The organism is Streptomyces sp. NPDC053673, from assembly GCF_055585225.1.
In genome coordinates this window covers 1-42,489 of record NZ_JBVJKN010000051.1, presented here as the reverse complement: position 1 = coordinate 42,489, position 42,489 = coordinate 1, and the positions used below count along the sequence as shown (strand labels likewise).

The following is a 42,489-nucleotide window of genomic DNA, read 5'->3' as shown; positions in this document are numbered from 1 at the left end:
AAGTGTTCCTGCGGACCGACGAGGACATCGCCGACGAGATCCGGCGCACCGTGATCGAGGACCTGCCGCCCGCCGCGCAGATGGAAGTCTCCGTTTCGGACGGTGTGGTGACGCTGGGCGGGGATCTCCGTGACCGGGCTCTGGTGCCCCTGCTGGCCAGGGCGGTCCGTGCGGTCGAGGGCGTGGTGGACATCCGCCTGGACCTGAACTCCCCCGCAACACGCACGTCGTGATCCGGTCCGCCTCGAAGGCCGAGTGTTTCCTTCGGCCGGCCGGGACAACAGGCCGGTGAGGCGAGCGACAGGGACCGTTCGGCCCTGTTGCGCCGCTGCCTCAAGCGGAGACGATCAGGGTGACCATGAGACGTGCAGGGGGCTGACAATGTCCGAGGCACCCGTCTTCTCGGCGGAAGCGCCCATCAGGGTGTTCCTCCTCGACGACCACGAAGTCGTCCGCCGCGGCCTGCACGACCTGCTCGACGCCGAATCCGACATCGAGGTGGTCGGTGAGGCGGGGACAGCCGAGCAGGCCCTGGCCCGGGGACCCGCGCTGCGCCCCCATGTCGCGGTCCTCGACATCCGGCTCCCGGACGGCGACGGCATCACCGTCTGCCGCGACCTGCGCTGCCACGTGCCGGACCTCGCCTGCCTCATGCTGACGTCCTTCGACGACGAGGACGCACTGCTCGACTCGATCATGGCTGGAGCCGCCGGATACGTACTCAAGCAGATCAGGGGCACCGACCTGGTCTCCGCCGTACGCACCGTGGCAACCGGTCAGTCGATGCTCGACCCCGCCACGACCGCGCGGCTGATGCGTTCGCTGCGCACTCCCGAGGACGGCCACCCGGCCGAGGACGCACGGCTGGCCGCGCTCACGGACAGGGAGCGCGCCGTCCTCGATCTGATCGGCGAAGGGCTGACCAACCGACAGATCGGCAAGAAGCTCTACCTGTCCGAGAAGACCGTCAAGAACCACATCTCGCGGCTGCTGTCCAAGCTCGGTGTGGAACGCCGTGTCCAGGCCGCCGTCATCGCCACTCAGGCTCGTGAGCACGAGGAACCGCTTCGCTGACGGCTGCGGCCACTCCGACTCCGGCTGTCGCCCATGTCCGATCAAGTGCCTGAGGTGCGCGTCCGGGCCGGAAGAACAGGGTGGCCGCAGCAAGATGAAACGACAGCCCGCGATCGACGAGGCCGGGAAGCTCATCGGCATCGTCAGCCGCGCCTGGACGTCGAGCCGCCGCAGGCAGACCGTACGCCCGAACCCCGCTGGTCGGAGCTGCTGATCCCCGCCGGCTGGACCGGCCCGGAAGGCAAGCGACGGAAAGGGCCCATCCGCTTCTCGCGGATCCTGATTGCGCGGTGCACGGTCGCCGACCGCTTCTCCGCGTCCCTTTCAGGGACCCTTTCCGTCAATTCCATGGAAGCACCCGGCGCGCGGTCTGACCAGGGCTCAACGGTCCCCAGTCGGCCCCGCCCGGCATGGCCTGCGGGTCGCCTCGGCAGCCGCCCCCGGAGCTGGGAGACATTTGCGCCGGTGAAGAGCACCCCACACCGATCAGGCGGCCTACGTTCCCGGTCTTCCGCCGTCGGTACCGAGACGCTGAGCGACGGGCACGCGTTTCCGGCCGTCGGGGTAGTCGGCTCGGCACGGTCTCAGATCGGTCCCGTCTTTGATCCGTCCGGTGTCAGAGCCCCTCATCGGCGGGCAGGGGCACGGTGACCACGGGGCAGCCGGCCCTGTGCAGCAGACCATGGGGGACCGAGCCCAGCCGCATGCCGGTGAAGCCCTCCCGGCCCCGGCGGCCTACGACCACGGCGAGTGCATGCTCGGCGGCTTCGGCCAAGACCTCAACAGGGTGACCTCGCAGCACGGCATGGCTCAGCGGAACGTCCCGGTAAGCGCTGGCCCGCGCCGCCGTCGCCTCATGCAGCTGCCTGTGGGACGACTCGAGCGCGGCCTGCTCGTCGAAAAAGCCCAATAGCGGTCGCTGCCACACCCACACCGCACGCACGGAGGCACCACGCAAGGCAGCGGCCTCCAGGGCGTGGTCCAGGGCGACATCGGCCGACCGGCTGCCGTCCACCCCGACCACCAAGTACGGCGGCTCCTCCACGTCGTGCTCGGCTTCCGGCACGACGACCACCGGACAGGCGGCGTTGGCACTCACCGGGACTGCCGTGGAGGCAGCACTGAGCACCTCCGCCAGCCGACCCAGCCGACGCGAGCCGAGGACCACCAACCGCGCGTGCGCGGAGTGCCGTGCCAGGGCCTGGGCCGGATTGGCGTCCGTGAGGAAAGTCGTCACCTCAAGGCCCGGTTGCCGCTCATGGGCACGGACCGTCGCCTTGTCGAGCGCCTCGTCCCCCAGCTGGCGCAAGGCCTTGTGGTGTGCCGTCTCCTCGACGCCGCGTACGCGGTGGGTCACCGGCAGGACGGCGTGGACCAGCTGGAGGGGCACGCCGCGGCGGGCGGCTTCGTCGGTTGCCCAGGCCAGGGCCGCATCGGCCGGTTCCACGGCGTCGACGCCGAACATGATCGGGAGTACTTCACTGGCAGACGTCATGACTCCTCCATCGGTCTGCGTGCGTGTCGCTGCAGCAGTCGGCTGCAGCGGCAGCTCATAACTGCACGGTACGCAGATGGACGCCGAGGCAGCAGGACCAAGCGGTCCCCATTCAGGTAGCCGCCCGTCCGGAAGCACACGGGTGATGCCGGCCGCCCGGCAAGCAGCCGACGTCGCGGTCGCGGCGGGCTTCGGGGATCGCTGAGCGCGACCAGGCCCAGCGGGCGCAGCCCCGACTCCGCGTTTGCCGCGTGCCGCGGCGAGTCTCTGCGTACTCGTCCTACGACGCCTCCCGAACCGGGACCGTCGACCGGGCTGCGCCACCGCCCGACAGCGCCGACACCCATCACGAGAAGCCGGCTGCGATGACAACGATCCGGCGTCGTACCGGCCCCTCGGAGTGGACGAGCTCTGGTCGTCGTGAGTGCGGCCTGCCGTGGTCCCGTCGCAGAACCGACCGGCGGCCCGGGGAGGACCAGGGCCGTTCGGCCCGTGCGCGGGACCGTCGGCCTCTGCTGTCGCCGCGCCCGGGTGGTGACGCTGGAAACGTGGCCAGGTCCTCCGGGCCGGGCCGTTCGGGCCGTCCGGTATGCCCGTCAGGCCCTGTGCGGTCAGCGGGCTGGGGGCCACGCTGGCGGGGACGGTTGAGGGCAGCCCATGTCCGAACCGACCCATGCTCGAAGAGGGACCCGTCATGGACCACAGCCCCTACACCGTGGACGACGTGATGACCAGGACTGTCGTGGCCGTCGCTCCGGATGCACAGTTCAAGGAGATCGTCGCGACCATGGAGCAGTGGAAGGTCACGGCCATGCCTGTGCTGGAAGGCGAAGGCCGCGTCGTCGGCGTGGTCTCCGAGGCGGATCTGCTGGTCAAGGAGGAGCTGCACGACAGGGATCCGGGCATGATCGAGCAGATGCGGCGCCTGGACGACACCGCCAGAGCCGGCGCGGTCAGCGCCAGGGATCTCATGACGACACCCGCGGTGACCATCCGTGCCGGGGCCGGCCTCCCCCAGGCAGCCCGTGTCATGGCCCGGCACCAGGTCAAGCGTCTGCCTGTGGTCGACGCCGACGGCATCCTGCAGGGCATCGTCAGCCGCGCCGACCTGCTGAAGGTCTTCCTGCGCCCGGACGATGCCATCGCGGCCGACGTACGCAGTGAAGTCGTGGACAGGCTCTTCGCGGTGTCCCGCAGGGACGTCGAGGTCGATGTGAACGACGGAGTGGTCACCCTCACCGGCAAGGTCCGCGACAGCGCACTGATCCCCGTGGCGGCCCGTCTCGCGCACGCGGTCGACGGGGTGGTCGGAGTGAACTGCTCCCTCACAGGTCCTTCCGCGAGCGGTGCGCCCGCCGCGTGACAGCGCCACCACGCGCCGACCGTGCCGTGCACCCCGGAACCGACCCGGCTGCGACTCACGCTGTCCCGGACGCAGCGCCTTCAACAGCGACATTCGGGCGGACGATGACGACCGGACAGGTGGCATGGAGCGCGCACTGCTGGCTCACCGAGCCGAGCAGCGTCCGGGCGAACCCGCCTCGACCCCGGCTGCCCACGACCAGCAGCTCCGCTCCTTCGGACGCTTCCAGCAGCGCTTCGGCCGGGCTTCCCCGTACCAGGTGCTCCCGCACCCGCCCGCCTTCCTCCTCGCCGAGCACCTCGCGGATCTCGGAGACAAGGCCGTCCCGCGCGATTCCCGCGTCGAAGTCGGCATCCACCGCGGGAGCGGACCATCCGTGTGCCCCTGGCAGCTCGAACGCGGCCACCGCGTCCACCGTCGCCCCGATCAGACCGGCATACCGAACGGCCCACCGCAGGGCGGCCTGCGACGAGGGCGAACCGTCGACGCCCACAACGACACGCGGAGTCGAATCCTGCCTGTCCATGTCGCTCACCTCTCTCCCCCTTCGCTCCCCACGCTGCGCGTTTCCGAAGCGGTCCGCCACACAGAGGCCGGCGCGCGCCGGCAAGGCAGCGTGACGGTCATCGCGGTCCGGCCCGGACCACGTGGACGGAAGGGCGTGCCGTGCGGCACCACCGTGTACCGCGCAGCTCCTCGGCCGAGTACACGGCACGTGACGGGGGCCGAGGGGACACCGGGTGGGCCCGAAGGGCCCTGGTACGGAGCGGACGGCAGCGTCAATGTGGCTGTACGAGCGACTCCCCACGCGCTCGGCTGCGTCCGCTGGAAGGTGGCGAGGATGATGTACTGGAACGGCGGTGGCTGGGCCTGGATGGCCTTCATGCCCCTGCTGTGGATCGTGCTGATCGGCCTCGTGGTCTGGGTGGTCGTACGCCTCACGCACCATCCTTCCGGCAACGGGGACGGCCGCGAGCGCACAGCGACTTGGCGAGAGACGCCCGAGGAGATTCTCGACCGCCGCTTCGCCTCCGGCGAGATCGACTCGGACACCTACGACCAGGCACGCCGGCAGCTGGCCGCCCACCAGCCGCGGCCCCGATGACCGGCCGCCGGCCCTGTCCAGACCGCCAGGCTGCGCCCGTGCCGGGCCGGGCACATGGGCCGAGAGGCCCCACTGACGTGCTCAGAGCGGCCCTGCGGAGCGACGGCCGGCGCGAGGTGTGTCAGAGTGCCAAGTCGGCACTCTCTGAGCCGGCTTTGGAGAGCGCTCGACACGTTCACGTCGTCGAGTCCGGAGCGGACGGCGCGTCGTGAGGGCCGCGTGGGTTCACCACCCCGTCGGCCGGTGATCCGTGTCGGCGTGATCGCCATCCACAGGTCACGCCGCCCTCCCGCCCACGGCAGGGAGCGTGCCTCCGCCTCGAACCGGCGCCGATCCCGCGCACACCGGGCGTCTGCCAACAGTCCGTGTCGGGGGGGGACTGGATTGCGGAGCGGCTGGTTCGGGCATGACAGCAGTCTTTCCGAGCGCCCATGGCCAACGGCGTTGGTGGAACCGATGAGTACCGGCGCTCGCTGCGGGCGAGCGAACCTGTGCAGGGCCACACGGGAGACGTTCACGGCTTGGTCAGGATGGTGCAGATGTCGCCGTCCGTGCACGTGTCCGGGTCGGTCACAGCCGCCCGGCGGGCCAGCTCGCGCAGCGCGGCGCGGGCCTCGCGCAGCTCGGTCATCCGGCGCTCGATGTCGGCCAGGTGCTGCTCGATGAGCGTGCCGACCCGGGCGCACGGGGCCTGGCCGCTGTCGCGCAGGGCGAGGACCGAGCGGATCTCGGCGAGAGTGAGCCCGGCGGCCTGGGCGTCACGGACGAAGGAGAGCCGGGCGGCCGCCTGTTCCGGGTAGTCCCGGTAGCCGCCGGAGGTGCGCGGGGGTGCGGGCAGCAGACCCGCCTGTTCGTAGAAGCGGATCGTCTTCGTCGACAGCCCCGCCGTCGTGGCGAGCTCTCCGATGCGCATACCGCCAGGGTACGGCTTGACCTTCCAGTGCGCTGGAAGGTCTACGGTCGCCCCATGAACGTCACGAGGATCACCGTGCTGACCGTGCCGGACTGCCCGAACGCCCCCCTCGCACTGGAGCGGATCACCGCCGCGCTCGACGGGCGCGTGGCAGACGTGGAGTTGGTCGAGGTACGGGAGGAAGCGGAGGCCGTCCGATGGAGGATGACCGGGTCGCCGACCGTTCTCGTCGGCGGTGTCGACCCGTTCGCGGTGCCCGGGGCACCGGTCGGCGTGTCCTGCCGTCTGTACCGGGATGAGCAGGGCCGGCCGGACGGGGCACCCAGCGTCGAGGCGCTGTGGAAGGCGCTCGCCGGCGCGACGGAGTGCTGCGAGGACGGTCTCCTCGATCCGGTCGGCCGGGCCGGACGTGGCCGCCGGGCTCCTGCGGAACGGGGACTGCGGGCCGTCCACCAGGCGGTGCTACGGCATGGGCGATTGTTCCGCACTGGACCGGCAGTCCGTCCTGGACGACCACGCCAGGGCCCGCCGGGCCTTCCACGCGCTGCTGGATGACGCCACGCCGGACGCTCGACCCGTCGGCGGTGGCGCCCCAGCCTACAAACCGATCGGTTCTCGAGAGACAGGGGTCAACCTCTTGACCTCTGTGGCCCCGGCCACTACTTTCCGGTAGACGTCGACCCATGACTACCGAAAGGAGGCGACCAGCGGATGTACACCTACTCCGATCTCGGTCGCCTCGCCCACCGCATGGTCTGGGTTCCGGGTCGAATCGCGCACGGCTGCTGAGCACGCCGTTCTGATGTGCCCGTCCGGGGCACATTCCGGGTTTCCCGTCACCACCTCCCGGCACGTCGCTGTTGCGTGCCGTATTGCGCCCGCTCCTCGTACGTGGCGCGTCTGAACACAGAAAGCTGCCTGAAATTGGCGAACATGATGAATCGACCCATCGCGCACCGAAACGAAGGCCTGTCATGGTAGCGGCGCGGATCACGGTCAACGGGAAAGAAACATCGATCTCACCGGCTGCGCCCCACACCACGGTGCTGGACTTTCTGCGCGAGCGTGGCCTCACCGGCACCAAGGAGGGCTGCGCCGAGGGTGAATGCGGCGCCTGTTCGGTCCTGGTGGCCCGTCCCGGGGTGAACAAGCCCACCGACTGGGTGGCGGTCAACGCCTGTCTGGTCCCGGTCGCGGCGCTCGACGGTCAGGAGGTCATCACCTCCGAAGGTCTCGCCACCGCCGGCGAACCCGGTACGGCGCCCACCCTGCACCCGGTGCAGGAGGAGATGGCGGTCCGCGGCGGCTCCCAATGCGGTTACTGCACACCGGGCTTCATCTGCAGCATGGCCGCCGAGTACTACCGGCCCGACCGCTGCGCACACACGGATGCGGAGTCTGACGCGGATTCGGCCGACACCGCCGACGCCGAGCACGGCCCGAACGGTTTCGATCTGCACGCGCTGAGCGGGAACCTGTGCCGCTGCACCGGTTACCGCCCGATTCGCGATGCCGCGTTCGCCGTCGGTGCGCCCACCGACGAGGACCCGCTGGCGCAGCGTCGCGAGCAGTCCCCGCCCGCACCGGTCGCCACCGAATACGCCCAGGACGACAGCGTGTTCCTGCGGAAGAGCACCCTGGCCGAAACGCTGCAGTTGCTGCGCGAACGGCCCGATGCGGTGGTGGTCGCCGGCTCCACCGACTGGGGCGTGGAGGTGAACATCCGTGCCCGTCGGGCGGATTGCGTGGTCGCCGTCGACCGGCTGCCCGAACTCCGGGAGCTGCGCGTCGAATCCGACCACATCGAGATCGGGGCGGCGGTGACGCTCACCGAGATCGAACGCCGCCTCGACGGCGCCGTCCCGCTGCTGGCGGAGCTGTTCCCGCAGTTCGCCTCCCGGCTCATCCGCAACGGTGCGACCCTCGGCGGCAACCTGGGTACCGGCTCCCCCATCGGTGACAGCCCGCCGGCGCTGCTCGCGCTGGAGGCATCGGTGGTGCTCGCCGACGCCGACGGTGAGCGCGAGGTCCCGCTGGCGGACTACTTCACCGGCTACCGGCAGAGCGTGCTCCGTCCCGGCGAGCTGATCCGCGCGGTGCGCATCCCGCTGCCGCTGTCGCCGGTCACGGCCTTCCACAAGATCGCCAAGCGGCGCTTCGACGACATCTCCAGCGTGGCGGTCGCTTTCGCGCTCGACATCGAGGACGGGATCGTCCGCAAGGCACGCATCGGCCTGGGCGGCGTGGCCGCCACCCCGATCCGCGCGCTCGCCACCGAGGCGGCCCTGGAGGGCAAGCGGTGGTCGGCGGAGACCGTCGAGGCCGCGGCCCGGGTGCTGCGGGGCGAGGGCACGCCCATGGACGATCACCGCGCCAGCTCCCTCTACCGTTCCGCGATGCTCGGCCAGAGCCTGCTGAAGCTGCACGCACAGACCACCGAGGCGGTGTCGTCATGAGTCATCTGTCCGAGCGTCCCGAGAAGCCCGCCGTCGGCGTCTCGATGCCGCATGAGAGTGCCTTCCAGCACGTCACCGGCACCGCGCTCTACACCGACGACCTGGTCCAGCGCACCAAGGACGTGCTGCACGCCTACCCGGTCCAGGTGATGAAGGCCCACGGCAGGATCACCGCGCTGCGTACCGAGCCCGCGCTCGCCGTGCCCGGTGTGGTCCGCGTGCTGACCGGTGCCGACGTGCCCGGCGTCAACGACGCCGGGATGAAGCATGACGAGCCGCTGTTCCCCGACGAGGTCATGTTCCACGGTCACGCGGTCGCCTGGGTGCTCGCCGAGACCCTGGAGGCGGCCCGGCTCGGTGCGGCGGCCGTCGAGGTGGAACTCGACGAACAGCCCTCCCTGATCACGCTGCAGGACGCGATCGCGGCCGAGAGCTTCCACGGCGCCCGGCCCGTGATGGTGACCGGCGACATCGACGCCGGCTTCGCCGATTCCGCTCACGTGTTCACCGGCGAGTTCCAGTTCTCCGATCAGGAACACTTCTACCTGGAGACGCACGCGGCGCTGGCCTACATCGACGAGGCCGAGCAGGTGTTCATCCAGAGCAGCACCCAGCATCCCTCGGAGACCCAGGAAATCGTCGCGCACGTCCTCGGTCTGCACAGCCACGAGGTGACCGTGCAGTGCCTGCGGATGGGCGGCGGCTTCGGCGGCAAGGAGATGCAGCCGCACGGCTTCGCGGCCGTCGCCGCGCTCGGCGCAAAGCTGACCGGCCGGCCGGTTCGATTGCGGCTCAACCGGACTCAGGACCTGACCATGTCCGGCAAGCGGCACGGCTTCCACGCCGAGTGGAAGATCGGCTTCGACGCCGACGGCCGCATCCAGGCCCTGGACGCCACCCTGACCGCGGACGGCGGCTGGAGCCTGGACCTGTCCGAGCCGGTGGTGGCCCGTGCGCTGTGCCACATCGACAACACCTACTGGATTCCCAACGCTCGCGTCGCCGGGCGCATCGCCAAGACCAACAAGGTCTCCAACACGGCCTTCCGCGGCTTCGGCGGACCGCAGGGCATGCTGGTGATCGAGGACATCCTGGGCCGGTGCGCGCCGCTGCTCGGCCTGGATCCGATGGAGCTGCGGGAGCGCAACTTCTACCAGCCGGGTCATGGTCAGTCGACGCCGTACGGCCAGCCGGTCACTCAGCCGGAACGGATCTCCGCCATCTGGCAGCAGGTTCAGGACAACGGCGGCATCGCCGACTGCAGGCGCGAGATCGCCGCATTCAACGCCGCGCACCCGAACACCAAGCGGGCACTTGCGATCACCGGCATCAAGTTCGGCATCTCGTTCAACCTCACCGCCTTCAACCAGGCCGGCGCACTGGTGCTGATCTACAAGGACGGCTCCGTCCTGATCAACCACGGCGGCACGGAGATGGGCCAGGGCCTGCACACCAAGATGCTGCAGGTGGCCGCGACCACGCTGGGCGTCCCTCTGCACAAGGTGCGGCTGGCCCCGACGCGGACCGACAAGGTGCCCAACACCTCTGCCACCGCCGCCAGTTCCGGGGCGGACCTCAACGGTGCGGCAGTGAAGAACGCCTGCGAGCAGTTGCGCGCGCGGCTGCTGCAGGTGGCCGCCGGTCAGCTGGGTTCGAACCCCTCGGACGTGCGCATCGTCGAGGGCGTCGCGCGCACCCTGGGCAGCGACAAGGAGCTGGCCTGGAACGACCTGGTGCGCACCGCGTACTTCCAGCGGGTTCAGCTGTCGGCGGCCGGTTTCTACCGGACCGAGGGTCTGCACTGGGACGCGAAGACGTTCAGGGGCTCGCCGTTCAAGTACTTCTCCTATGGCGTCGCCGCGGCCGAGGTGGAGGTGGACGGCTTCACCGGCGCGTACCGCATCCGGCGGGTGGACATCGTGCACGATGTCGGCGACAGCCTGTCCCCGATGATCGACATCGGCCAGGTCGAGGGCGGTTTCGTGCAGGGCGCGGGCTGGCTGACGCTCGAGGACCTGCGCTGGGACGTCAGTGACGGGCCGAACCGCGGCCGACTGCTGACCCAGGCCGCGAGCACCTACAAGCTGCCGAGCTTCTCGGAGATGCCCGAGGAGTTCAACGTCACGCTTATGGAGAACGCCACCGAAGAAGGCGCGGTATACGGGTCCAAGGCGGTGGGTGAGCCTCCGCTGATGCTGGCGTTCTGCGTGCGCGAAGCGCTGCGGCAGGCCGCCGCCGCGTTCGGGCCGAGCGGGGTCAGCGTCGCGTTGGCTTCGCCCGCGACGCCGGAGGCGGTGTTCTGGGCGATCCAGGCGGCTCGCCAGGCCGATGCCTCCCCGAACGGTTACGCCGGCAACGGCGTGGCTGTCGACGGCCACGCCGGAAACGGGCTCGCGGCCAGCGGGCACGCCGCCAACGGCAAGATCCGGACCGATACAGAAGCGCTGAGCGGTGCCTGACATGACGTGGGTCGCCGCGGTCGCACGGCTGCGAGCACGCCGGGAGTCCGGCGTGCTGGTGACCGTCGCGACCGTGCGCGGCCATGCCCCCCGCGACGCCGGTGCGAAACTCGTTGTGGGGCAGACCGAGACGTGGGGCTCGATCGGTGGCGGCAATGTCGAGGCCGTCGCGATCGATCGGGCCCGGGAGATGATCGCCGCGTTCAAGCCGGAGCCGGAGCTGATCGACTTCGCCCTGAACGACAAGGTGACCAACCGGCATGGCGTGCAGTGCTGCGGCGGCACGGTCTCTGTGCTGCTCGAACCACTGCCGGTGGTAAGGGCGGTGGCGGTCTTCGGCGTCGGGCACGTCGGGCTGGAACTGGCGCGCATCCTGGCACGTCAGGACCTCGACCTCCATCTGATCGACAGCCGCTCCGACATCCTCACCGAGGAGCGGCTCGACGTGCTGGCGGACTCGGTGGCGCAGGTGCACGTGCACCACACGCCACTGCTGCCCGAGGAGGTGCTGGCGGACTTGCCGCGCGGCACCCACATCCTGATCATGACCCATGATCACGCCGAGGACGCCGCTCTGTGCGACGCCGCCTTGCGCACAACCCATCTCGGCTCCATCGGGCTGATCGGGTCGGCGGCCAAGTGGGGGCGGTTCCGCAAACGCCTCGCCACCGAGGGCGGTCACGACGAGGCCATCATCGATCGGATCAAGACCCCGATCGGGCTGGCCGACATCACCGGCAAGGAACCCGCGACCATTGCCGTGAGCGTCGCCGCCGATTTGCTGCGCACCTTCGAAACCGAGGGGAACTGACCCTCCAACCGGATCGACAGGGGTGCCCCGCGCTCACGCGAACGCACACATGCGGGGCACCCTTTCGGCACGACCATCGCCGTCGCTTGAACAGGCATCGACCTCACCAGGGCAGGAACCGGCTTGCGCTCTTCGACGCCCCGAACGCGAAGGCGTCGGGCCCATGCTCGTCGTGGCCGGGACGGCGAGCAGCGCGTCCGCGCCCTGCATGAGCACCGCGGCACGCCCCCCTTCGCCATGCGTGGCCCCTGCGCCGCCTTGTGATTCCGGCTCAGGGCTGCTGGAACTCGACCTCCGGGTTGGCCGACGAGGGTCCGTCGAGCAGGGGCTGCCGAATGCCGCGCAGGTGCAGATCGAAGAAGGCTCCGACGTAGTCTCGGGTGATCTCCCCGGAACGCCGTCCCGGCAGAGGTGCCGAGGGATCGGACAGCCCCAGCTGTTCACCGAGCACCGGCAGGTCGATGAAGGAGAAGTGCCCGGAGCCGGCCACGGTCAGCCATCGTTTCCAGCCGTCCAGGCGCGCCCAGTCGCCGTCCCAGGCCGGGCTGCCGGAACCTGGGCTGTGACCGGCTTTCGTCCCGAGCATCAGGAACGGCCGGCCGTCGAGACCAGAGGCAGGCACCGGGGCGAAGAAGGATCCGTCCAGGTTCGCCCCGGCCCGTACCCTCTGATCGGTGACCATGGTCTGCGCGGCGCTGTTGCCGCCGATGGAGTGGCCGGCCGCTCCTACCCGACGCGGGTCGATCATCCGGGCGTGCCGCCATGACGGGTGATGGCCTGTCAGCCGGTCCAGGACGAAGGTGATGTCCTTGGCCCTGCCTTCGGCGGCTGCCTTGTATCCGGCGTTGCCGCCGGCGTCGACCTGTTCGCAGGCGGCACAGGTGAGCATCCGCCCGCCCGGGTAAAGCGTGCCGAAGGACTCGTAGGCGTGATCGACCGTCGCGACGACGTATCCGCGACTGGCCAGATCCCCGGCGAGACCGGAGAGCGTGGCGCGGGGCAGGGTGAAGCCGGGCGAGAGCACCACCAGCGGAAACCTGCCCGGCAGGGGGCGGGCGGCGGCTCGCACATGGGTCCGGGTCGCGCTGACCGTCCTCGCTGGTATCGCTTCGTCCCGCCCGACGCCCTCCAGTAGCAGCCGGGCCTCTCCGGTCGCGATGTACGGCGCCGAGTCGCCGATGCCGGGCCGTGCCGGATAGTACATCGACAGCATGAGCTCACGCGCGCCCGCCTGAGGCATCCATGGGTCCCGGCGGTCGTTGTCGACGAGGTGCAGCAAGTCGCGTCCGACCGCGTACGACCCGGTCGGGCGCAGCAGTTCGAGCCGGCCGGCGGGAGCCCGGTCGGATTCCGGCGCCTGGACAGGCTGTGGGGGCGGCACGATGTCGGCCACCCCCTCCCCTGCCAGCGGCATCGACAGGCCGAGCGCGAGCACGGCGGCGATCGAAGCACGACGGGTTCCGGTCATGCGATGGCCGACCGCTGCCTTGCCGCCGCGGAGTCGGGTGAGTCGTTCCCTGAGCGAGATCATGCAGCGACGCTAAGTTCCCTGCGACATCGGACTCATCGAACGAAAGGCAACGGCGAACCCCAACCTTCGTCAGGGCGCGTGGGCCCTGTCCGGCCCGAGGAGATGCCCCCGCAGTACCGCACAACGCCGATCACCCGACTCCCAGGCTCCGGCATGCTCGCCGGCCACAAGGCGGCCGAGAAGCGCGCGTTGCCGTTCGTTGCTACGACATCATCGGCGCCGTCATCTGCGCGCCGGAATGGCCGTTCTGGTGTACACACCCCGCGGCAACCGACAAGGGCCCGACCGCGGGGAGTGGAGCAAAGTCACACGCGGTCAACGCCGTACCCGTGGCATCCCGAGCCCGATCCAGGAGATGATCTCGCGCTGGATCTCGTTGTTGCCGCCGCCGAAGGTGAAGATAACGGCGGAGCGGTAGCCGCGTTCCAGTTCGCCGTGGAGGACCGCGCCTGCCGAGCCCTCCTTGAGCGGTCCGGCGGCGCCGACGACCTCCATCAGCCAGGCGTAGGCGTCGCGGCGCGCCTCGGAACCGTAGACCTTGACGGCGGAGGCGTCCTGCGGGGTGAGGGTGCCCTCCTGGACGGCGTTCACCATCTGCCAGTTGAGCAGCTTCATCGCATCGAGCTTGGTGTGGGTGCGGGCGAGCCGGCCGCGTACCCAGCCGAGGTCGATGACGCGGCGCCCGTCGGAGAGCTTGGTCCCGGCGGCCCAGCGCTGGACGTTGTGGAGGGCGCGGATGGCCATGGTGCCGTGCGCGGCGAGGGTGACACGCTCGTGGTTGAGCTGGTTGGTGATAAGCCGCCAGCCCTTGTTCTCCTCGCCGACACGGCGGGAGACGGGGACGCGGATGTTCTCGTAGTAGCTGGCGGTGGTGTCGTGGGAGGCGAGGGTGTTGATGACCGTGCAGGAGTAGCCCGGGTCGGAGGTCGGCACGAGCAGCATGGTGATGCCCTTGTGCGGCGGGGCGTCAGGGTCGGTGCGGACGGCGAGCCACACCCAGTCGGCGGTGTCGCCGTTGGTCGTCCAGATCTTCTGGCCGTTGACGACATACTCGTCGCCTTCGCGCACGGCACGGGTCCTGAGTGCGGCGAGGTCGGTGCCGGCGTCCGGCTCGCTGTAGCCGATCGCGAAGTCGATCTCACCGGAGAGGATCTTCGGCAGGAAGTACGCCTTCTGCTCGTCGGTGCCGTACTGCATGATCGTCGGGCCGACGGTGTTGAGCGCCATCAGCGGCAGCGGCACGCCGGCCTGGGCCGCCTCGTCGAAGAAGATGAACTGCTCCATGGGGCTCAGTCCGCGGCCGCCGTACTCCTTGGGCCAGCCGACGCCGAGCCAGCCGTCGGTGCCGAGCCGGCGGATCGTATCCCGGTAGAAGCGCTTCTGGGCGGCGGGGTCGGCGTAGCGGGCGTAGGCGTTGTCCGGTACGAGTCCGTCGAAGTACGCACGCAGCTCGGCGCGCAACTGGTGCTGTTCCGGCGTGTATTCGAGGTGCACGGCCCCTCCAGGCGTCTCACGCTTCCGCTCCCTGCGGCGGCACAGAGTAGAACGCGTTACAAGAACCTGGAAGAGGCGCGGCGCCGGACGGGCGGTCCTCTTCGGCCGGCATCGCGATCATGCCCCCCGCGCTCCCGGATCGCTCGCCGTCGTGTCGTCGGTCATGCCGCAGGCGCGCAGGCGGCGTGTCGGGGCCGTGTCGGTGGCGGCTGGGACGGTCGGGTTCTCAGCCCCTCCCTCTTCTCGGAGTCCTGATGCAGCACCCGATTCCGGTCCGGTTCATCCAGGTCACGGGCGTGCGCCGACTCACCCCGCACCTGGCGCGCATCACCTTCGCCGGCCCGGACCTCACGGGCTTCACCCTGGCTTCGCCCGACCAGCAGGTGAAGCTGCACTTCCCACGGCCCGGGCAGCGGGTGCCGCGACTGCCCGCGCCGGACGCGGGCGCGGGCGGGGACGGCGATGTGATGCGCTGGTACGCCGCCTACAACGAGATCCCGGCGGACGAACGGCCGTGGATGCGCAGCTACACGGTCCGGGCGTGCGACACCCGGCGGGGGACGATCGACATCGACCTCGTGCTGCACAGCGACGCGGGGCCCGCGACACGCTGGGCGGAGTCCGCCCGCCGCGGCGACACGCTCGGCATGTTCGGCCCTTCCGTCTACTTCGCCGAGCCCGTCGAACTCGGCACGGCGGACTGGTTGCTGCTGGCCGGCGACGAGGCGGCGTTGCCTGCGATCGGCACCCTGCTGGAGTGGCTGCCGGCGGGCACCCGCGCCCTTGTGTACGCGGAGGTGGCCGACGCGGCCGAGGAGCAGCGTTTCGCGACGGAGGGCGACGTGACCGTCCACTGGCTCCACCGGGGCGGACGTCCTGCCGGAACCGGCGGGCCGCTGGTCGAGGCGGTCCGCGCGGCTCAGTTCCCTACGGGGTCGGTGTACGCGTGGCTGGGCGGCGAGGCGGGCGCGGTCCGCGCCCTGCGCCGCCACCTCGTCGACGAACGGGGCCTCGACAAGCGGTCGGTCGACTTCGCCAGGTACTGGCGGCTGCGGTTGAGCCAGGACGACGCTCCGATCGAGGACGACCTCGCGGAGGCGAGGGAGCGGCTGGCGGACGCGGGGGCGTAGGGAGCGGTACGGCCGTAGTGCCGGGCGAGCAGCAGATCGCACTCGAAACCACGGCCGGCCCGTCAGCCTCACGCGGTGCGGGCGACCGCGACCGCCCAGGCGAGATGGCCGAGGTTGACCACGATCCGCAGTGCCACGCCCGCGGGCCGGTCCAGCAGCCTCGGCCGGTCGGGGCGGGCGTGGCGTACGGCATCGACGTGGGGCGTGAGGAAGACGGCGATGAGCGCCGCCGCCGTCCAGCCGCCCGCCGCGCGCGTACCGGGCACCGCCACCAGGGCGGCCGCCGCCAGTTCCAACACCCCGGTAACGGCGACGAGCGCACCGGGAGCCGGTAGCCATCGCGGCACGAGCGTACGGAAGTAGCGAGGTACGGCGAAGTGCGCGATGCCCGTGAGGCACAGGAAGATGGCGAGTGCGAGAGGCACGGAGGAGGACAAGGAGGACATGGGGCGATGTTCGGGGCGCGGCAGGCATGGCGTATTGAACAGAACGACCGTGTGCTCGACTTCGCGGGCGGGCCCGGGATCACCGTGTTCGCCGAGTCCGGCGCCTCGGCGGTGTCCCGGCACAGCCACCCGGCGTGGAAGGTCGTGCTGCCCGACCGCGGCACGGGGATGCTGGTGCCGCCGCAGTTCGAGCACGCGTGCGCGGCGTCGTCGGCCTTCGCCGCCGTGTTCCTGGACCCCTGGTGCGTACGGTACGGACCCGGCGCGGCCGGACCCGTACCGCTGGAGCCGTCGACCGTGCGACGCCTGCGCGACGCGCTCGGCGAACAGCTGGACCTCGATGCGCTCCAGGATGCGCTGACCGCGCTGCCCTGGTGTGCCGGGGGCGAGGTGGACCCGCGCGTCGCCCACGCCGTGCGCGCCTGCGCCGGGCACGACGAGCTCGGGGACGTGGCGCGGGAGGTGTCGCTCTCCCCCTCACGGCTGCGCACGCTCGTACGGGCGGAAGTGGGCATTCCGCTGGGCACCCTGCGACGCTGGCAGCGGCTGCGGACCGCGGTGGCGGCGCTGCCGTACGCGCCGCCGGCGCGGGCGGCGGCGCTCGCGGGCTTCGCGGACCAGGCCCATCTCACGCGCACCGCCCGCCGGTTGGCCGGCCGCACACCGGCGTCGCTCCGGCCGGGCCCTCAGAGTCCCCAGAAGGGTCCGTGCAGGCCCACCTCCGCGAAACAGGCGGCGGCGGAGGACGGATCGCGGCGCCGGTAGCCGCGGTCGAGGCGTCCCGCGTACCAGCCACGGGCCAGCCGCCAGAGGGTTCCGAGGTCCATGACGTAGCCGGGTGTTCGGCCGGTCCGCTCCAGCCGGTCGTCGACACAGCCGGTGGAGCAGAACAGCCGCTGGTTGCGGCAGGTGTGGACGACGTCGTCCCAGGCGTGGTGGGCGGGGACGAGGAAGTGGGCCACCTGGTCCCCGGGCGGCGGGGCGTCGCGTCCGACGACCCAGGCGTGGGGGGTGTCGCAGGCGGGGCAGCGGGTGGCGACGAGGACATCGGGTTCGTCGGTCAGCAGGTGCGGCAGGGCGAAGGAGTCCCAGGCGCAGCCGCCCCACCACAGGGTGCGGGTGCCCATGACGGAGAAGCCGAGCGGGACCGAGACGAAGGGGTGCGCCATGACGACCCGTGCGCCGTCGGAGGCCGCCGGATCGTCCAGGACGAGGTCACGGTGCTCGTGCAGGGCCGCAGTGCCTGCCGTACCGCGGCGGGGCCGTGTCCTGTGGCTGCGGCGAGGGCAGCTGTGTGCGGGGCGCGTCCGGTGCGGGCGAAGCCCTCGTAGACGGCGAGGCGGACATCCTCGGTCACATCCGAGGTCACCTCCTCGCTCACGTCTGCGTTCCCGCCTGCGTCCGCGTCCGGGTCGGCGTCCGGGTTCGAGCCTGCGTTCGCGTCCGGGTCCGCGTCCGGGTCGGCGTCCGGGTTCGAGCCTGCGTTCGCGTCCGGGTCCGCGTCCGGGTCCGCGCCTGCGTTCGCGTCTGTGCTCGTGTCTTCGGTCGAGTGCTGGTCGGTCATCGGTGGTTCCTGTCCGTGAACGCGGTGTGCGGTACGTGCCCTCCCAGCTTGTGCCCTGTCGCTGCCCTCGTCTTGAACGCTGGTGTGCGACGTGTCCGGGCCGCGGTCCCCGCTTGACCCTCACGCGACGTCAGGCTTCACCCTGTAACGCGACGAAAGGCAGGTCCATGAGCTACTCCGTCGGCCAGGTCTCCGGATTCGCCGGGATCACGGTCCGCACGCTCCACCACTACGACCGGACGGGGCTGCTCTCTCCCACCGAGCGCAGTGCCGCGGGCTACCGCCTGTACAGCGACGCCGATCTGGCCAGGCTCCAGCAGATCCTCTTCTACCGGGAACTCGGCTTCTCTCTCGACGAAATCGCGGCGATACTCCAGGACCCCGAGGCCGACGTCCTGGAGCAGCTGCGAGCCAGGCACCGGGTGCTGGGTGAGCAGATCGAGAAGCTGCGGCGGCTGATGGAGGTCGCGGAGCACGCGATGGAGGTCCAGCAGACCGGTGTGCGGCTGACGCCGCAGGAGCGCTTCGACGTGTTCGGCGAGATCTCCTTCGATCTGAGCTACGCCACCGAGGCCGGGCTGAAGTGGCGGGACAGCGAGGGACACCGGCGGGCCATGGCGAGCGCCGCCGCCCATACCAAGGAGGACTGGGCGCGGCTCATGGGCGAGGCGGCGGCCTGGCGGAAGGATCTGCTGGCCGCATTCGACGACGGCGAGCCGGCCGACGGAGAGCGGGCGCGTCAGCTCGCCGAGGACCACCGGCAGCACATCGCGCGTTGGTTCACCCCGTGCCCGCCGGACATGCACCTGCGCATCGCCGACGACTTCGCCGCCAGTCCGCGCGCGTTCGCCCTCGTCGTTCCGCCGTCCCAGCAGCGGCCCGGGCTCGCCGCGTATCTGCGGAGCGCGGTCCGGGCCAATGCCGCCCGCCGGGCCCCTTCCGAAGGAGACCGATGAAGATCCTGATCACCACGGCCGGTTCGTACGGCGATGTCGCCCCGTACACGGGACTGGGTGTACGGCTGCGGGACGCCGGCCACCAGGTCGCGCTCGCGGCACACGATCCGTTCGCCGGGCTCGTCCGGGACGCGGGGCTGGAGTTCCGGCGGCTGCCGGGAGACATGCAGGGCCAGGGGCGGCGTGCCGTGGGCAGGCGGGAGCTGATGCGCGTGGCCGCCGAGTCCGTGAAGACGCTCGGTCCCGGGCTCGTCGATGCCGTGCCCGACGGTACGGAGATGCTGCTGGCGTCGACCACGACGGCTCCGCTGGCCCGGCACATCGCCGAAGCCGGGGAGATTCCCTTCCTCGACGTGCGTCTGCAGCCGAACGAGCCGACGCGATGCTTCCCCCCGCCGGTCGGCGGTGCCCGTTCGCTGGGAGGCTGGGGCAACCGGGCGGCGGGCCGGATGGCGCTCTCGATGGTCGACCGGATCTTCGCTGCCGCCGAGGCGGAGCTGCGCGGCCGGCTCGGGCTGTCGCCGTTGTCGGGGAAGGAGCTGCGTCACCGTCACCAGGCGGAGGGCAGGACGGTGCTGTACGGGTTCAGCCCAACGCTGCTGCCGCGTCCCGCCGACTGGCGCGAGGGGCTGGAGGTCGTCGGCAACTGGTGGCCGCACCACGACCCGGCCCGTGCGCTGCCGGCCGCCGTCGAGGACTTCCTGGCGGCCGGCCCGCCACCGGTCCTGATCGGCTTCGGCAGTATGGCGGCCGGTGAGGGCGAGCGGCTGGGCGAGCTTGCGGCGGCGGCGCTGCGACGGGCCGGTCTGCGCGGCATCCTCCAGTCCGGCCGGGCCGGGATGTCGGCGGACGGCGACGGCGTCCTCACCGTCGGGGAGCTGCCGCACGCCCTGCTGTTCCCCGGGACGGCCGCGGTGGTCCACCACGCGGGGGCGGGCACCTCCGCGGCGGCCCTGCGTGCCGGGGTGCCGTCCGTGCCGGTGCCCGTGACGGCGGATCAGCCCTTCTGGGCGGGCCGGCTGGCGGCGCTGGGCGCGGCGACCGCGCCGGTCGCGTTCAAGGCTCTGACGGCGTCGCGCCTCGCCGACGCGCTGGTCCGTGCCGTACGGGAGCGGTCGTACCGTGCGGCCGCCGCGGCCGCGGCCCGCCGCATCGCCATGGAGGACGGGGCGGGCCAGGTGGTGAAGGCGGTCGAGCAGTTCGCGGGCTGAGCCGGCGACGAGCGGGCGCCGCCGGTCCGGCCGGCCGGCAGCCGAGCGCGGGCGATCATGGGGGCCGTTTCGGTCACGATCAGCTCAGTCCGATAACCGACTACTCCCACATGTGAAGGAACGGTATGGATTGTGGGGTTCACGCGAAACCACTCATCGACGATCCTGGAGGTACCACCGTGGTCAGTCTCCGTTCGGCCTCGCTGGCCCTGATGACCACTGCCGCCTGCGTCGCACTCACCGCGGCACCGGCCTCGGCCGCTCCCGGCGACACCACAACCATGTGCGGGACTTCCCTGACGCCGTCCGGCTGGGTCGACGTGCAGTGGTGGAACAGCTGGCAGTGCGGCGTCACGTTCAACCCCAACATGAAGAAGATCCAGCAGGTCTCCGGGCTGCCCATCGGCAGCACCGTGAACACCTGCGCCTCCACGTGGCCGCCCGCGGGCTGGGTGCAGGTGGGCAAGAGCTTCTACACCGGTGCCTGCCAGTACGCGGCGGTGCCCAGCCACGAGCCCAACACCTGGACGATCAAGCGGGTTTCCTGACCCGTGCCCGGCGTCCCCGAGCACGGGACGCCGGGAGGGCGGACCTCACGTCGCGGCCGCGGTGGACTCCCAGGGCCACTCGGCCGCGCGGCCGGACTCCAGGAGCGGGATCAGCCGGAACGCCGCATCACTGAGGCCGCCGAAGGTGTGACGGTGCGGACCGGCGGCTGCATGGCCCTGGGAGTAGCCGCCCAGGTTCCAGGTGTAGACGGGAACCCGCCGGGGAACGGCGCCGAAGGTGTCGATGTAGGGCGCCAGGTACGCCTGTTCGTCGGTGACGACGACCACGCGGTCGTGCTCGTTGTAGTGCCGGGTGACGGCCTGCGCGGTGTTGGTCCCCCCGAGGTCGTGGAACCGGTCCAGCGCTCGGAGGACGGACTCGCCCGGCTCCAGCTCCACCCTCCGGCTGTCGGAGCCGAACTCGACGAGGTCGGCCCGCTCGGCCCGGATCGCCAGGGCCGTGCCGAAGATGGCGGCGGAGTCCGCCCGGTTGAGTCCGGTGTTCACGCTGGGCGTGTCGAACATCGAGCCGGACCGGTCCACCAGGACCAGGGTCCGGCCGGGCAGGGCGGGCACCTGCGCCAGGGAGTGCCCGAGCGCCGCCTCCAGGGCCTGCTCCCAGCGTGGTGACGGGACGTTGCGGTGGGCCGCCAGGTAGCGGAACGGGAACTGCCGGGAGCGCAGCACCTCGACCGGGTCGGAGATCCGACGGGCGACGTCGGCGGCCACCCGGTTCCCGACCCCCGCGAGATCGAAGTTGCGCAGGTTGCGGACGAGCGCCATGGGCCCCATCGAAGGGATCACGGCCTCCCACACCGCGGCGTCCATGGGGCGGCGCAACCAGCCCGCCAGCGCCTCCCAAGTCATCCCTGCCGCAGCCAGCCGTTCGGCTCCGCCAGGCCCGGTGACCAGCGCGTACCGCTCGTCGTCCGGGACCGACATCAGCTCGCGGTGGGCCGTGAGGAGCGGGGCACCCGCCGGTGGTACGGCACGGTCCGGGCAGTGGCACCGGTCCACCGCGTACCGGAACAGCTCGCCCTGCCAGGGCCGGCCGGGCGCCGGCGCGGGGTGGGTCAGCTCCAGGACGTCCCCGAAGCGGAACCCCCGTGAACCGGTGTCGTACTTGAGCAGCGCACGCTCGGTGTAGAGCCGGCGCACGGCGTCCGCGACCCCGCGCTTCACCGGCTGCGGAAGACGTCGTCCGTACCGGGAGGTCCAGTAGGCCAGCAACTCGCCCGGTTCGTCGGCGCGTTGCAGCACCGCGTCGACGGCCTGCCGCGAGGAGCCGGAGGCCCCGGCGTCCAGCCGGGCGCGGACGAACTCGGCCGCACCCACCAGTGACGCCGTCCGCATGTGCGCTTCCGTGCGGAGCCAGCGCAGCATTCCGAGGGTCCAATCCGGGTCGGCGACCGCGAGCAGACGGACCAGTTGGGCGTAGCGGTCGTCGCGGGACCATGCGCTCTCGTAGAAGGTGGGCTGCCCGACCATGTTGGCGACACCGAGCAGGAAGAGCTCGGACTTCGGATCCCGGACGTACCCGGCGCGCCCCGGGCGGTTGCCACCCAGCGACGGGGAAGGGGCCGTCCGCCCGGCGATGGGTGACGGCGTGACGATCCATCGGCCGTGCGTGGAGAGCGGGGATGTCGCTCCGCCTGCGGTGAGGCCCGGTACTTCGGCCTGGATCTCGCTCCTGGCTTCGGCCTTGGCCCGCTGACGGTTGAACTGGGTCATGCAGAGGCCCCCTGGCGGGTGGAGATACGAGGGTCACGCGGTCGTCAACACGCGATCGAAGCGCCGCTCGGCGCACACGGAAGCAGACGCCTCCCGAGATCAGAAGTGGGCACCGGTCGGGTTTTTGTCAGGAAGTAACCGGGGCTCGCGCGCATCGGAAGGCGATGGATCGGACGCTACCGGGCCGGGTCCGCGAACGCACCCGAATTATTCGGAGGCGACCGCCCGGGGGCCCGCCTGCAGCTGCGGCGCCGCCGTCGACCGGACGTCGCGCGCCCTCGCCGGGATCAGGTGGGCCCGGCGGTCTCGGAGCGGGTGCGGTCGTACTCGGCCCGGTCCAGGATCCCCCAGACCGCCTGGCCGACGGCGAGGACGCCGCGGGCGGGGAGCGGCACGTCACCGATACGCGGGTTCTCCCGCAGCCGCACCGGGCGGCCGAGGTCGATGCCGTCGAGCGTGGCCCTCGAACGGTCGACGAAGTACATCTGCTGGGGCATGAGCGTGCCGGTGTGGCCGCTCGGCATCACACCGGTCATCTGCAGGTGCCCCATCCCCAGCGCACGCGCGGCCAGCTCCCGGGCCCGCACCAGGGGCCGGGAGCGCCAGGTGGCGAGCGGCAGGAGGGCGCCGACGCCGTTGAGGATCCCGAGGAGACGGGTCGAGGTGGCGGTCAGCGACCAGTCCAGCGCAGGGGAATCCATCGTCACCCGCAGGCAGGCGGGGCCGGTCCAGGTGACCTCGATACGGGCGTGGCCCGTGCGTGCGCAGGCGGGGCCGTAGTACCGGGGGCACGCCGTGTCGAGTCGTGCCCCGTCGACGTGGATGGACCAGTCGCCACCCGGGCCGCGGTGCCACAGCGTGCGGTAGGGGCCGAAGGAGTTCTCCGGGAAGACGCGCAGGGCGAGCACGTGACCGGAGTCGAAGGGGAGCCCGAAGACGCCCCACCCCTTGACGTACTCGTGATCGGGCCAGGGCGCTCGGCCCCGGACCGCAGGGACGTCAGAGAGCTCGGAGGACAGGTCGAGCATTCCGATCACCTCGCGAGGTACCCCCAGGTGCCTCGGTCCAGGATAGAACCCGCCCCCTCGGCAAGCCGCCCGCGGGCCGCGGGCCGCGGGCCGCGGGCCTCCGTCGTCGCCGCTGGGCCCGCTGAACGAATGCCGAGTCGGCACCACGAGGCGACCGGCCCGCTCGGCGGCGGCACCGCCCGGCTCGGCAGCCCCACCGCGACGAGGCGCACCATCACGATGAGGCCGATGTGCGGGAGCGTGTGCCGACCCGGAGTTCCGCTGGTGACGGGCCCCTGTGTTCCGCCGGGCGGGTGACAGTGCATCAGATCCGATGGGGCGGCTGACCGCCGGAATCCGGCCCCGGCATTCGACAATTGCTGAAAGCACGTCAAAAACCTCACCGGACCAGGTGTTCACGTTGAACACGATGGTCATCCTCTAGGGAACGGTCCGCATCCCTGGGAGGCTCGCATGGAACGCAGGCGGTTACTGCACGCCGGAGCCGGGCTGGTCGTGGCGTCCGTGGCGGGGCAGACGGTGGCCCCGGTCGCAGCGCATGCCGACACAGCCGGAACGACACCCACATCCAGCGCCACGGGCACGGCGAGCAGAGCCGGCACATCCGGCACAGGGGATCACTGTTCGGACCCCGCGGTCTCGACGTACGGCATCGCGACCTACACGGCGGCGATCGTCGGCCTGACCGTGCTCGACGACCGGGCGTACGTGGTGGCACGTGGGCAGAATCCGCCGCTGCTGGGCGAGATCGACCTGGCGGCGAAGAAGCTCACCAGGACGGTCCGGCTGCCCCGCGGCGAAGGCGGGTGGGCCTCGACCGTCTCCGGCGGGCAGGTCTACGTCGGCACGTACCCGTTCCCCGACATCTACCGCTTCGACCCGGCCACCGGCTCGGTGACGCTGATCGGCACGGTGGGCCCGTCGGGCGGCTTCGTCTGGTGTCTCGCATCGGCGCCCGACGGCACGGTGTACGCGGGTACGTATCCGCGCGGCGAGGTCTGGGAGTACTCGCCGACGACCGGCGTCCTGCGCAATCTCGGTGTGGCGAGGCCCGGTGAACAGTACGTGCGGGCGATCGCCGCCGACGAGCGCTTCGTCTACGCGGGCACGCTGCCGCAGGGCCACATCGTCGCGTACGACAGGACGACCGGCGCGAAGCAGTCCATCACGCCGACTCCGTACGGCGGCGCGGCCTGCATGCTCGCGCACGGCGGCCGGGTGATCGGTGGGTTCGGCAGGTCCGTCATCGACATCGCCCCCGACGGCGGCGACGCCCGGGTGATCCCGATACCGGCCACGGAGCGGCTGGTCGACGCGATCACGACGACCTCCGACGGCACGGTGTACTGCATCGGACGCCCGACAGGCACCGTCTACCGGCGCACCGGCGACACACTCGTGCCGGTCGCGGCGCCCACGCCCGCCGATGAGCACCGCGGACTGTTCCCGCTGAAGGACGGGACGCTGCTGGGCGGTGCGGGCAGCGGCCGGCTCTGGTGGCTGGATCTGGCCGACAACACGTCGGACATACTGGAGCTGATCGACACGAGCATGTCAGGACCGGATCCCGTGCAGTCCATGACGTACGGCTCACGCGGAACCGTGCACGTCGGCGGACACTTCTCGATCACGACGCACCGGCCGGAGGCAGGCACGTCCCGTCGGATCCCCGTCGCGGGCGAGCCGAAGCAGCTGCGCATGGCCGGAGGACGTGTGTACGCGGCGCTCTATCCGAGCACCGAGGTGCTGGAGCTCGAACCGGTCCACGGCAGGGTCCGTTCGCTGGGCTTCGTCGACAACGACCAGCAGCGGCCGACGGACATGGCACACGTTCGAGAGGAGGATCTGCTCCTGGTGTCCACCGCCCCGCCGGCCGGGCGGCTCAAGGGCGCCCTGACCCTGGTGGACCGGTCGAGACGCCGGCTCTCGGTGTACCCGGACGTGATCGTCGACCAGAGCGTGATGTCGCTCGCGCTGGACGACCGGCACGGCTGCCGGATCGCGTATCTCGCCGGGGACACCTGGGGCGGCGGAAGCGTCACACCGGCGCGGCCGAGTGCGACGATCGTCGCCTTCGACCTCCGGCGCCGCAAGGTGCTGTGGGAGTTCGCGCCGTTCGAGGGGTACGCGAGCCTGCAGCACATCGAGGTGCACGACGGTGTGCTGTACGGGGTCTACAAGCGGCTCGCGGGCACCTGGTTCGCCATGGACCTCGAGTCCCGGACGGTCCTGCACACGGGAAAGCTGCCGAGCTACGGCGAGCTCAGCGTGCACCGCGGCGAGGTGTTCGCCTCGGTGTTCGGCGGCTCGGTGTACCGGATCGGTCCCGGCCTCGCGGAGGCAGAACCGCTGCTCACGGGCCTCGGTGACGGCTGGTACAACCCGCCCCAGCTGGCCTGGGAACGGTTGTCCTGGCACGCCTGGGGAGTGTCCGGCCGCGATCTGGCGAGGTTCCGGCTCGATCCGGACTGCCCGAGTCTGGAGCGGGCGAGGATCAGCGCGCCGGACGAGGCGATCCTGGAGTCGCTGCTGGCGAACTGAGCGCGCGTGCGGACGCGGGCCCCGGCGGCCCTTCGGGTGCGGTACCCGGAGGACCGCCGGGGCTCGTCCCGTCGAAAAAGGGCGGGCGGTCCCGGCACAGGGGCCGTTCGGCCCATGTACGGGCCGTCCGGGGACGACGAGGCTGGTCACCGTAGTCGGGAGGCAGCACGATGGAACCCCGTTCACGCATCGCCCTCATCGGCCTGGGCCATGACTTCAGGCGCGATGACGGGGTGGGCTGGGCTGTCATCGACACGCTGCGGGAACGGACCGCGGACCGGCCGCTGCCACCGGATGCCGACGTCGCCACCTGCGACGGCGAGCCGGCCCGGCTCGTCGGACTGTGGCACGACGCGGAACTGGCCGTGGTCGTGGACTCCGCGCACGCGTACCCGGACGATCCCGGCCGGGTGACCCGGCTGGATCTGGACGGCGAGCGTCTCGCACAGCCCGAGGACGATCATCCGCACGGGAACGTACTCGGTGAGGCCATCGAACTCTCCCGGGCCCTCGGACGCCTGCCGGGACGGCTCGTGGTGTACGCCGTCCAGGTCGTCGACTCCACAGTGGGCTCCGGGCTCTCCCCCGCCGTCGCGGCCATGGTGGAACCGGTCGCCGGATGCGTCGCGGACGAGATCGCCCGTTACCAGGCGGCGCAGGCCGGGGAGGATCTGCCCGATTCCGCGCACCACTCCGGCGATGTCCTGGCGCACACGAGATCGCCGGACTGATGGAGCTGTGGACGTGGCCGTGGGCGCTCTGCACGGCGTCGGTGACGAGCGCCGGGAAGGGCTCTCGGGGCCGGTGGCCCTGACCGTTCGGTCCTGTTGCGAGGTTTCCGTGGATCCGCGTGATCGAGTGGGCACCACCGACCACCAGGGGGCTCGTATGTCCGAGGCACCGGTCTTCTCCGCGGAGGTGCCCATCCGCGTGTTCCTGCTCGATGACCATGAAGTCGTCCGGCGGGGCCTTCACGACCTGCTCGGCGCCGAATCCGACATAGCGGTGGTGGGAGAGGCGGCGACCGCCGCGCAGGCCCTGGCGCGAGGACCCGCTCTGCGCCCCCATGTCGCGGTCCTCGACATCAGGCTCCCGGACGGCGACGGCATCACCGTCTGCCGGGAGCTGCGGTCGCTGATGCCGGAGGTCGCCTGCCTCATGCTGACGTCCTTCGACGACGAGGACGCACTCCTGGACGCGATCATGGCCGGGGCGGCGGGATACGTCCTCAAGCAGATCAAGGGTTCCGACCTGGTCGCCGCCGTACGCACCGTGGCGACCGGGCAGTCGATGCTCGATCCCGCCACGACCGCGAAGCTCATGGGTTCGCTGCGTGGCCCGGACGCGGCTCGCCAGGACGGGGACGAGCGACTGGCCGTACTCTCGGAGCGGGAGCGGGAAGTCCTCGCACTGATCGGAGACGGCCTGACCAACCGTCAGATCGCGGAGCGTCTCTATCTGTCGGAGAAGACGGTCAAGAACCACATCTCGCATCTGCTGGCGAAGCTCGGCGTGGAGCGCCGCGTACAGGCCGCGGTCATCGCGGCCCAGTTCCACGAGCACGGGGAGCCGCACCACTGAGGCAGGGCATCCGGTGGTACCGAGGGTCACCGCGGCCGCCGGAGCCCTGCGCGGTCACCGTCCGCCCGGCACCGGCACCCGCCACACCAGCCGGGTGCCACTGGAGGTCCCACGGGTCACGGTCAGCTCACCGCCCAGTTTCGCGGCGCGTTCCGCCAGGTTCCGCAGTCCGCTGCGCCTGCCGCCCTCCTCGATGCCGACACCGTCGTCGGTCACCGTCACGGTCAGCGTCCCGGCGTGTGCGACAACCGATACGTCGGCGTTCGCGGCCCGTGCGTGCCGTGCGACGTTGACGAGGGCTTCGCCCAGTACGGCGACGACCTCGTCGGCCACCGGGCGGGGTACGTCGGTGTCGATGAGGCCTTCCATGCGCACGGACGGGGCGAAGCCGAGCGCCGGGGCGGCTTCTTCGACGACCCGTACGGTGCGGAGTCTGAGTCCGGGTGACACGCCCGGGGCCTCGTGCTCACGCAGCCCGAAGATGGTCGAACGGATGATCTTGATGGTGGCGTCGAGGTCGTCGATCGCCCGCCCCAGTCGCTCGGACGCCTCGGGGTGCTGAACGAAGCGCTGGGCGCTCTGGAGCGTCATCCCCGTCGCGAACAGCCGCTGGATGGCGAGATCGTGCAGGTCCCTGGCGATACGGTCGTGGTCGGCCAACAGGCTCATCTGCTCGGCGTCCCGCCGCCGCTCAGCCAGCTCCAGGGCGAGCGCGGCCTGGCCGGCGAAGCCCGACAACGGCGCGGTCTCCGTATCGGTGAAGGGCGGACGGCCGGCACCACGGGCGAGCATCAGCACGCCCCGCAGCGTGTCCTTGTCGCCGATCAGGACGGCGACGGCGGGACCGCAGTCCCTCCACCGCTCCGGCCTGAAGGTCACGCGGGCGTCGTTGGCCACGTCAGGAGTGGTGGTCAGGCCCTCTTCGCTCAGCAACGCCGCGCTGACGAGCGTCCCTTCGTCGCGGGGCAGCACCACGCCTTGATGCCGCTCCACCCCCTCGCCGAGCGCGAGGACGCCGCGCAGGTCCCCGCCCTCCTCCGTCAGATACACGACTCCGACCCGGGCCTCGGTGATCAGCCGGGCGCGGTCCAGCATCATCTCCAGTACCCGGACTTCCGGAGTACCGGACAGCAGGGCGTTGGTGAACTCGGAGCTGGCGGTCAGCCAGTGTTCCCTGAGGCGGGTCTCCTCGTAGAGGCGAGCGTTCTCGACGGCGATACCGGCTGCCACGGCGAGCGTCGCCAGGACCGCCTCGTCCTCCTCGTCGAACTCGGCTCCACCCCGCTTCTGCGTCAGATAGAGGTTGCCGAACACCTCGTCGCGCACGCGGATGGGGACTCCGAGGAACGAATGCATCGGCGGGTGGTGCGCGGGGAACCCCGACGATGCCGCGTGCTCGGACAGTTCCGGAAGTCGCAGTGGCTCGGGATGCCTGATCAGTTCCCCGAGCAGCCCGTGCCCGGACGGCAGGTCACCGATCCGCTCCCGCAGCTCGTCGCTGATGCCGACCGGCAGGAACTGGGACAACTTCTTGTCCTCCCCGATCACCCCGAGGGCACCGTACTCGGCGTCCACCAGTACCACGGCGGCCTCCACGATCTCGCGGAGCACGTGCGGCAGATCCAGCTCCCTGCCCACGGAGAGGACGGCCTCCAGCAGCCCGTCGAGGCGGTCCCTGGTACCGCGGACCTCGTCGATGCGCACCTGGAGCTCTTCGAGCAGTTCGTCGAGCCGCAGTCGAGGGAAGCGGCCCGACTCGCTCCGGTCGTCCCCGCCCATGATTCCTCCGCCGCTGTCGAACGATCATGGTGTGCTGCCGCAGCTTCACGTTAACGCGCATCGGCCACCTGGGCCCGGTAACGCCCGGCTACTGTCCGTGAGATCAGCTACTGTCCGTGTCCGGCGGGGCGGGCTACGCGGGCGTACGTGGGCGTACGGCGGTCGTCCGCCGGGTCATGGTTCCGGGAGCGGACCGACGGTGGTCGCGGATGGCGGCATCCCCCGGAGGAGCCGGCTGCCGTCGGTGAGGGGACGGCCGGGGCATGGGCACCCCGGTGGACGCCGCCGGGGCCCTGTGGACACACAGGGCACCGGCCGTGCCGGCGGGCGTCAGGCCGACACCTCCGGCCAGCCGTACCCGTAGCCCGGTTCGGGCACTGCGCCCATCGATTCCAGATCGCGGTCGGCAGCCCGCATCAGCCGGCGGGCGAGGTCGCTCATCGCGCGGCTCGCCGCGAGCTCGTCGCCGATCTCGGGGACGTCCACGTCCTGGGGGTTGCAGCGGGCGGTGCCGTGGCCGGTGAGCGTCGTCTTGCCGGTGTCGAGCTCCACCCGGGCCCTGGTCGTGCCGTCCTCCTCGGACAGCTGCATGCGGACCCGCCATTCCAGCGTCCGTGTCATGGGGAACCTCCTCACCCGCGTCCGGCCGCGGAATGCCCGTGCGGCCCCGTCCTGCCTTCAGGATCCACCCGTCGGCGGACGCCCGCGCCCCGTGCCGGGGCGTGACGACGGCCGCCGTCACGCGCTCTCGGACGCGGTGGCCTCGGGGCGGACGATGACGACCGGGCAGGTGGCGTACAGGGCGCACTGCTGGCTCACCGAACCGAGCAGCACACGGGCGAACCCGCCGCGGCCCCGGCTGCCCACCACCAGTAGCTCCGCACCCTCCGACGCCTTCACGAGGGCCTCGACAGGGTTGCCGCGCAGCAGGACCTGCCGCACCTGGGAGCCTTCCGAATCGCCCAGCACCTTGCGGATCTCCTCGGCAAGCGATTCCCGGGCCACCTCCGCGTCGAAGCCGGCATCCACCATGGGGGCCGACCACCCGTGCGCTCCCGGCAGCTCGTACGCCTCCACGGCCTCCACCGTCGCCCCGATCAGACCGGCATGCCGGACCGCCCAGCGCAGCGCCTCGTGCGACGAGGGCGAACCGTCGACACCCACCACGACACGCGGAGCCGAATCCTGCCTGTCCATGCCGTTCACCTTTCTCGCGGTCCCGCGTTTCTCGCGGTCCCCGCCCTCCACGCTGCGCGACATGAGGGCAGTCCGCCAGGTGAGGGCCGCCGGGTGGTGTGGGGCGTCCCCGTCCGTCATCGCTCCAGCTGGGCCTCCGTGACCGCCAGTGCCGCCGCCATGATGCTGAGCTGCGGATTCACCTCGGGGCAGCCCGGCAGCACCGAGGCGTCCGTGACCAGCACTCCGTGCACGCCCCGGAGCCGTCCCGTGGCGTCCACGGGGAAGCGCTGCGGGTCGGCACCCGCCGCGACCGTGCCGGTGGGGTGGTAGGCGGAGAGATGCAGCTGCCGTGGGCCCACGCGGGCGAGAACGCCGTCCAGTTCGGCGAGGCTGCGGGCGCGCGGGGCGGTGGGAATGCCCGTGAGGACCTCCTCCGCGCCCGCCGCGAACAGCAGCTCGCCCATCGCCCGTACGGCACGCATGAGCCGGCCCGCGTCGCGGCGGTCCAGGTCGTAGCGGAGCAGCGTACGGTCCTTGCCCAGTACGCGGCCGGACGGGCGGTCGGCGATCATGGCTCCGAGGGTGGCGAGCCGGTCCGCGCTCTCCAGTTCGCGCCGCAGTTCGGCTCCGAGGCCCGGCAGAACGAAGGAGCCCATCCCGGGCGGGGTCGCGGTCGCCTCGATCAGTACGCCACCGTCGTGGTGCTCCTCCACGCCGACGCTCTGCAGTACGCCTTCCCAGGCGGTGACCGGCTCGGCGAAGCGTCCGGCGACACTGGTGGCGGGGTGGACGCTGAGGTTGCGGCCGAGCCGGGGGTGTCCACCGAGGCCCGAGCGACGCAGCAGCGGCGGCGAGTGCAGGGCGCCCGCGGCGACGACGACGAGCGGGGAGAGGATCTCGAACTCGCCGCCGCCCTCCCGTCGTACGCGTATGCCGGCCGCGCGCGGGCCGCCGGGGTGGTCCCCGTCCACGAGGATCCGCCGCACGGTGGCGCCGGTGACGATGCGGGCTCCGGCGGCGCAGGCGTCGGGCAGCACGGAGAGCTGTACGCTCTGTTTGGCGCCGGTGGGACAGCCCACGACGCACTGGCAGGAGCCCTTGCAGCCGGGCGCGTTGCGGCGCAGCGGGCCCGCCTGCCAGCCGAGGCGTTCGGCGCCGGCGAGCGCGATCCGGCCGTTGTTGCCGAGGACGTCCAGTGGCTGGGTGGCCACCCGCAGCGTGCGTTCGGCCTCGTCGAGGTACGGGCCGAACCGTCCGGCGGGAGCGAACCCGAATTCCTTCGCCCAGCGCTCCTGGACGTGGTCCGGAGTGCGGTAGCACGTACCGGAGTTGACGACCGTGGTGCCGCCGACGGCCCGGCCCACGGGCAGCAGCAGGGGCGGGCTGCCCACGGCGACGGTGGCTCCGCCGTCCCGGTACAGCTCGGCGAACCGGTCGAGCGGGGCGCGCCGCCCGAAGGACTCGGTGGAGTGGTGGTGCCCCTCCTCCAGTACGACGACGTCCAGTCCGGCACGGGCCAGGGTCCGCGCGGCCATGGCTCCGCCCGCGCCGGAGCCGATGACCACGGCGTCGGCGGTGGAGCGGGCGGGCCACTCGTCGGCGGGTGTGCAGTCGAGCGGCGGGTCCTTCCGCGTCAGTGCGGGGACGGTTGCGCGCTGCTCGAGCATGCGCTCGGTCCCGGCGGCGAGCAGCACGGGCACCTTGAGCACGTCGAGGAGCGGGGCGAGAGCGGTGCGTGCGCCGAGCGAGCCGAGCACGGCCTCCCGTTCGGCGGGGGTGAGGGCGGCGAGCCTGCGGCCGGTGCGAGCCAGCGCGTACGCGTCGATGACGCGCGCCGCGGACCGCACTCCGGTGCGGGCGGCCGACGGCATCGAGTCGAGCACCGCTTCGAGTCTCGTCGGGACGCGCGCGGGCCAGTGGTCGGTGCCGTCGTCGGCGATGAGGGCGGCCACGAAACCGGTGAGACTCATCGTGTGCCCACCTCCGCGTGAGCGGTGCCGTCCAGGGTCCATTCGGCCTCCGTACGCCAGCCGCCCCACCACCGCTCCAGCAGCACGTGCGCATCGGCGCGCTCACTGTTGCGGCATATCGCCCGGGAGCCGTCCGGGTCGGTGTAGTCGAGCGCGAGGGTGCGCTCCTCGGGCTGGGTGACCTCGACCCGGATGCGGCGCAGGCCCGCGCGGCCGCTCACGGTCCAGACGGGCAGGCCGACGGCGGAACGGAACCGCCCGATCCCGGCCCAGCCCAGCGCCGTGCGCTCCGCCCGTCGTGGCCAGGTGCGGTCGGCCCGGCGCAGGCGCAGGAAGACCAGGGGCGGCAGCCGGCGCAGCCCGGGCCGCATGGAGACGGCCGCGACGATCTCCAGCACGTCTCCCCCGCCGAGGTCCGCGTGCAGCCAGGCCCAGCGGCGCGCGTTGCCGTGCCCGTAGATCCGGGCCGAGGCGCCGGGCGCACCGGTCGGCGTCAGGGTCGTGTCCCCGTACGAGAACGTGCCGTTGTACGAGGCTCGCGCGGCCGGAAGGATCTGGGCGGCGGGCAGCAGTGGGCGCCGCCAGGACCAGCGGGGAAAGGTGAAGAGCGGCGTGTCCGTCGCGTGTTCGTTGAGGTCCCAGCGCAGCCCACCCGCCGAGCCGGTCAGCCGGCCGGGCGTGGCCGAGATCCCGCCGGCGGTGAAGCCGTCCTCGCCGGCCGTCCACTTGGCGGGGCCGAAGCGCGCGTGCCGTACGGGCCCGTCCTTGGGGAAGACCGCGGCCCAGCCGTGGGCGACCGGCTCGGATTCGTCGGTGGGCGCGGTGAGTTCATGGTGGAGCCAGAGGCCGGTGCCGGTCGCCGGGTCGGTCAGGGTCGTGTACCAGACCTCGGTGCGGCCCGGCTCGCCGCTCCAGCGGGATGCCATGAGCGGGGCCGGGTCCTCGCGGCGCGGGAAGCGGAAGCTCGCGAGGAAGGGCACGAGCTGTGTGCTCACAGGGAAGCGGAGCGCTCCCGCGCCGACCCGTGTCCCGGCCCCGTCGTCGTACAGCGTGTACGGCAGTACGGTCATCGACGCGACCGGTCTGCGCGGGGTCACGGACTTCCAGCCGTCGAGGGTGAGCCGGCGGCCGCCGGCGGTGAACGAGAGGCGGTACCGGATGCGCCGTCTCGCGAGCGGTGAGATCTCCAACTCGCCCTCGACGCACGGGTCGTCGGCCCATCCGGCGATGCGTATCCGGCCCGTGGTCCGCGCCTCGGTCGTGCCGAGAAGCCGCATGACGCGGTCCGCCGACACCCGCAGATCGAGGCGGATCCGGCGGGTCCGGTCCTCACCGTCGAGCCGGACCGTGCCGAACATGGTCTCGCTGAACACCGTTCCGCGGCCGCTCGCGCTCGTGTTCTCGCTCGGGCTCGTGTTCGGGCTCGTGTTCACGCGAGGCCCTCCAGCATGATCCGTTCGGTCGCCGTCAGATACGCCTCGGCAGCACGACGCGCGCCGCTCTCGTCACCGGCCGCGACCGCGTCGACGACCGGCGCCAGCCGCCCGTACGCGACTTCGGCGTCCGTGAACGGACCCACGAGCGCGGTCCGCACCGGCAGATAGGCGTTGAACAGGGTGTTGGTCAGCAGAACGTAGACGCGGTTGCCGGTCGCGCGGGCCAGCGCCCGGTGGACCTCGATGTCGGCGAGCTGCACGGCGTCGCCGCCGTCCGCTGCGCGCACGGCGTCCAGCAGGGTGCGCAGCTCGTCCTGGTGCTGTGCGGTGGCGCGGGTCGCGGCCCGCTCGGCGATCAACGATCCGACACTGCGCCGCACTTCGAAGATCTCACCGATCCAGTCCGGACTGTGCCGTACGAGCATGGGCAGCAGATCGGCCCCGCCGAGCCGCGCGTAGTCGCGGACCCGGGTGCCCACTCCGTGGCGGGTCTCCAGGAGTCCGGCCTGGGCGAGGCGTCCGAAGGCGTGCTTGAGAGTGGTGCGGGTGACTCCGTAGCCGTCGGCGAGCCGGCGCTCCGGCGGAAGATAACTGCCGGCCGGATGGCGGCCGGTGAGGATGTCCTCTCGCAGCCGGCTCTCCAGGACATCGACGATGGTTTCGCGGGGCAGTGCCTCCACGCCGTTCCTCCCCAGTGGCTCAGTGGATGAGCCACTCAACCAATCAGGGGCAGCGAAGTCAATGTCCTTGCGGCCCAAGCCTCTTCAGCGCGAGGTCACATGCGTCTTCAGCGCCAGGTGCACCTGGAGCGCCTGGTCCCCGTGGCGCCACTGCTTCCCGATCAGCGCCGAGATCCGGTCGATGCGCTGGTAGAGCGTGTTGACGTGGACGTACAGGGCAGCCGCGGTTCTGGCCAGATCGCCGTCGCAGGCGAAGTACTCCAGTGCCGGACGAGGTCGCTGCCGCGCGCCGCGTCGTGCTCCACCAGCGGGCCGATGGTGCGGGTCACGAACCGGTCCAGCTCCCTGCGGTCCGTCTGGCCGAGCAGAATGCCGTGGATGCCCAACTCGTCGCGGCAGGCGCCCTCGCCGGCCCGGTCCAGGGCCAACAGCACGTCCAGCCAGCGGGCGGCGTCCCGGTACGCCTCGACCACCGCCGCAGCGCCCGGCGGCGCAGCCCGTCGGGGTCGCGGTGCGGCGCGCCCAGCAGGTCGTCGAGGATCTCGCCGCGCAGCCGCTGCTCGACCTCGGCGACCGACCGCTCTCCGAGCAGCATCAACGCGGCCGACTGGGCGGCCCGTTCGAGGGCGTGGACGTCGGTGGCGTCGAGCCGGCCACGTACGAAGAAGAGCGTGCCCGTCCGGTACGACCTGACCGGCCCAGAGGGCGCCCGCCGCTCCCGCGCCCGGGAGGCCGCCGTACGCCACGACGGCCGGGAGCTGCTGACCTCGGCCGACTCGTTCGCCGCGGATCTGCTGAACCTGTCCTGTCCGGCCCGGCTCCTGTACGCGCCGAAGGGCCTGATGGACCAGACCCCGGGCATGAACCCGCCCGAGCTGGTGGCGCACTGGACGGAGCGGGCGCCGCTGCTGACCCCGGAGGAGGTGCCCGACTGCAACCACAGCACGATCGTCATGGGCACCGCCGCGAGGACCGCCGCGGACCGTCTGGTGCAGCCCGGCTGACAGGGGCGTCCACGGCTGTGCACGTCCGCGGCCGGCCCGCATCTTCTGCCCCGCCGAGAAATCGGACATATGGTTCACCTTGATGACCTATCGGCCCAGGAGGCCTTTCCACGGGTTCACGGCTCGCAGGCATTCACTGCACGCCCTGGAGGGATCCGCATGCACCCAGCTCTCAGCTCCGACGTCCTTGCCCGGCTCCGCAAGCAGCGCCCCTATCCGGCGGTTTCGGTAGTGATGCCCACGCATCGACGCGAGCCGGACAATGCGCAGGATCCCGTCCGGCTGCGCAACCTGGTGGCCGAGGCCAAGGAGCAGCTTCAGGCCGATCCGGCCGTTACTCGCGACACCCGGATCGACGTCGTCCAGCAGCTGGACATGGCTCTGTCGGAGATCGACCTGGCCCACGCGGAGGACGGGCTGGTCGTCTTCGCCGCACAGGGCGAGCATGAGGTGTGGACGCTGGGCCGTTCGGTGCCGGAGCGCGTCGTGCTCTCGGACACGTTCCTGACCCGCAATCTCGTCTCGGCGCAGGCCGCCGAGCGGCCCTTCTGGGTGATGGCCGTGTCGTCCGACCGCGTCACCCTGTGGAGCGGCTCGGCGGACCGGGTCACCCAGGAGGACACCGGGGCGTTCCCGATGACCCGCACGTTCGAGAACCCCGACGCCGAGCGCGAGGAGCAGATCGGCGACGTACCGAGCACCTTCACGGACGAGGCGACCCGGCACTTCCTGCGCGAGGCGGACACGGCGCTGGGCGCGGTGCTCAAGGCAGATCCCCGGCTGCTCTATGTGGCGGGCGAGGCGGCGGCGCTCTCACTGCTCGACGATGTCGGCACGGTCGCCCGGCGGACGGCGACCCATGTCCCGCAGGGCGGACTGGCGGCAGGGCCGGCCAACGCCGTGTGGCAGGCCGTGCGCCCGTTCGTCGAGGCCCAGGCGCAGAAGGACATCGAGGGTGTCCTCTCGGAGCTGGACAAGGCCCGTGGCCGGCGGGCCTTCGCCGCCGGGGTCGACGAGATCCGGCAGAACGTCGAGTCCGGCCGGGTCGCACTGCTGGCCGTGGAGGAGAACTACCGGGAGACCGTGCGCGACTCGGGCGGCCATCTGGCTCCCGCGGAGCCGGGGGATATGGACGCCGTCACCGACATCGTCGACGACATCGTGGAGCGGTCGTTGGAGACGGGCGCCGAGGTCCACTTCGTACCGGACGGCACACTCGCCGGGATGGGCGGCATCGCGAGCACTCTGCGCTACTGAGGCAGGGCGCCGGGGGGTGGTGCGGTCACCGGTAGTCAAGGGACGACCCTGATGAGCACGTGTGCGCAGGGCTCATCGGTCAGGCGGCGGGGGGGGGAGCCGCGCTGGCGGTGATCGTCGCGGCAACGGGAACGGCCACGCTGGCGGCGTGCAGCACCGAAAGCGGCAATTCGAGCACCAGTTCGCCGACGCCGTTCAGCCCGCGCCCGACCCCGCCGGACACCTCGGCGTTCGCGGGGACGCCGCCTTCCGCGCTGGCTTCGCTCGAGGCTTCCGCGCGCGCCGCGTCCTCCGCCGCGGCCTCGTCGGTGGCGGCCGCCGCCTCGTCCTTCGAGGCCTCCGTCTCGGCCGAGGTGGCCCGCGCCAACGCGGCGGCGCAGGAGAAGCTCAAGAACCTGAAGGGCGGCGGGAACGCGCTCTCCGATGTCGCGCTCACAGGCAAGCCGACGGCCGCCACCGGCGGCGTCCAGGCCGTCGTGGTCACGATCACCAACAGCACCGGCCAGACGGCGTCGTACGCAGTGCAGGTCGACTTCACCGACTCCGCCGGGAAGGTCGTGGAGAGCCGGATCGTCGGAGCGCAGGATCTCGCCCCCGGGGAGCAGGCACAGCCACTCGCGATCAGCCGCAAGCCCCCGGTATGAATCTGACCCCCACGGTCGCCAAGGCCCAGCGCTACTGACACCGGACGCCCGGTTCCGTGGCCTTGATCGCTTTCCGGCTCATGCTGGGTGTCGCGGTCGGGCTGGACTATCCCATCGCGGCCAGCTACCTCGCGGAGATCCTGCCGACCCGGAACCGGGGACGCTGGTCCCCGTACTGCTGGCGGGCCTCGGCGAGAGCGCGCTGCTGTACGGCATCGCGGTGACCAGCCCGCTCGCCTTCGCTGTCACCCTGGTCTTCCGCGTCGAACCGGCGGGCCGCTCGCTCGACGAACTCTCCGGTAGGGAAGCGGCCGCCGTTTCGCCCCGGGTGACTCCGCCGTAGCGGCCTACCATGTGAGCATCCGTACCGACGCCCGCCATGGCCGGTGTTCGGCACCACGGCACACAGCCCGACCTGCGAAGACCCTGTTCAGAGTGATGATCGCCAGTCTCATCAGGAGGTAGCCATGCGGATGCTCATCAACGTCCCGGAGACCGTCGTCGCGGATGCCCTGCGGGGATTGGCGGCCGCACATCCCGAGCTGGGTGTGGATGTCGAGAACCGGGTCGTGGTCAGGGGAGACGCTCCGGTCGCCGGCAAGGTCGCGCTGGTGTCCGGGGGCGGGTCCGGGCATGAGCCGTTGCACGGCGGGTTCGTCGGGCCGGGGATGCTCTCGGCGGCATGTCCCGGGGAGGTGTTCACGTCGCCCGTGCCGGACCAGATGGCGCGGGCCGCGGCCGCCGTCGACAGCGGGGCGGGCGTGCTGTTCGTCGTCAAGAACTACACCGGCGACGTCCTCAACTTCGACATGGCCCAGGAGCTCGCCGAGGACGAGGGCGTCCAGATCGCCAAGGTGCTGGTGAACGACGACGTGGCGGTGACGGACAGTCTGTACACGGCAGGCAGGCGCGGTACGGGAGCGACGCTCTTCGTCGAGAAGATCGCCGGAGCGGCCGCCGAGGAGGGCGCACCGCTGGAGCGGGTCGAGGCCATCGCGCGGCGCGTCAACGAGCGGTCGCGCAGCTTCGGCGTGGCGCTGAGCGCGTGCACGACGCCGGCCAAGGGCAGTCCCACCTTCGATCTCCCGCCGGGCGAGCTGGAGTTGGGCATCGGCATCCACGGGGAGCCGGGCCGCGAGCGGCGCCCGATGATGACTTCGGGGGAGATCGCGGACTTCGCGGTGAACGCCGTCCTGGAGGACCTGCAGCCGTCCAGTCCGGTGCTGGCGCTGGTCAACGGCATGGGCGCGACACCGCTGCTCGAACTGTACGGGTTCAACGCGGAGGTGCAGCGCGTGCTGGTCGAGCGCGAGGTACCGGTGGCACGGACACTCGTCGGGAACTATGTGACCTCGCTCGACATGGCCGGATGCTCGGTGACGCTGTGCGAGGCGGACGAGGAGCTGCTGCGGCTGTGGGACGCGCCCGTGGAGACTCCCGCGCTGCGCTGGGGCCGTTGATCCGTGGTACGCAACGCATCCGTGGTAAGCAACGAAAAGGAGACGCTGTGCTGGACGCGGGTTTCTTCCGCCGCTGGATGACCGTCACCGCCGCCGCCATGGACCGTGAGGCCGGCCGTCTCACCGAACTCGACTCCGCGATCGGGGATGCCGACCACGGCAACAACATGCAGCGTGGTTTCACCGCGGTGACCACCGCACTGGAGAAGGAGGCGCCGGACACTCCGGGAGCCGTACTGATGCTGTGCGGACGGCAGTTGATCTCGACGGTGGGCGGCGCGTCGGGTCCGCTGTACGGCACGCTCCTGCGGCGTACGGGCAAGACGCTGGGCGACGCGGCAGAGGTCTCCCCGGAACAGCTCGCCGAGGCGCTGCGCGCCGGCGTCGCCGCGGTGGCACAGCTCGGCGGGGCGAAGGCCGGGGACAAGACGATGCTGGACGCGCTGGAACCCGCCGTGGAGGCGCTGGGTGATTCGGCCGAGTCGTTCGCGGCCGCCCGGGAGGCCGCGGAGCGGGGCGCGCTCGCGACCGTACCGATGCTGGCGCGCAAGGGCAGGGCGAGCTATCTGGGCGAGCGCAGTATCGGACACCAGGACCCGGGGGCGACGTCCTCGGCGCTGCTGATCGCCGCCCTCGCGGAGACGGGCGGGACGAGCGGGACGAGCGGGACGGGGGTGAGCTCGTGAGCCAGGTCGGCGTCGTCCTCGTCTCGCACAGCGCGGAGGTCGCGGCCTCGGTCGCCGAGCTCGCCCGGGGACTCGCGGGCGGCGGCGCCACCGCCCCGGTCGCGGCAGCCGGCGGTACGCCGGACGGTGGGCTCGGCACCAGCTCGGAGCTGATCACGCAGGCGGCGATGGCGGTCGACCGGGGCGCGGGCGTCGCCGTCATCGTCGATCTCGGCAGCGCCGTGCTGACCGTGAAGGCACTGCTCGCCGAGGGGGACGAACTGCCGGAGGGGACCAGGCTGGTGGACGCGCCGTTCGTGGAGGGCGCGATCGCGGCGGTGGTGACCGCGTCGGCGGGCGGCGATCTGGACGCGGTGCGGACGGCGGCGGCGGAGGCATACGGCTACCGGAAGGTCTGAGTGTACGCAACCGTTCGCGGTTTGTGATGTACCTGGGCCTGCGGTGGACGGACGACGCGGCCGTGCTCTCCCCGGCGGGGTCTGCGCATGGGGCCGGTCGCCGCGCTGCTCGCCGACCACGAACTGCCGGCCGCGGCCGGGTTGCGCCGGCCGTGGGCGACGGCAGTGACGGAGGTGCTGCGCACACGGGCTGCCGGCCGCCGACGCCACCGGTCCGCGGAATCCGGAGGACCTGGACCGCTGGGCGGCGCCGGCGTAGCGCATGTCACTCCTCAGCCGTTGTGCAACTTGTTGCATAACCGCTCGTCGACGTCTACAAAGGGACTCGACGCACCTTGCGCGAGGAGGAACCCCTGATGACCCCGCCGCCCCCGCAGCCCCAGGCCCCGGCCCCGTACCCGCACCTGCTCAGCCCGCTCGACCTCGGGTTCACGACGCTGCCCAACCGGGTGCTGATGGGCTCGATGCACATCGGCCTGGAGGAGGCGGAGAACGGCTTCGAGCGCATGGCCGCCTTCTACGCCGCCCGTGCACGCGGCGGCGTCGGCCTGATCGTGACCGGCGGTATCGCCCCGAACGAAGAGGGACGCCCGTACGACGGCGGCGCCAAGCTGACCACCGAGGCGGAGGCCGCACAGCACCGCACCGTGACGGATGCGGTGCACGCGGCGGGCGGCCGGATCGCGATGCAGATCCTGCACTTCGGCCGGTACGCGTACCACCCGCAGCTGGTCGCCCCCAGCGCGCTCCAGGCGCCGATCAGCCCGTTCGTCCCGAACGCCCTCACCGACGACGAGGTCGAGCGGACGGTCGAGGACTACGTACGGGCAGCGGAGCTGGCCAAGTCCGCGGGGTACGACGGAGTCGAGATCATGGGCTCCGAGGGCTATCTGATCAACGAGTTCATCGCGAGCGCCACCAATCAGCGCACCGACCGCTGGGGCGGCTCGTACGAGAACCGGGTCCGCTTCCCGCTGGAGATCGTCCGCCGCACCCGTGAGCGCGTCGGCGAGGACTTCATCCTGATCTACCGCCTCTCGATGCTCGACCTGGTGCCGGGCGGCTCCTCGCTGGAGGAGGTCGTCACGCTCGCCCAGGGGATCGAGGCGGCCGGCGCGACGATCATCAACACCGGTATCGGCTGGCACGAGGCCCGTATCCCGACGATCGCGACCTCGGTACCGCGCGGCGCCTACACCTGGGTGACGCGGAAGCTGATGGGCTCGGTGTCGGTGCCGCTGGTCACCAGCAACCGGATCAACACCCCCGAGGTGGTCGAGCGACTGCTCGCCGAGGGGCGCGCCGACATGGTGTCGATGGCGCGGCCGTTCCTGGCCGACCCGGACTTCGTGACGAAGGCGCGGGAGGACCGCGCCGAGACGATCAACACCTGTATCGGCTGCAACCAGGCCTGCCTGGACCACACGTTCAGCGGGAAGATCACCTCCTGCCTGGTCAACCCGCGTGCCTGCCACGAGACCGAGCTGCTCCTCTCCCCCACCAGGCTGCGCAAGCGGCTCGCCGTCGTCGGTGCGGGTCCCGCGGGTCTCGCCTTCGCCGTGTCCGCGGCCGAACGCGGACACGCGGTGACCCTCTTCGACGCCGCCGACGAGATCGGCGGGCAGCTCAACATCGCCAAGCGGGTGCCGGGCAAGGAGGAGTTCGAGGAGACGCTCCGCTACTTCCGTACGCAGCTGGAGCTGCGCGGCGTGGAGGTCCGCCTGAAGACCCTCGTCACGCCGGAGCTGCTCGGCGGGTACGACGAGATCGTGGTGGCCACGGGAGTCTCTCCCCGCACCCCGGAGATCGAGGGCGTCGGCCATCCGAGCGTCGTCAGCTACCTCGACGTCCTGCGGGACGGCGTCGCGGTGGGCGAGCGCGTGGCGATCGTCGGCGCGGGCGGAATCGGTTTCGACGTCGCGGAGTTCCTCACCGACGGCGGCGAAGGTGCGAGCCTGGACCCGGAGACGTACTTCCGGCAGTGGGGCGTGGACACCGCGTACGGGACGCGGGGCGGGCTGCGGGCTCCCGAGCGCCCGAAGCCGCCGCGTACGGTGCATCTGCTGCAGCGCAAGCCCACCAAGGTCGGCGCGGGTCTCGGCAAGACGACCGGCTGGATCCACCGCACCGAGCTCAAGCACCGTGGCGTCACGATGGTCGCGGGAGCGACGTACGACCGGATCGACGACGCGGGCCTGCACATCACCGTGGACGGCACGTCCACGGTCATTCCCGTCGACACGGTCGTGCTCTGCGCAGGACAGGAGCCGCGCCGCGATCTGTACGAGGAGCTGAGCGCGGCCGGGCACACCGTCCACCTCATCGGTGGCGCCGATGTCGCCGCGGAGCTGGACGCCAAGCGCGCCATCGACCAGGGCACGCGGCTGGCCGCGACGGTCTAGGCCGGTTTGAGAACTAGCGCCGTCCGCCCGTAGGGCGGGGCGCGCGGCGTCTGGTGCGTGCAATCGCAAGGCGGTGGGGGCACCTCCCAGGCGCAGCTCTGGGGGAGATCATCCTCGTACTGGACGTACGTGGATGACTCCGACAACGCAGCGTGGG

General features: G+C 71.5%; 40 protein-coding genes and 1 pseudogene. 24 read left to right on the top strand and 17 right to left on the bottom strand.

The window, feature by feature from the left end; translation table 11 throughout:
* Window positions 1-233: BON domain-containing protein (locus tag ACZ6ZQ_RS36270; protein WP_469772789.1), on the top strand; the 233-nt coding region annotated here is incomplete at its 5' end.
* 148 nt (window positions 234-381) lie between these two features.
* Window positions 382-1,074: a response regulator gene (locus ACZ6ZQ_RS36265; RefSeq protein ID WP_469772788.1), complete on the top strand. Its 693-nt coding sequence runs from the start codon at window positions 382-384 to the stop codon at window positions 1,072-1,074.
* Window positions 1,075-1,690: 616 nt separating this feature from the next.
* Here the strand turns inward: ACZ6ZQ_RS36265 and ACZ6ZQ_RS36260 are convergent.
* Window positions 1,691-2,569: a universal stress protein gene (locus ACZ6ZQ_RS36260; RefSeq protein WP_469772787.1), complete on the bottom strand. Its 879-nt coding sequence runs from the start codon at window positions 2,567-2,569 to the stop codon at window positions 1,691-1,693.
* A 694-nt stretch (window positions 2,570-3,263) separates the two neighbouring features.
* On the opposite strand from ACZ6ZQ_RS36260, the gene ACZ6ZQ_RS36255 reads away from it, so the two are divergent.
* Window positions 3,264-3,932 (top strand): CBS domain-containing protein, encoded by a 669-nt coding sequence (locus ACZ6ZQ_RS36255; RefSeq protein WP_469772786.1) that lies wholly within the window; start codon window positions 3,264-3,266, stop codon window positions 3,930-3,932.
* A gap of 55 nt (window positions 3,933-3,987) precedes the next feature.
* On the opposite strand, the gene ACZ6ZQ_RS36250 is transcribed toward ACZ6ZQ_RS36255, so the two are convergent.
* On the bottom strand, window positions 3,988-4,458 hold the full coding sequence (locus ACZ6ZQ_RS36250) for a universal stress protein (protein ID WP_469772785.1): 471 nt from the start codon (window positions 4,456-4,458) through the stop codon (window positions 3,988-3,990).
* A 315-nt stretch (window positions 4,459-4,773) separates the two neighbouring features.
* On the opposite strand from ACZ6ZQ_RS36250, the gene ACZ6ZQ_RS36245 reads away from it, so the two are divergent.
* Window positions 4,774-5,037: an SHOCT domain-containing protein gene (locus ACZ6ZQ_RS36245; protein WP_469772784.1), complete on the top strand. Its 264-nt coding sequence runs from the start codon at window positions 4,774-4,776 to the stop codon at window positions 5,035-5,037.
* A 514-nt stretch (window positions 5,038-5,551) separates the two neighbouring features.
* Here ACZ6ZQ_RS36245 and ACZ6ZQ_RS36240 read toward each other — a convergent pair.
* A complete protein-coding gene (locus ACZ6ZQ_RS36240) occupies window positions 5,552-5,950 on the bottom strand; it encodes a heavy metal-responsive transcriptional regulator (RefSeq protein WP_469772783.1) in 399 nt (132 codons plus the stop codon).
* A gap of 54 nt (window positions 5,951-6,004) precedes the next feature.
* Between ACZ6ZQ_RS36240 and ACZ6ZQ_RS36235 the strand changes: the two genes are divergently transcribed.
* The 4 genes from ACZ6ZQ_RS36235 to xdhC all read left to right on the top strand — a co-directional run bounded on the left by ACZ6ZQ_RS36235 (window position 6,005) and on the right by xdhC (window position 11,676).
* Window positions 6,005-6,505, top strand: a complete 501-nt coding sequence (locus ACZ6ZQ_RS36235; protein WP_469772782.1) for a hypothetical protein — start codon at window positions 6,005-6,007, stop codon at window positions 6,503-6,505.
* Between the two features lie 419 nt (window positions 6,506-6,924).
* A complete protein-coding gene (locus tag ACZ6ZQ_RS36230) occupies window positions 6,925-8,406 on the top strand; it encodes a xanthine dehydrogenase small subunit (protein ID WP_469772781.1) in 1,482 nt (493 codons plus the stop codon).
* Entirely contained in the window at window positions 8,403-10,865 is a 2,463-nt protein-coding gene (xdhB, locus tag ACZ6ZQ_RS36225; RefSeq protein WP_469772780.1) for a xanthine dehydrogenase molybdopterin binding subunit, read from the top strand. Before ACZ6ZQ_RS36230 ends, xdhB begins: the two co-directional genes overlap by 4 nt.
* Before the next feature lies 1 nt (window position 10,866).
* A complete protein-coding gene (xdhC, locus tag ACZ6ZQ_RS36220; protein WP_469772779.1) occupies window positions 10,867-11,676 on the top strand; it encodes a xanthine dehydrogenase accessory protein XdhC in 810 nt (269 codons plus the stop codon).
* A 271-nt stretch (window positions 11,677-11,947) separates the two neighbouring features.
* Here the strand turns inward: xdhC and ACZ6ZQ_RS36215 are convergent, their stop codons facing one another.
* Both ACZ6ZQ_RS36215 and ACZ6ZQ_RS36210 read right to left on the bottom strand, forming a co-directional pair.
* Window positions 11,948-13,144 carry an alpha/beta hydrolase family protein gene (locus tag ACZ6ZQ_RS36215; RefSeq protein ID WP_469772791.1) on the bottom strand — a complete coding sequence of 399 codons (1,197 nt, stop codon included), beginning with the start codon at window positions 13,142-13,144 and terminating at the stop codon, window positions 11,948-11,950.
* Between the two features lie 378 nt (window positions 13,145-13,522).
* Window positions 13,523-14,701, bottom strand: a complete 1,179-nt coding sequence (locus ACZ6ZQ_RS36210; protein ID WP_469772778.1) for an acyl-CoA dehydrogenase family protein — start codon at window positions 14,699-14,701, stop codon at window positions 13,523-13,525.
* 254 nt (window positions 14,702-14,955) lie between these two features.
* On the opposite strand from ACZ6ZQ_RS36210, the gene ACZ6ZQ_RS36205 reads away from it, so the two are divergent.
* Window positions 14,956-15,831, top strand: coding sequence for a siderophore-interacting protein (locus ACZ6ZQ_RS36205; RefSeq protein ID WP_469772777.1), 876 nt, complete (start codon window positions 14,956-14,958; stop codon window positions 15,829-15,831).
* A gap of 68 nt (window positions 15,832-15,899) precedes the next feature.
* Here the strand turns inward: ACZ6ZQ_RS36205 and ACZ6ZQ_RS36200 are convergent, their stop codons facing one another.
* Complete coding sequence (locus ACZ6ZQ_RS36200) at window positions 15,900-16,277, bottom strand: MauE/DoxX family redox-associated membrane protein (protein ID WP_469772776.1); 378 nt, start codon at window positions 16,275-16,277, stop codon at window positions 15,900-15,902.
* A gap of 6 nt (window positions 16,278-16,283) precedes the next feature.
* Between ACZ6ZQ_RS36200 and ACZ6ZQ_RS36195 the strand changes: the two genes are divergently transcribed.
* Window positions 16,284-17,042 (top strand): helix-turn-helix domain-containing protein, encoded by a 759-nt coding sequence (locus ACZ6ZQ_RS36195; protein WP_469772775.1) that lies wholly within the window; start codon window positions 16,284-16,286, stop codon window positions 17,040-17,042.
* On the opposite strand, the gene merB is transcribed toward ACZ6ZQ_RS36195, so the two are convergent.
* Window positions 16,964-17,446, bottom strand: a complete 483-nt coding sequence (gene merB, locus ACZ6ZQ_RS36190; protein ID WP_469772774.1) for an organomercurial lyase — start codon at window positions 17,444-17,446, stop codon at window positions 16,964-16,966. The two genes, ACZ6ZQ_RS36195 and merB, sit on opposite strands and share 79 nt — an antisense overlap.
* A 562-nt stretch (window positions 17,447-18,008) precedes the next feature.
* Between merB and ACZ6ZQ_RS36185 the strand changes: the two genes are divergently transcribed.
* From ACZ6ZQ_RS36185 to ACZ6ZQ_RS36175, 3 genes are all read left to right on the top strand, one after another.
* Window positions 18,009-18,797, top strand: coding sequence for a MerR family transcriptional regulator (locus tag ACZ6ZQ_RS36185; protein WP_469772773.1), 789 nt, complete (start codon window positions 18,009-18,011; stop codon window positions 18,795-18,797).
* Window positions 18,794-20,008: a glycosyltransferase gene (locus ACZ6ZQ_RS36180; protein ID WP_469772772.1), complete on the top strand. Its 1,215-nt coding sequence runs from the start codon at window positions 18,794-18,796 to the stop codon at window positions 20,006-20,008. The genes ACZ6ZQ_RS36185 and ACZ6ZQ_RS36180 overlap by 4 nt, the downstream gene beginning before the upstream one ends.
* A 179-nt stretch (window positions 20,009-20,187) precedes the next feature.
* On the top strand, window positions 20,188-20,556 hold the full coding sequence (locus ACZ6ZQ_RS36175) for a hypothetical protein (RefSeq protein ID WP_469772771.1): 369 nt from the start codon (window positions 20,188-20,190) through the stop codon (window positions 20,554-20,556).
* Window positions 20,557-20,601: 45 nt separating this feature from the next.
* On the opposite strand, the gene ACZ6ZQ_RS36170 is transcribed toward ACZ6ZQ_RS36175, so the two are convergent.
* Window positions 20,602-22,287: a TROVE domain-containing protein gene (locus ACZ6ZQ_RS36170; RefSeq protein ID WP_469772770.1), complete on the bottom strand. Its 1,686-nt coding sequence runs from the start codon at window positions 22,285-22,287 to the stop codon at window positions 20,602-20,604.
* 287 nt (window positions 22,288-22,574) lie between these two features.
* A complete protein-coding gene (locus ACZ6ZQ_RS36165; protein ID WP_469772769.1) occupies window positions 22,575-23,315 on the bottom strand; it encodes a hypothetical protein in 741 nt (246 codons plus the stop codon).
* Between the two features lie 453 nt (window positions 23,316-23,768).
* On the opposite strand from ACZ6ZQ_RS36165, the gene ACZ6ZQ_RS36160 reads away from it, so the two are divergent.
* The 3 genes from ACZ6ZQ_RS36160 to ACZ6ZQ_RS36150 all read left to right on the top strand — a co-directional run bounded on the left by ACZ6ZQ_RS36160 (window position 23,769) and on the right by ACZ6ZQ_RS36150 (window position 27,437).
* A complete protein-coding gene (locus ACZ6ZQ_RS36160) occupies window positions 23,769-25,856 on the top strand; it encodes a YncE family protein (protein WP_469772768.1) in 2,088 nt (695 codons plus the stop codon).
* Window positions 25,857-26,026: 170 nt separating this feature from the next.
* A complete protein-coding gene (locus tag ACZ6ZQ_RS36155) occupies window positions 26,027-26,587 on the top strand; it encodes a hydrogenase maturation protease (protein WP_469772767.1) in 561 nt (186 codons plus the stop codon).
* A gap of 157 nt (window positions 26,588-26,744) precedes the next feature.
* The gene (locus ACZ6ZQ_RS36150; protein ID WP_469772766.1) at window positions 26,745-27,437 is read left to right on the top strand and encodes a response regulator; all 693 of its coding nucleotides are present in this window, start codon (window positions 26,745-26,747) and stop codon (window positions 27,435-27,437) included.
* A 54-nt stretch (window positions 27,438-27,491) separates the two neighbouring features.
* Here the strand turns inward: ACZ6ZQ_RS36150 and ACZ6ZQ_RS36145 are convergent, their stop codons facing one another.
* The 8 genes from ACZ6ZQ_RS36145 to ACZ6ZQ_RS36110 form a co-directional block, all read right to left on the bottom strand.
* Window positions 27,492-29,216: a sensor histidine kinase gene (locus ACZ6ZQ_RS36145; RefSeq protein ID WP_469772765.1), complete on the bottom strand. Its 1,725-nt coding sequence runs from the start codon at window positions 29,214-29,216 to the stop codon at window positions 27,492-27,494.
* Between the two features lie 330 nt (window positions 29,217-29,546).
* Complete coding sequence (locus ACZ6ZQ_RS36140; RefSeq protein ID WP_469772764.1) at window positions 29,547-29,837, bottom strand: DUF1876 domain-containing protein; 291 nt, start codon at window positions 29,835-29,837, stop codon at window positions 29,547-29,549.
* A 117-nt stretch (window positions 29,838-29,954) separates the two neighbouring features.
* Window positions 29,955-30,413, bottom strand: coding sequence for a universal stress protein (locus tag ACZ6ZQ_RS36135; RefSeq protein ID WP_469772763.1), 459 nt, complete (start codon window positions 30,411-30,413; stop codon window positions 29,955-29,957).
* A 116-nt stretch (window positions 30,414-30,529) separates the two neighbouring features.
* The gene (locus ACZ6ZQ_RS36130) at window positions 30,530-32,365 is read right to left on the bottom strand and encodes a GMC family oxidoreductase (protein WP_469772762.1); all 1,836 of its coding nucleotides are present in this window, start codon (window positions 32,363-32,365) and stop codon (window positions 30,530-30,532) included.
* Window positions 32,362-33,798, bottom strand: a complete 1,437-nt coding sequence (locus ACZ6ZQ_RS36125; RefSeq protein ID WP_469772761.1) for a hypothetical protein — start codon at window positions 33,796-33,798, stop codon at window positions 32,362-32,364. Before ACZ6ZQ_RS36125 ends, ACZ6ZQ_RS36130 begins: the two co-directional genes overlap by 4 nt.
* On the bottom strand, window positions 33,795-34,481 hold the full coding sequence (locus ACZ6ZQ_RS36120; RefSeq protein WP_469772760.1) for a FadR/GntR family transcriptional regulator: 687 nt from the start codon (window positions 34,479-34,481) through the stop codon (window positions 33,795-33,797). The genes ACZ6ZQ_RS36125 and ACZ6ZQ_RS36120 overlap by 4 nt, the downstream gene beginning before the upstream one ends.
* Before the next feature lie 84 nt (window positions 34,482-34,565).
* Complete coding sequence (locus ACZ6ZQ_RS36115; protein WP_469772790.1) at window positions 34,566-34,697, bottom strand: helix-turn-helix domain-containing protein; 132 nt, start codon at window positions 34,695-34,697, stop codon at window positions 34,566-34,568.
* Window positions 34,643-34,954, bottom strand: coding sequence for a hypothetical protein (locus tag ACZ6ZQ_RS36110; protein WP_469772759.1), 312 nt, complete (start codon window positions 34,952-34,954; stop codon window positions 34,643-34,645). Before ACZ6ZQ_RS36110 ends, ACZ6ZQ_RS36115 begins: the two co-directional genes overlap by 55 nt.
* A gap of 198 nt (window positions 34,955-35,152) precedes the next feature.
* On the opposite strand from ACZ6ZQ_RS36110, the gene ACZ6ZQ_RS36105 reads away from it, so the two are divergent.
* From ACZ6ZQ_RS36105 to ACZ6ZQ_RS36070, 8 genes and pseudogenes are all read left to right on the top strand, one after another.
* A complete protein-coding gene (locus ACZ6ZQ_RS36105) occupies window positions 35,153-35,485 on the top strand; it encodes a hypothetical protein (protein WP_469772758.1) in 333 nt (110 codons plus the stop codon).
* Between the two features lie 159 nt (window positions 35,486-35,644).
* Window positions 35,645-36,742, top strand: a complete 1,098-nt coding sequence (locus ACZ6ZQ_RS36100; RefSeq protein WP_469772757.1) for a baeRF3 domain-containing protein — start codon at window positions 35,645-35,647, stop codon at window positions 36,740-36,742.
* A gap of 59 nt (window positions 36,743-36,801) precedes the next feature.
* A pseudogene (locus ACZ6ZQ_RS36095) lies at window positions 36,802-37,424 on the top strand (FxLYD domain-containing protein).
* A 182-nt stretch (window positions 37,425-37,606) separates the two neighbouring features.
* The gene (locus ACZ6ZQ_RS36090) at window positions 37,607-37,729 is read left to right on the top strand and encodes a hypothetical protein (protein WP_469772756.1); all 123 of its coding nucleotides are present in this window, start codon (window positions 37,607-37,609) and stop codon (window positions 37,727-37,729) included.
* A gap of 124 nt (window positions 37,730-37,853) precedes the next feature.
* The gene (dhaK, locus tag ACZ6ZQ_RS36085; protein WP_469772755.1) at window positions 37,854-38,846 is read left to right on the top strand and encodes a dihydroxyacetone kinase subunit DhaK; all 993 of its coding nucleotides are present in this window, start codon (window positions 37,854-37,856) and stop codon (window positions 38,844-38,846) included.
* A 47-nt stretch (window positions 38,847-38,893) separates the two neighbouring features.
* The gene (gene dhaL, locus ACZ6ZQ_RS36080; RefSeq protein WP_469772754.1) at window positions 38,894-39,532 is read left to right on the top strand and encodes a dihydroxyacetone kinase subunit DhaL; all 639 of its coding nucleotides are present in this window, start codon (window positions 38,894-38,896) and stop codon (window positions 39,530-39,532) included.
* Window positions 39,529-39,930 (top strand): PTS-dependent dihydroxyacetone kinase phosphotransferase subunit DhaM, encoded by a 402-nt coding sequence (locus ACZ6ZQ_RS36075; RefSeq protein ID WP_469772753.1) that lies wholly within the window; start codon window positions 39,529-39,531, stop codon window positions 39,928-39,930. Before dhaL ends, ACZ6ZQ_RS36075 begins: the two co-directional genes overlap by 4 nt.
* Window positions 39,931-40,286: 356 nt before the next feature.
* Window positions 40,287-42,332, top strand: coding sequence for an oxidoreductase (locus ACZ6ZQ_RS36070; RefSeq protein ID WP_469772752.1), 2,046 nt, complete (start codon window positions 40,287-40,289; stop codon window positions 42,330-42,332).
* Window positions 42,333-42,489: the final 157 nt, after the last annotated feature.

What these genes read in the sequence shown, in the direction of transcription:
- ACZ6ZQ_RS36205 (WP_469772777.1), top strand. Translation starts at nt 14,956, where the DNA reads ATGCAGCACCCGATTCCGGTCCGGTTCATCCAGGTCACGGGCGTGCGC.
- ACZ6ZQ_RS36260 (WP_469772787.1), bottom strand. Translation starts at nt 2,569, where the DNA reads ATGACGTCTGCCAGTGAAGTACTCCCGATCATGTTCGGCGTCGACGCC.
- ACZ6ZQ_RS36140 (WP_469772764.1), bottom strand. Translation starts at nt 29,837, where the DNA reads ATGACACGGACGCTGGAATGGCGGGTCCGCATGCAGCTGTCCGAGGAG.
- ACZ6ZQ_RS36255 (WP_469772786.1), top strand. Translation starts at nt 3,264, where the DNA reads ATGGACCACAGCCCCTACACCGTGGACGACGTGATGACCAGGACTGTC.
- ACZ6ZQ_RS36215 (WP_469772791.1), bottom strand. Translation starts at nt 13,144, where the DNA reads ATGACCGGAACCCGTCGTGCTTCGATCGCCGCCGTGCTCGCGCTCGGC.
- ACZ6ZQ_RS36245 (WP_469772784.1), top strand. Translation starts at nt 4,774, where the DNA reads ATGATGTACTGGAACGGCGGTGGCTGGGCCTGGATGGCCTTCATGCCC.
- ACZ6ZQ_RS36160 (WP_469772768.1), top strand. Translation starts at nt 23,769, where the DNA reads ATGGAACGCAGGCGGTTACTGCACGCCGGAGCCGGGCTGGTCGTGGCG.
- ACZ6ZQ_RS36155 (WP_469772767.1), top strand. Translation starts at nt 26,027, where the DNA reads ATGGAACCCCGTTCACGCATCGCCCTCATCGGCCTGGGCCATGACTTC.
- ACZ6ZQ_RS36150 (WP_469772766.1), top strand. Translation starts at nt 26,745, where the DNA reads ATGTCCGAGGCACCGGTCTTCTCCGCGGAGGTGCCCATCCGCGTGTTC.
- ACZ6ZQ_RS36195 (WP_469772775.1), top strand. Translation starts at nt 16,284, where the DNA reads ATGTTCGGGGCGCGGCAGGCATGGCGTATTGAACAGAACGACCGTGTG.
- xdhC (WP_469772779.1), top strand. Translation starts at nt 10,867, where the DNA reads ATGACGTGGGTCGCCGCGGTCGCACGGCTGCGAGCACGCCGGGAGTCC.
- ACZ6ZQ_RS36135 (WP_469772763.1), bottom strand. Translation starts at nt 30,413, where the DNA reads ATGGACAGGCAGGATTCGGCTCCGCGTGTCGTGGTGGGTGTCGACGGT.
- ACZ6ZQ_RS36185 (WP_469772773.1), top strand. Translation starts at nt 18,009, where the DNA reads ATGAGCTACTCCGTCGGCCAGGTCTCCGGATTCGCCGGGATCACGGTC.
- ACZ6ZQ_RS36145 (WP_469772765.1), bottom strand. Translation starts at nt 29,216, where the DNA reads ATGGGCGGGGACGACCGGAGCGAGTCGGGCCGCTTCCCTCGACTGCGG.
- ACZ6ZQ_RS36130 (WP_469772762.1), bottom strand. Translation starts at nt 32,365, where the DNA reads ATGAGTCTCACCGGTTTCGTGGCCGCCCTCATCGCCGACGACGGCACC.
- dhaK (WP_469772755.1), top strand. Translation starts at nt 37,854, where the DNA reads ATGCGGATGCTCATCAACGTCCCGGAGACCGTCGTCGCGGATGCCCTG.
- xdhB (WP_469772780.1), top strand. Translation starts at nt 8,403, where the DNA reads ATGAGTCATCTGTCCGAGCGTCCCGAGAAGCCCGCCGTCGGCGTCTCG.
- ACZ6ZQ_RS36200 (WP_469772776.1), bottom strand. Translation starts at nt 16,277, where the DNA reads ATGTCCTCCTTGTCCTCCTCCGTGCCTCTCGCACTCGCCATCTTCCTG.
- ACZ6ZQ_RS36240 (WP_469772783.1), bottom strand. Translation starts at nt 5,950, where the DNA reads ATGCGCATCGGAGAGCTCGCCACGACGGCGGGGCTGTCGACGAAGACG.
- ACZ6ZQ_RS36235 (WP_469772782.1), top strand. Translation starts at nt 6,005, where the DNA reads ATGAACGTCACGAGGATCACCGTGCTGACCGTGCCGGACTGCCCGAAC.
- ACZ6ZQ_RS36170 (WP_469772770.1), bottom strand. Translation starts at nt 22,287, where the DNA reads ATGACCCAGTTCAACCGTCAGCGGGCCAAGGCCGAAGCCAGGAGCGAG.
- merB (WP_469772774.1), bottom strand. Translation starts at nt 17,446, where the DNA reads ATGGCGCACCCCTTCGTCTCGGTCCCGCTCGGCTTCTCCGTCATGGGC.
- ACZ6ZQ_RS36250 (WP_469772785.1), bottom strand. Translation starts at nt 4,458, where the DNA reads ATGGACAGGCAGGATTCGACTCCGCGTGTCGTTGTGGGCGTCGACGGT.
- ACZ6ZQ_RS36070 (WP_469772752.1), top strand. Translation starts at nt 40,287, where the DNA reads ATGACCCCGCCGCCCCCGCAGCCCCAGGCCCCGGCCCCGTACCCGCAC.
- ACZ6ZQ_RS36265 (WP_469772788.1), top strand. Translation starts at nt 382, where the DNA reads ATGTCCGAGGCACCCGTCTTCTCGGCGGAAGCGCCCATCAGGGTGTTC.
- ACZ6ZQ_RS36100 (WP_469772757.1), top strand. Translation starts at nt 35,645, where the DNA reads ATGCACCCAGCTCTCAGCTCCGACGTCCTTGCCCGGCTCCGCAAGCAG.
- ACZ6ZQ_RS36165 (WP_469772769.1), bottom strand. Translation starts at nt 23,315, where the DNA reads ATGCTCGACCTGTCCTCCGAGCTCTCTGACGTCCCTGCGGTCCGGGGC.
- ACZ6ZQ_RS36180 (WP_469772772.1), top strand. Translation starts at nt 18,794, where the DNA reads ATGAAGATCCTGATCACCACGGCCGGTTCGTACGGCGATGTCGCCCCG.
- ACZ6ZQ_RS36230 (WP_469772781.1), top strand. Translation starts at nt 6,925, where the DNA reads ATGGTAGCGGCGCGGATCACGGTCAACGGGAAAGAAACATCGATCTCA.